This window comes from Streptomyces sp. KM273126 (assembly GCF_004337435.2).
Classification (GTDB): Bacteria; Actinomycetota; Actinomycetes; order Streptomycetales; family Streptomycetaceae; genus Streptomyces; species Streptomyces acidicola.
This window is the reverse complement of the sequence record NZ_SJXB02000001.1, coordinates 6,835,094-6,892,764: the sequence shown is the minus strand read 5'-3', so window position 1 is coordinate 6,892,764 and position 57,671 is coordinate 6,835,094. Positions and strand designations below refer to the sequence as shown.

Annotated in this window: 3 protein-coding genes and 2 pseudogenes (2 of these 5 running past the window's edge); all 5 read right to left on the bottom strand. The window is 73.7% G+C overall.

Annotated elements, in window-relative coordinates:
* Positions 1 to 6,084, bottom strand: a pseudogene (locus E0500_RS43290) (type I polyketide synthase) (its annotated part extends 11,520 nt beyond the left edge of the window); the annotation flags it as partial.
* 206 nt (positions 6,085 to 6,290) lie between these two features.
* On the bottom strand, positions 6,291 to 14,663 hold the full coding sequence (locus tag E0500_RS29075) for a type I polyketide synthase (RefSeq protein WP_181587182.1): 8,373 nt from the start codon (positions 14,661 to 14,663) through the stop codon (positions 6,291 to 6,293).
* A pseudogene (locus tag E0500_RS29070) lies at positions 14,660 to 18,952 on the bottom strand (type I polyketide synthase); the annotation flags it as partial. The gene E0500_RS29075 and the pseudogene E0500_RS29070, both read right to left, overlap by 4 nt.
* 89 nt (positions 18,953 to 19,041) lie before the next feature.
* Positions 19,042 to 35,898 (bottom strand): type I polyketide synthase, encoded by a 16,857-nt coding sequence (locus tag E0500_RS29065; protein ID WP_181587180.1) that lies wholly within the window; start codon positions 35,896 to 35,898, stop codon positions 19,042 to 19,044.
* A 77-nt stretch (positions 35,899 to 35,975) separates the two neighbouring features.
* Positions 35,976 to 57,671, bottom strand: the 3' portion of a protein-coding gene (locus E0500_RS44290; protein WP_309505177.1) for a type I polyketide synthase. The gene runs 504 nt beyond the window's last position; only the last 21,696 of its 22,200 coding nucleotides appear in the window; its start codon lies off the right edge, out of view; its stop codon occupies positions 35,976 to 35,978.

Sequence of the window (57,671 nt, the reverse complement as noted above, 5' to 3'; positions counted from 1 at the left end):
GGCGACCTGCGCCTGCACCAGGTCCAGCAACTGTCGTTCCTGCTCGGCCGGCTGGAGCCCGGCCAGCTTCCGGGCCAGGCCGGAGGCAGCCGCCGCCCCCACCTGGCCGGCGGCACGACGCCGACGGTCGGCGGCGGGCACGAGACCTTGCAGGATGCCGGGGAGACTGTCTCGTACGGCTGCGAGGGCGGGCGTACGCAGGGCGACGGGGACGGCGATCGGCTCGTTCACGAGCAGAGCCGCGTCGAGGAGGGCGAGCCCCTCACTCGTCTCCAGCGCCGGGAAGCCCTGCCGGGCCATCCGCTCCAGCTCGGCCTCGCCAAGGGTGCCGCCCATGCCGTCGGCGTTCGCCCACATGCCCCAGGCCAGCGAAACGGCAGGCAGGCCTTGGGCCCTGCGGACCAGGGCCAGGGCATCCAGCACATTGTTCGCGGCGGAGTAGGCCGCCTGACCGGCGTTGCCGACCACACCCGCGAAGGAGGAGAAGAGCACGAAGGCAGTCAGGTCACGATCGGCCGTCAACTCATGGAGATTCAGGGCCGATTCAGCCTTCGCGGCCACCACACGGCCCAGGCGCTCGGCCGACAGGTCACCGATCAGACCGTCATCGAGCACGCCCGCCGCATGCACCACACCGGCCAGGTCAACCCCGTCAAGGACAGCGGCGAGCGCGTCGCGATCGGCCACGTCACATGCGCGTACCTCGGCACGGGAGCCCAACTGGGCCAGCTCGGACACGAGTTCACTCGCGCCGGGAGCAGCGGAACCTCGCCGGGACACCAGCAGCAGATCGCGTACTCCGTGTACAGCGGCCAGGTGCCGGGCGACTTCCGCACCCAGGCCACCCGTCCCTCCCGTGATCAGTACCGTGCCCTCGCCGCCCCACGGCGACGGCACCCGCAGCACAACCTTGCCGACGTGTTTGGCCTGCCCGAGCAGGCGTAGCGCCTCCGGGGCGCGGGAGAGGTCGTACGACGTGACCGTGACCGGTCGCAGCGCGCCCTGCTCGAAGAGCTCCAGCAGCGCGGCCCACATCTCGGCGATGCGGTCCGGGCCGGCATCCATCAGGTCGAACGAGCGGTACGACACCCCGTGTTCGGCCCGAACCTCGTCGGCGTCACGGACATCGGTCTTGCCCATCTCCACGAACCGGCCACCGGGCCGCACCAACCGCAGCGAGGCGTCCACGAACTCACCGGCGAGCGAGTCCAGTACGACATCGACACCCGGCTGGAACCGCTCCTCGAAGTCCGTGGTCCGGGACGAGGCGATCTGCTCCTCCGGAACCCCCAACCCTCGTACCACCGGCCACTTCGGCTCGCTCGCCGTTCCGTACACCTCGCCGCCCAGGTGCTGGGCCAGCTGTACGGCAGCCATGCCGACACCACCGGCAGCGGAGTGGATCAGTACCGACTCTCCGGCTCGAAGCTCGGCGAGGTCCATCAGGGCGTAGTAGGCGGTCAGGAACACGATCGGGACGGACGCCGCCTGCTCGAACGACCACCCGGCCGGTATCCGCGTGACCAGCCTGGCGTCGGTGGTGGCCACCGGGCCGAAGGCCCCGTCCAGCAGGCCCATGATCCGGTCGCCGACGGCGAGTCCGGTCACGTCGGGTGCCACCTCTATGACGACGCCGGCGCCCTCGTGCCCGAGCCGTCCGGCATCACCCGGGTACATGCCGAGGACGTTCAGTACGTCACGGAAGTTGACGCCCGCGGCCCTTACCGCGACCCGCACCTCACCGGCTCGCAGCGCACGCGGCTCCTCCGGAACCAGAGCCACGCCGTCGAGCCGCCCCTGGGCGACCACGTCCATCCGCCAGCCGGCACCCGCCCCCACCGGCGGCACGAGCACCCCGCCCGACGCCATCCGCACCATCCGCGGCACCCACACCTGGCCGTCCCGGATGGCTACTTGATCCGTCTCGTCGCCGATGTGGAGGGCGGCGGTCGGCCCGTCGGCGTCGACGAGGGCGAAGCGGCCCGGGTGCTCGTTCATGGCGGAGCGGAGCAGGCCCCGGACTCCGGCGGCGGACGGGGTGGGGGTCTCGTCCGGGGTCACGGCGACGCCGCCCGAGGTCACGACGACCAGGCGGGAATCCGCGAACTTCGGCTCGGCGAGCCAGCGTTGCACCACCCCGAGGGTCTGGGTGAGGACGTCCGCGACGGGGCCGTCGGCGATGGGCAGCAGGACCCGGCGCGGGGTGGCGGCGCCGGCGTCGAGGGCGGTGAGCAGTGCGCCCAGGTCGGGGTGGGTCGGGACGGCGTCGGGAGCGTGCAGCCGCGAGTCGTCCCCGACATCGCCCATGACGACGATGTCAGTCATCTGATGCTCGGTGGGCGGCGCGGTGACGGGCGTCCACTCCACCCGATAGAGGTGCTCGGGGCCCTGCGCCGTTCGCTGCGCGGCGAGGTCCGTGGTCGAGACGGGGCGCAGCAGGAGGGAGTCGATGGTGGCGACCGGTTCGCCGGTCGCGTCGGCGATCCGCAGGTCGATCTCGCCCTCGCCGCGCATGCGCAGCCGGGCCCGGACCGAGGTGGCGCCGATGGCCGCGAGCGTGACGCCGGACCACAGGAAGGGGAGGAGTGCAGTGCGGTCGTCGTCGCCGCGCAGGGCGAGGGCGTGGAGGACGGTGTCGAGGAGGGCGGGGTGGAGGCCGAAGGAGGAGGCGGCGTCGGCGAGGGGTTCGGGGAGGGTGGCCTCGACGTACCAGTCGTCGACGGCCCGCCAGACGCGGGTGATGCCGCGGAAGGCGGGGCCGTACTGGAGGCCGACGTCCGTGAGGCGGTCGTAGAGACCCGTGAGGTCGGCGGGTTCGGCGTCGGCGGGCGGCCAGGCGTGCAGGTTCCAGGAGCCGTCGTCGGTCGTGGCGTGGGCCCTGTCGCTGACCGTGCCGGTGGCGTGCAGCGTCCAGGCCTGTTCGACCTCCGCGTCCTCGGCGCGGGAGTAGACGCGCACGGTGCGGCGGCCGTCGTCGGTGGCGGCGTCGATGACGATCTGGACCTGGGCGGCGCCCTGCTCCGGGAGGATCAGCGGGGCCTGGAGGGTGAGTTCGTCGAGGTGGTCGCAGTCGACGCGCAGGCCTGCCTGGACGGCGAGTTCGACGAGGGCGGTGCCGGGGACGACGGCGAGTCCGCCGACCAGGTGATCGGCCAGCCAGGGCGTGGTGGCGACCGACAGGCGTGCGGTGAGCAGGACGTTGTCCGAGCCGGCCACGGCGACGGCGGCGCCGAGCAGCGGGTGTCCGGCGACACCGAGGCCGAGGCCGCGCGCGTCGGTGGCGGGCCGGGTGGCATCGAGCCAGTAGCGGTTGTGCTGGAAGGCGTAGGTGGGCAGGTCGGTGCGGCGGGCGCCGGTGCCGGTGAATACCGCGGCCCAGTCGGCGGCAGCGCCCCGTACGAACATCTCGGCGAGCGCGGTCAGCACCGAGCCGCACTCGTCGCGGCCCTCGCGCAGGGTGGCCACGGCGGCGGTGTCGGGGGCGGCGGTCTGGACGAGGCCGGTGAGGACGGGGTCGGCGCCGATCTCCAGGAAGCGGGTGACACCGAGCTCGGTGGTGGCGGTGCGGACGGCGGCGTGGAAGCGTACGGCGTCGCGGACCTGTCGTACCCAGTAGTCGGGGCTCGCCCAGTCGTCGCCGTCGGCGGCCCGCCCGGTGAGGGTGCTGACGGCGGGGACGACGGGGCGGCGATGGCCGATACCCGCGATGGTCTCGGCGAACTTGTCCGTCATGGGAGCCATCAGCGGGGAGTGGAAGGCGTGGCTGACCCGCAGACGGGTGACGCGCAGCTCGCGTTCACGGGCCGCTTCCATGACCTGCCCGACGGCCTGTGCGGTGCCGGAGACGACGACGGCGCGCGGACCGTTGACGGCGGCGATGACAGCGCCCTGCGTGAGGAGTGCGGTGGCCTCTGTCTCGTCGGCCTCGATCGCGGCCATCACGCCGCCGTCCGGGAGGGCCTGCATGAGCCGGGCGCGGGCCGCCACCAGCCGTACGGCGTCGGGGAGTTCGAGGGCGCCGGTGGCGTGGGCGGCGACGATCTCACCGATGGAGTGGCCGATGACCACATCGGGTTCGGCGCCCCAGCCGCGCAGCAGGGCGACGAGGGCCGCCTCGACGGCGAATATGGCCGTCTGGGCGTAGCCGGTGCGGTCCAGGAGCGCGGCCCGGGGTGTGCCGGGTTCGGCGAAGCACACCTCGCGCACGGGCACGTCGAAGCCGGGCGCTCCGGCGAGTTCGGCGTCCAGCAGGGCGCAGATCTCGTCGAAGGCGCGGGCGTAGGTGGGATGCGCGGCGTACAGTTCGCGGCCCATGCCGGGGCGCTGACTGCCCTGGCCGGTGAACATCCAGGCGGTACGGCCCTCGGTGACCGTGCCCTTGACGGCGGTCGCGGTGCCGGCGATGCCGGTGACATCGTCGAGGGCGGCGCGCAGGGTGTCGCGGTCAGGGCCGAGAACGACGGCACGGTGGTCGAGGACGGCTCGGCCGGTGGCCAGGCTGTGGCCGATGTCGAGGGCGGAGGCGTCGGATCCGGTGACGTGGGCGGCGAGGCGTTCGGCCTGAGCCTCCAGGGCGGGCGCGCTGCGCGCGGTCAGGACCCAGGGGATGCGAGGCAGGGCGTGGGGCGGGGCAACGGTGTCGGCGGCCGAGAGTTCGGGGTCGAGCGCGGGCGCGGACTCGGATTCCGCATCGGGTGCGGATGCCGGTTCGGGTACCGGTGCCGGTGCCAGTGCCGGTTCGGGTGCTTCTTCGAGGACCACATGGGCGTTGGTGCCGCTGATGCCGAAGGAGGACACGGCGGCCCTGCGGGGGCGTTCGGCGCCGGGCCAGGGGCGGGACTCGGTGAGGAGGCGTACGGCGCCGGCCGACCAGTCGACGTGCGAGCTGGGCCGGTCCGCGTGCAGGGTGGGCGGCAGGTGGCGGGCGCGCAGCGCCATGACCATCTTCATGATCCCGGCCACGCCGGCTGCCGCCTGAGTGTGCCCGATGTTGGACTTCACGGAGCCGAGCCAGACGGGGTTCTTCTCGTCCCGTCCCTTGCCGTAGGTGGCGAGCAGGGCCTGCGCCTCGATGGGGTCGCCGAGCCGGGTGCCGGTGCCGTGCGCCTCGACGGCGTCCACGTCGGCGGTGGTGAGCCGGGCGGACTCCAGGGCGCGGCGGATGACGCGCTGTTGTGCGGGCCCGTTGGGCGCGCTGAGGCCGTTGGACGCGCCGTCCTGGTTGACGGCGCTGCCCCGGATCACGGCGAGGACGGGATGCCCGAGGCGCCGGGCGTCGGAGAGGCGCTCCAGGACGAGGACGCCGGCGCCCTCCGCCCATCCGGTGCCGTCGGCGTCGTCGGCGAACGCCTTGCAGCGACCGTCGCCGGCCAGTCCGCCCTGCCGGGAGAACTCGACGAACGTCGTCGGCGCGGCCATCACCGTCACACCGCCCGCGAGGGCCGTCCCGCACTCGCCGGAGCGCAGGGACTGACAGGCGAGGTGCAGGGCGACGAGGGACGAGGAGCAGGCGGTGTCGATGGTGACGGCGGGGCCCTCGAAGCCGAAGACATAGGCGATGCGCCCGGAGAAGACGCTGCCCGCGTTGCCGTTGGCGAGGAACCCGGCGACGTCCTTCGGCACTTCCTGGAGCCGGGCGGCGTAGTCGTGATACATGAGCCCGGCGAAGACGCCGGTCGCCGTGGACCGCAGGGACAGCGGGTCGATGCCGGCGCGCTCCAGGGCCTCCCACGACGTCTCCAGCAACAGCCGCTGCTGCGGGTCCATCGCCAGGGCCTCGCGGGGGCTGATGCCGAACGCCTCCGCGTCGAACTCGGCGGCCTCGTGCAGGAAGCCGCCCTCCCGGGTGGCCGAGGTGCCGGCCGCCCGCTCCGCGTCGGTCGCGAACAGGGCGTCGAGGTCCCAGCCGCGGTCGGTGGGGAACGACGTGATGCCGTCCCCGCCGCCGCTCACCAGCCCCCACAGGTCCTCCGGCGAGGCGACTCCGCCGGGAAAACGGCAGCCCATACCGACGATGGCGATCGGCTCATGGTCCTTCGCCTCGGCCTCACGCAGACGAAGGTGGGCGTCCTGGGCGTCGGCGATCGCACGCTTGAGGTATTCGCGGAGCTTTTCCTCGTTCGCCATCTGTTCCTTGTCCTTCGAAAGAGCGCGGAAAGCCGAATCAGGGCGCTTGGAGTCGTGCTGGGTCAGGGCACTTGGAGTGGTGCAGGGTCAGGGCACTTGGAGTGGTGCAGGGTCAGTGGGCTCGGCTTCATGGCCGGTCACCGGGGCACGACGGGGCGGGGCGGTCATTCGGCGACCCAGGGCTTGTCGTCGAGCAGTGCGAAGAGTTCGTCGTCGGTGGCGTCGTCGACGGCGACGCGGTTGCCCTGGTCCGCGTCCTGTCCGCCGCCTTCGGTGGCGCCCGCTGACCATGTGGCGAGCAGTTGCTGGAGCCGGTCGCCGATCGCGGCGCGCACGTCGTCGTCCGCGGCCGGGGCGGTCTCGGCGAGGACCGTGCGGAGCTTGTCCAACTCGGCCATGAGGAAGGCGGTGTCACCGTCATCGGCGGGGGCGAGTTCCGCGCTGATGCGGTCGCGGAGGGACAGGATGGTGGGGTGGTCGAAGATCAGGGTGGCGGGCAGCTGCAACCCGGTCACGCTGTTCAGGCGGTTACGGAGATCCACGGCCGTGAGCGAGTCGAAGCCCAGCTCCTTGAACGCCCGTGACGCATCCACCGCCCCGGCCGAGGCATGCCCCAGCACCCCGGCCACCTGGGCCAGCACCGCGTCCAGCAGCACGCGGTCCCGTTCGACCGAACCCAATCCACGCAGCCGCTCCACGAGCCCACCACCGTCGCCGACGGTGCCCGAGGCGGCGACGCCCCAACGCCGCCCCGCCGTCGGCACCAGGTCCCGCAGTACGGACGGCACCCGGCCACCTGAGAGCGCCGAGGTGCGCAGGGCGACGGGGACGGCGTTCGGCTCGTTGACGACGAGCGCGGCATCCATCAGCGCCAACGCCTCGCTCGCGGCCAGCGGCGGCATTCCCCCACGCCGCAACCGCGTGACGTCCGCCTGCGGCAACCGGCTCCCCATACCGGCCTCCCACATGCCCCAGGCCAGCGACACGGCGGGTAGTCCCTGGGCACGGCGGGTGGCCGCGAGGGCGTCGAGGATGTTGTTCGCGGCGGAGTAGGCGGCCTGACCGGCATTGCCCACCACACCCGCGAACGAGGAGAAGAGAACGAAGGCGGACAGGTCACGGCCAGCCGTCAACTCGTGCAGATGCAGAGCCGATTCAGCCTTCGCCGACATGACACCGGCCAACCGCTCCGGCGTCAGATCAGCGACCAGACCGTCATCGAGAACGCCCGCCGCATGCACCACACCCGACACGTCGACACCGTCGAGCACGGCAGACAGTGCCGCACGGTCGGAGACATCGCACGCCCGCGCTTCGACTCGGGCACCCAACTCCTCAAGTTCCGCACGGAGATCAACGGCTCCGACGGCTTCGAGTCCACGCCGGGAGACGAGCAGCAGGTCCCGCACGCCGTGCTCGGTGACCAGGTGCCGGGCGACCTCCGCACCCAGACCACCCGTCCCACCCGTGATGAGCACCGTGCCCCCGCCACCCCACGGCGACGGCACCCGCAACACGACCTTGCCGACGTGCTTGGCCTGCCCCAGCAGACGCAACGCCTCCGGGGCCCTGGACAGGTCGTACGAGGTCACTGTCACCGGCCGCAGCGCACCCTGCTCGAACAGCTCCAGCAGCGCGGCCCACATCCCCGCGATCCGGTCCGGTCCCGCGTCGAACGTGTCGAACGCCCGGTAGCTGACGCCCGGGTGGGCGGCCGCCACCTGCTCCGGGTCGCGTACGTCCGCCTTGCCCATCTCGACGAACCGGCCACCGGGCCGCACCAGCCGCAACGACGCATCCACGAAGTCACCCGTAAGCGCGTCCAGCACGACATCGACGCCCGACTTGAACCGCTGCTCGAACTCGGTCGTCCGGGAGGAGGCGATCCGCTCATCGGGAATGCCAAGCCCCCGCAAGACCGGCCACTTCGGCTCGCTCGCCGTCCCATACACCTCGGCACCCAGATGGTGGGCGAGTTGTACGGCAGCCATGCCGACACCGCCGGCGGCAGCGTGGATCAGCACGGACTCGCCTTCCTTGAGTCCGGCGAGGTCCACCAGGGCGTAGTACGCGGTCAGGAACACAATCGGCACGGACGCCGCCTGCTCGAACGACCAACCATCCGGCACCCGCGCCAGCAACCGGGCGTCCGTGACGGCCGACGGGCCGAACGCCCCGTCCAACAGACCCATCACCCGGTCACCGACCACCAGATCGGTCACCTCCGCGCCGACCTCCATGACCACACCAGCACCCTCGTGCCCCAGCCGCCCCGCATCCCCGGGATAGGTGCCCAGCACGTTCAGCACGTCACGGAAGTTCACACCCGCGGCCCGCACGGCGACCCGCACCTCGCTGGGGCCAAGGGCACGCGGCTCCTCGGTGATCGGTGCGACGCCGTCCAGGCGACCTTGCCGGCCGACCTCCATGCGCCAGGTCATGCCCGGGGCCGCGGTCGGCGGCACAAGGACTCCGCCAGAGGCCATCCGTACCAGTCGCGGTACCCACGCCTCGCCGTCGCGGAGGGCGAGTTGGGGCTCGTCGAGGGGGGCGAGCCGTTCGGCGAGGGTGCGGTACGAGGCTGCGGTGCCGTCGACGTCGGCGACGGCGAGGCGGCCGGGGTGCTCGCTGATCGCCGACCGGACCAGACCCCAGGCACCGGCGCCGGACAGGTCGGGGGTGTCGGTGCCGATGCCGGTGCCGGTGCCGATCCCGGTGCTGGTGCCGGCGGCGTGGTGCAGGGCGACCGCGCCGGTGGTCAGTGCCACCAGGGGCGTGTCAGCCCATCGCTCGAGTGCGAGCCAGGTCCGCATGGCACCCAGGAGATCAGCAACCGGACTTGGGACTTCACCAGAGTTGGCCGCGACGGCCAGTCCGACGGCCGCCGGGGCGGGCTCGCCCGCGTCCACGGCGGCGATCAGGGAGTCCAGGTCGGCGTAGTGCTTGGTCGGCACGCCGGACTCGCGCCATGCGTCCGTGTCGCGGTCGCCGACCACGGCCCAGTGGCCGGTGCGGGCGGTCTCGGGGCGGTCGGTGGTGGGCGCCGGCACCCAGTCGAGGCGGAACAGGTCGTCCGGGCCGGTGGCCGCCCGTGCCAGGTCGGCCGCCGAGACCGGACGCAGCACCAGCGAGTCGACCACGGCGACGGGGGCGCCCGCCGCGTCGGCGACATGCAGCGCGTATGTGTCGGCCCCCCGCGGGGTGAGCCGCGCCCGTACGACGCTCGCGCCGACGGTGTGGAAGGCCGCGCCCGACCACAGGAACGGCAGCAGCGCCCCCTGTCCCTCCCCCGCGCGCAGCGCCAGGGCATGAAGCACGGTGTCGAGGAGCGCGGGGTGGAGCCCGAAGGCCGTCGCCTCACCCATGGCCGGCTCGGGGAGGGCCGCTTCGACAAGCAGGTCGTCGCCGGAGATCCAGGCACGGGCCAGGCCGCGGAAGGTGGAGCCGTAGGAGAGTCCGGACTGGTGGAGGCGCTCGTAGAGGCCGTCGAGGGCGAGTTCACGGGCCCCGGCGGGCGGCCAGGCGCGCAGTTCGGGCGCCGCCGACGGGGCGGCTGCCGCGTCGTCCAGGAGGCCGGTGGCGTGAGGGGTCCAGGGCTGGTCGGCGGCGGCGTCGTCGGGGCGGGCGTACACGTGGAGGGCCCTGGCTTCCCCTCCGTCCGTCGCCGGGGGCTCCACGGTGATCTGGACGATGACGCCTCCGTCGGGCGGCAGGACGAGCGGCGCCTGGAGGGTGAGTTCGGCCAGCCGCCCGCAACCGGCGCGGTCGCCGGCCTGGAGGGCGAGCTCGACGAAGGCCGTGCCCGGTACGACGACAGTGCCGGCCACGACATGGTCGGCGAGCCACGGATGCGTACGAACCGAGAGGCGGGACGTCAACAGCATCGTGTCGGAGCCGGCCACGGTGACGGCCGCACCGAGCAGCGGATGTTCCGCAGCGGCGAGACCGAGGCCACGCGCATCGGCAGCGGCGCGGGCCGGCTCCAGCCAGTACCGCTGCCGTTGGAAGGCGTACGTCGGCAGCGACACCCGGCGCGCGCCGCTGCCCTCGAACAGGGTCGCCCAGTCGACGCGAGTCCCCCGGACGAAGACCTCGGCGAGTGCCGTGAGCAGGGTCTCGGTCTCCGGGCGCCCCTTGCGCAGCACGGAGAAGGACGGCGCGGTCGCCGGGTCGACGAGGCCGCTCAGCACCGGATCGGGGCCGATCTCCAGCAACCGTCCGGCGCCGAGCGACCCGGTGGCGGTGGCCAGGGCGTCGCGGAAGAGGACGGGCCGACGCACCTGCTGGACCCAGTAGGCGGGGGTGGTCCAGTCGGCCTCGCCGACGGTCTCACCGGTGACCGACGAGGCCGCCGCAACCACGGGGCGACGGTAGGTGATCTGTTCGGCGACCGCGGTGAACTCGTCGAGCATCGGCTCCATGAGCGGGGAGTGGAAGGCGTGCGAGACGCGCAGGCGGGTGACCCGGCGACCGCGTTCACGGACGCCCGCCATGAGCCTCTCGACGCCTTCCTCGGTGCCGGAGACGACCACGGCGGTCGGTCCGTTGACGGCGGCGATCGTCACGTCGTCAGCGGTGGTGAGCAGGTCGTTGATCTCCGCCTCGTCTGCCTCGACGGCGGCCATGGCGCCGCCCTCGGGCAGGGCCTGCATGAGACGGGCCCGCGCGGCCACCAGCCTTACCGCGTCCGGGAGTTCGAAGACACCGGCCGTGCAGGCGGCGGCGTACTCACCGATGGAGTGACCCAGCACCACGTCCGGCGTCACACCCCACGAACGCAGCAGCTCCACCGACGCGACCTGGACGGCGAACAGGGCTGCTTGTGCGTAGCCGGTGCGGTCGAGGAGGGCTGCTGCTTCGGAGCCGTCGTCGGCGAAAAGGACATCCCGCAACGGGAGCGGGAAGCCGTCCGCGCCGGACAGCTCGGCCTCCAGCAGGGCCGCGACCTCGTCGAAGGCGCGGGCGAACCGCGGGTAGGCGGCATGCAGTTCACGCCCCATGCCGAGGCGCTGGCTGCCCTGCCCGGTGAACATCCACGCCGTACGGCCCTCAGTGACGAGGCCCGTCACCGCGGGCCCGGCGAGCAACGCGTCACCGTCACGCCCAAGAACAACTGCCCGGTGTTCCAGGGCCGCCCGGGTCGTGGCCAGGGACAACCCGACGTCCGCCGGACCGAGGTCATGGGCTTCGACGTGCGCTACCAGCCGTGCCGTGGCGGCGCGCAGGGCATCAGCTGTGCGAGCCGATACGACCCAGGGAGTCACCGGAAGGCCGGATGCGGAGTCGGGCTTGCGGGGTGCCGGAGTCGCCGGGCCCGGGGCTTCTTCGAGGATCACGTGGGCGTTGGTGCCGCTGATCCCGAAGGACGAGACTCCCGCCCGCCGCGCACGCTCACGTCGCGGCCAGGCACGCTCCTCCGTCAGCAGTTCCACCGCACCCGCCGACCAGTCCACGTGCGAGGACGGCTCATCGACGTGCAGGGTGCGGGGCAATGTCTCCTCCCGCAACGCCATGACCATCTTCACCACGCTCGCGACACCGGCCGCCGCCTGCGCATGACCGATGTTCGACTTGATCGAGCCGAGCCACAACGGCTCATCATCGGCATGAGCCTGGCCGTACGTCGCCAGGAGGGCCTGCGCCTCGATCGGGTCACCGAGCCGAGTGCCCGTGCCATGCGCCTCGACCACGTCCACCTCGGAGGCGTCAACTCCCGCGGCGGCCAACGCCTGCCGGATCACCCGCTGCTGCGACGGACCGTTCGGAGCGGTCAGCCCATTGGAAGCACCGTCCTGATTGACCGCACTGCCCCGCACGACCGCCAGCACCGGATGGTTGTTGCGGCGGGCATCGGACAACCGCTCCAGAACGAGAATGCCGCCGCCCTCGGCCCAGCCCGTCCCATCAGCACCGTCGGCGAACGACTTGCACCGCCCGTCATCCGCCAGCCCACCCTGCCGCGCAAACTCCAGGAAGATCGTCGGCGTCGCCATGACGGTGGCGCCACCGGCCAACGCAAGGTCGCATTCACCCGACCGCAACGCCTGGCAAGCCAGATGCAGGGCAACCAAGGCCGAGGAACAGGCGGTGTCCACGGACATCGCCGGGCCCTCCAGCCCCAGGGCGTAAGCCAGGCGACCGGACGCGACGCTGGGTGTGCTGCCCGTCAGCAGGTACCCCTCAGTGTTGCCCTGCGGATCGTCGACCGTGCCGCTGCCGTAGCCGTTGGCGGAGACGCCGGCGTAGACGCCCGTCGGGGTTCCGCGCAGCGAGGACGGATCAATACCCGCGTCCTCCAGCGCCTCCCACGCCGTCTCCAACAGCAACCGCTGCTGCGGATCCATCGCCAACGCCTCACGCGGCGAGATCCCGAACAGCTCGGCATCGAAGAGGGCCGCCCCCTCGACGAAACCACCGACCGCAGCCAGCCCCTCCAACAGGGCAGGGTCCCAGCCACGATCCGCCGGCAACGCCGACACTCCGTCCCGGCCCTCCGCGACCAGATCCCACAACCCCTCGGCAGAATCCGCACCACCCGGGAAACGACACCCCATCCCCACAATCGCAACCGGCTCATCGAGAGCCGCCGCCACCTGTGCACGCGGTTGCGAGGGAGTCTGCTCAGTGATCTCGCCGAGGAGCTGTTCGAGGAGGTAGTCGGTGAGCGAGTTCGGGTTCGGGTGGTCGAAGACGAGGGTGGCGGGGAGCGTGATGCCGGTTGCGGAGCCGAGGCGATTACGCAGGTCGACGGCAGTGAGCGAGTCGAACCCGAGGTCCTTGAAACTGCGGCTCTCGTCCACGGTCGCCGCCGACGCATGACCGAGCGCCACGGCGACCTGCCGCTGAACCAACTCCAGCAGAACCCTGCGCTGTTCGACCTGCGCCAGCCCGCCGAGACGGCGTGCCAGCTCACCGCCGGCTGCGGTGACAGCGCCGACAGCACGACGACGTGCCCGGAGCGGCACCAGGTCGTGCAGCACCGGGGGCAGGACACTGTGGCCCGCCTCGCCGAGTACCGAGGTACGCAGGGCGACAGGGACGGCGATCGGCTCGTTCACCAACAGAGCCGCATCCAGCAGGGCAAGCCCCTCGCCCGTCTCCAACGCCGGAAAGCCCTGCCGGGCCAACCGCTCCAACTCGGCCTCACCCAGCGTCCCGCCCATGCCCTCGGCGCTCGCCCACATCCCCCACGCCAGCGACACAGCAGGCAGCCCCTGAGCCCGACGTACCACCGCCAGAGAATCCAGGACGTTGTTCGCCGCCGAGTACGCCGCCTGACCGGCATTACCGACCACACCCGCGAACGACGAGAACAGCACGAACGCCGACAGCCCACGATCGGCAGTCAACTCATGCAGATGCAGAGCCGATTCCGCCTTCGCCGCCACCACCCGGCCCACGCGCTCAGCCGACAGATCAGCGATCAGACCGTCATCCAGCACACCCGCCGCATGCACCACACCAGACAGGTCAACCCCATCCAGCACAGCGGCCAGCCCATCACGATCAGCGACATCACACGCCCGAACAACGACCCGAGCACCCAACCCCTCCAGCTCCGCGACGAGTTCGGCAGCACCCGGAGCCCCGGCCCCGCGCCGGGAGACGAGCAACAAGTCCCGTACCCCATGCACGACGACCAGATGCCGGGCGACCTCCGCACCCAGACCACCCGTCCCACCCGTGATCAACACCGTGCCCCCGCCACCCCACGGCGACGGCACCCGCAACACGACCTTCCCCACATGCCTGGCCTGCCCCAGCAGACGCAACGCCTCCGGCGCCCGCCCCATGTCAATCGCCGTCACCGGGTTCGGCCGCAGCGCGCCCTGCTCGAACAGCTCCAGCAGCGCCGCCCACATCGCAGCGATCCGGTCCGGCCCCGCGTCGATGAGGTCGAAGGCGGTGTAGTCGATGCCGTGCTCGGCCCGGACCTCATCCGCGTCACGGACGTCGGTCTTACCCATCTCCACGAACCGGCCGCCCGGCCGCACCAACCGCAGCGAGGCATCCACGAACTCACCCGCAAGCGAGTCCAACACCACATCCACACCCGGCCGGAACCGCTCCTCGAACTCCGTCGTCCGGGACGAGGCGATCCGCTCCTCCGCCACGCCCAGCCCGCGCACGACCGGCCACTTCGGCTCACTCGCCGTCCCGTACACCTCACCGCCCAAGTGCTGGGCCAGCTGCACAGCAGCCATCCCCACACCACCGGCAGCCGAGTGCACCAGCACCGACTCCCCCGCCTCCAGACCGGCAAGATCCACCAAGGCGTAATAAGCGGTCAGGAACACGATCGGCACGGACGCCGCCTGCTCGAACGACCACCCGTCCGGCACCCGGGCAAGCAGCCGCGCATCGGTCACAGCAGTCGGAGCAAACGCACCGTCCAGCAGACCCATCACCCGATCACCGACCACCAGGCCGGTCACCTCAGAGCCCACCTCCACGACCACACCGGCGCCCTCATGCCCCAGCCGCCCCGCATCCCCGGGATACATGCCCAGGACGTTCAGCACGTCACGGAAGTTCACCCCGCCGCCCGCACCGCAACCCGCACCTCACCCGCGCCCAGCCCACGCGGCTCCTCACGAACCAGCGCCACACCATCCAACCGCCCCTGAGCCACCACATCCATCCGCCAACCAGCACCCGCACCCATGCCCGAACCCGCACTCACCGGCGGCAGGAGCACATCCCCACCAGCCATGCGCGCAAGGCGCGGCACACGGGCCGTCCCCCGGCGGATCAGCACTTCGCTCACCGTCTCCGGGACGCCCGCGAGCGTCTCCCAAGAAGCGGAGTCGAGGTCGAGGTCGGCGAGGGCGATGCGGCCCGGGTGTTCGGTCGCGGCCGTGCGGACCAGGCCGCGGACGGCGGCCGCGGCCGGATCGGTGAGGGGCTCCTCGTCGTCGGCCGGGCCCGAGAGGGCGATCAGCAGGCGGGAGTCGCCGAGGCGTACCTCCCGCAGCCACTCCTGGATCGTGCCGAGTGTCTCGGCGACGGTCTCCCGGAGGGAGCCTGCGGCGGCCGTCGTGAGCGGCAGGGTCACCGTGCTCGGCGGTTGCGTGCCGGCGTCGAGTGCCGTGCGCAGTGCGGCCAGGTCGGCGTACGAGGTGCCGTAACGGGCCGTGTGTCCGTTCGGGAGTTCGCCCAGGACGGCCCAGTCGGCGGTCCGGGCATCTCCGATGTCGTTCAGGGCGCGCCAGTCCACGCGGAACAGAGCGTCTCGGACGAAGGAGTCGCCGGTCTCCAGGTCCGTGAGGGTGACGGGGCGCAGCAGGAGGCTGTCGATCCTGACGACGGGTTCGCCGGTCGCGTCGGCGACCCGGAGTTCGACCGTGTCCTCGCCTCGCGGCCTTACGCACACCCGGACCGTGGACGCGCCCACGGCGGACAGTTCCACACCGGACCACAGGAACGGCAACCGGGTGCCGTCGCTCTCCCACAGACCCAGGACGTGCAGCACCGAGTCCAGCAGCGCCGGGTGCACGCCGTATCCCTCGCCGCCACCCGCTGCCGCTTCCGGCAGTGTGGCCTGGACGAACCAGTCCTCCCCGGAGCGCCATACGGCTTCCAGGCCGCGGAAGGCCGGGCCGTACGACAGGCCCGCCGAACCCAACCGCTCGTACAGGCCGTCGAGTTCGACCTGTTCCGCCCCCTGCGGTGGCCACACGCGCAGGTCCCATGTCTCGCCCGCCGACGCGGTCTCCGCGATGGTGCCGGACGCGTGGAGTGTCCAGGGCAGTTCGTCGGCCGTGTCGTGCGGGCGGGCGTGGATGCGCAGGGCTCGGTGTCCGACGGCGTCCGGCGACTCCACGCCCACCTGGAGTTCGACGGCACCCTCCGCCGGGAGGGCGAGCGGGGCGTGGAGGGTGAGGTCGTCGACGTGGTCGCAGCCGGCCCGCTCCCCCGCGGCCAGCGCCAGTTCCAGCAGCGCGGTGCCGGGGACGATCGCTGTGCCCGCCACGACGTGGTCCGCGAGCCAGGGCTGGTCGGCGACGGACAGCCGGGCCGTCAGCAGCAGAGTGTCCGTGTCGGCGACGGACACGGCGGCGCCCAGCAGCGGGTGGCGGACGGGGCGCAGGCCCAGGCCCGCGGCGTCGACGGTGGTGCGCGGCGCTTCGAGCCAGTAGCGGCGGTGCTGGAAGGCGTACGTCGGCAGGGGCACCTCGCGTGCCCCCGTGCCCGTGAAGACGGCGGCCCAGTCGACCGGAGTGCCGCGGACGAAGAGCTCGGCGACGGCCGCGAGGGCGCTCTCGCGTTCGTCGCGGTCACGGCGCAGCACACATGCGGCGGGGGCCGTGTCGACGAACGCGGACAGGACGGGGTCGGGGCCGAGTTCGAGGAAGCGTGCGACGCCCAGTTCGTCCACGGCCGTGCGGGCGGCGGCGTGGAAGCGTACGGCCTCCCGTACCTGCCGCACCCAGTACTCCGGCGTCGTCCAGTCGTCGCCGTCGAGCACGGCGCCGGTGAGGGTGCTCACCGCGTGGAGGGTGGGGCGGTGGTAGGTCACCTGGGCGGCGATGCCCGCGAACTCCGCCAGCATCGGTTCCATGAGCGGGGAGTGGAAGGCGTGCGACACGTGCAGCGGCGTGGCCCGGCGGCCCTGTTGGCGTGCCGCATCGAGCGACTGTCGTACGGCGTCCTCGTGGCCGGAGACGACGACGGACGTGGTGCTGTTCACGGCGGCGATGACGACGCCGTCCGTGAGGAGCGCGGTGACCTCCGCCTCGGTGCCCTCGATCGCGGCCATGGCGCCACCCTGCGGCAGGGCCCGCATGAGCCGGGCGCGGGCCGCCACCAGCCGTACGGCGTCGCGGAGTTCGAGGACTCCGGCCGCGTGGGCGGCGGCGAACTCGCCCACCGAGTGGCCCAGCACGACCTCGGGTTCGGTGCCCCAGGAGCGCAGCAGTCGGATGAGGGCGGCTTGCAGGGCGAAGAGGGCGGACTGGGCGTAGCCGGTGTCCTGGAGGGCCTGTTCCTCGTCGCCGAAGAGGACGGAGCGCAGGGGCCGCCCGAAGCCGAGTTCGGCGTCGAGGAGTTCGCAGATCTCGTCGAGTGCTGTGGCGAACACCGGGAAGGTGGCGGCGAGTTCTCGTCCCATGCCGGGGCGTTGGCTGCCCTGGCCGGTGAACATCCATGCTGTACGGCCCTCGGTCGCCGCGCCCTTGATCGCGGGCTCGGCGAGCTGGGCGCGCAGGTCAGCGAGGTCGTGGCCGAGGACGACGGCGCGGTGGTCGAGCGCGGCGCGGGTGGCCGCGAGGGAGTACCCCATGTCCAGGGGGGTGGCGTCGACCGAGGCGAGTCGTTCGATCTGGGCGCGCAGGGCGTCGGCACCGCGCGCGGAGACGACCCAGGGGATCACGGGCAGATCGACCGTCGTGGCCGAGGTGGCGGGGGCGGCCGGCGTGGCCGGTCCCTCGGCGTCCTCGACAGAGGGTTCGGCAGCGTCCGGGGCCTCCTCGGCGGAAGACGCGGCGGGGGCCGGGGCCTCTTCGATGACGACGTGGGCGTTGGTGCCGCTGATGCCGAACGACGACACACCCGCCCGACGCGGACGCCCGCCCCGCGGCCAGGACCGCTCCTCGGTCAGCAGCCGCACCGCACCCGACTCCCAGTCCACGTGGGAGGACGGCAGCTCCGCGTGCAGGGTACGCGGCAGGCGCTCCGCGCCCAGCGCCATCACCATCTTCATCACACCAGCCGCCCCCGCGGCTGCCTGTGTGTGCCCGAGGTTGGACTTCACGGACCCCAGCCACACCGGCTCACCGCCACCGTCGCGTGCCTGCCCGTAGGTGGCGAGGAGGGCCTGGGCCTCGATGGGATCGCCGAGCCGGGTACCGGTGCCATGCGCCTCGACCACGTCCACCTCGGCCGGTGACACACCGGCGTTCGCGAGAGCCTGACGGATCACCCGCTGCTGGGACGGACCATTGGGCGCGGTCAGACCATTGGACGCACCATCCTGGTTGACCGCCGTACCCCGCACCACCGCCAGCACCGGCCGCCCCCGCCGACGCGCCTCACTCAGCCGCATCAGCACCAGCACACCCGCACCCTCCGACCACCCCGTGCCGTCCGCCGACTCCGCGAACGCCTTGCACCGGCCGTCCGACGCCAGCCCGCCCTGCCGGGAGAACTCCACAAACGTGGCCGGCGAGGCCATGACCGTCACACCGCCCGCCAGTGCCGTATCGCACTCCCCCGACCTGAGCGACTGGCACGCCAGATGCAGCGCCACCAGCGACGACGAACACGCCGTGTCCACCGTCACCGCCGGACCCTCGAACCCGAACACGTAGGAGACACGCCCGGAGAAGACACTGCCCGCGTTACCGTTCGCGAGCAGCCCCTCGACCTCGTCCGGCGTCGCCGGCAGCCGGGAGGCGTAGTCGTGGTACATCAGGCCCGCGAACACACCCGTGCGCGAGCCGCGCAACGACAGCGGATCGACCCCCGCCCGCTCCAACGCCTCCCACGACGTCTCCAGCAGCAGCCGCTGCTGCGGATCCATCGCCAGCGCCTCACGCGGCGAGATCCCGAACAGCTCCGCGTCGAACTCGGCACCGTCGTGCAGGAAGCCACCGTGCCGCGACGACGACTGGCCCGGCCCGTCCCCGAACAGGTCCGTCAGGTCCCAGCCGCGATCCACCGGGAACCCCGACACACCCTCGCCGCCGAACGCCACCAGGTCCCACAGTGTCTCCGGCGAGTCCACCCCACCGGGAAAGCGACACCCCATCCCCACGATCGCGATCGGCTCGCGGTCCCGGGCCTCGACCTCGCGCAGCCGCTGACGGGTCTGGCGAAGGTCGGTGGTCAGCCGCTTGAGATACGTCAGAGTCTTGTCGTCAGTGGGCACGTGAATCCTGTCCCTTTGTCACCTGAGGGGCACGCCAAGGCCCGGCGTCAGCCCTTGAGTTCCCGATCGATGATCGCGAACATCGAGTCCAGCGAGGCGGAGTCGATGTCGTCGTTGTCCTGCTCGGTTCCTGCTGTGCTCGGTTCGTCGTCGAGGCGCGCCGTCATGGCCCGCAGTCGGTCGCGCAGTTCCTTGCGCACCGTTCCGTCCTGTTCGGCCATCGCGAGAACGGCCGCCTCCAGCCGGTCCAGATCGGACAGGCTCGGCGCGGCGCCACGCTCGGCACGGTCGAACTCCGTGCTCAGACGGGCGGCGAGATCTGCCACGGTCGGGTGGTCGAAGATGAGGGTGGCGGGCAGCTGCAACCCGGTCACGGTCTTCAGGCGGTTACGGAGATCGACGGCCGTGAGCGAGTCGAAGCCCAGCTCCTTGAACGCCCGTGACGCATCGACCGATCCGGCCGAGGCATGCCCCAGCACGCCGGCCACCTCGGCCAGCACCGCGTCCAGCACCATGCGGTCCCGTTCGACCGAGCCCAGCCCGCGCAGCCGCTCCACAAGGCCGCCGCTGTCGGCGGCACCGCTCGAAGCGGCCGCCTCCCAACGCCGTCCGGTCGCCGGCACCAGGTCCCGCAGCACGAACGGCACTTGACCGCGCGCCAGCGCAGAGATACGCAAGGCGACGGGGACGGCGTTCGGCTCGTCGACAGCAAGCGCGGCATCCAGCAGGGCCAGCCCCTCACCCGTCTCCAGGGTCTGGAAGCCCTGCCGCGCGAGCCGCTCCACATCGGCCTCACTCAGGGTTCCGCCCATCCCGTCCTCGTGCGCCCACATGCCCCAGGCCAGCGACACGGCGGGTAGTCCCTGGGCACGGCGGGTGGCCGCGAGGGCGTCGAGGATGTTGTTCGCGGCGGAGTAGGCGGCCTGACCGGCATTGCCCACCACACCCGCGAACGAGGAGAACAGAACGAAGGCGGACAGCTCACGGCCAGCCGTCAACTCATGTAGAAGCAGCGCCGATTCCGCCTTCGCCCTCAGCACTCCGGCCAACCGCTCCTCGGTGAGGTCGGCGATCAGACCGTCATCGAGCACGCCCGCCGCATGCACCACACCCGACAGATCGACCCCGTCCAGTACGGCAGCCAGTGCCGCACGGTCGGAGACATCGCACGCCCGCACATGAACACGGGCACCCAACTCCTCAAGTTCCGCAGCGAGTTCGGCAGCACCCGGAGCCCCGGCCCCGCGCCGGGAGACGAGCAACAAGTCCCGTACCCCGTGCCCGGTGACCAGATGCCGGGCGACCTCCGCACCCAGACCACCCGTCCCACCCGTGATCAGCACCGTGCCCTCGCCACTCCACGGCGACGGCACCTGCCCGTCGTTGGCCATCGCTGTCAGGTACGGGAGCCAGATCTTCCCTTCGCAAATGGCGAGTTGGGGTTCCTCGCCGTGGGCGAGGTGGTGGGCGAGGGTTCGGTGGGAGGTGGGGTCGCCGTCCAGGTCGGCCAGGAGGAACCGGTCGGGGTGCTCGCTGATCGCGGACCGGACCAGGCCCCAGGCGCCGGCGCCGGTCAGGTCGGTGTCGTGCGGGCTCGGGGCGGCTCCGGCCGGGACCGCGTCGTGGGTCGTGACGACCAGACGCGTTCCGGTCAGGCGCTCGTCCGCCAGGCAGGTCCGCATGGTCCCCAGGAGACCAGCAATCGGGCTGAGGACATCACCAGAGTTGATGGTGGTCTCCGGCCGGGACGCGGTGCCGTCGCGCTCGATGCCCGATACCGGAACGATCACCACGTCGGGCGCCTCTGCGCCCGTGTCGATGGCGGCGATGAGGGCATCGATGTCGTGGTGCCGGGTGATCGGGACGTCGGCGGCGGTCCACGGTTCCTCGGCGCGTGCGTCCGGTGAGAGCAGCACCAGGCGTTGTCCGAGGGCGAGCTCGTCGAGGTCCGGAGTGTGGGCGACGGGTGCCCAGGCCAGGCGGTACAGGTGATCGCCGTCGGCCGGCGTGCGCAGGTCGGCGGCGGACACCGGGCGCAGCAGCAGGGACCGGACGGCGGCCACGGGGGTGCCGACGGCGTCGGCGACGCGCAGGGCCACTTCACCGTCGCCGGTCGGGTGGAGGTGGGCGCGCAGGGTCGTGGCACCGGCGGCCGTGATGGACACGCCCGACCACAGGAACGGCAGCAGGGCCTCGCCGCCGTCCTCGCCCCCGGCGCGCAGGGCGAGCGCGTGCAGGACGCTGTCCAGCAGCGCCGGGTGCACCGCGTAGGCGGTGGCCTCGGTGGCGCCGGGCTCGGGCAGTACGGCCTCGGCGTAGAGGTCGTCGCCCTGCCGCCAGGCGCGGCTCAGTCCCCGGAAGGTGGGGCCGTAGTCGAGTCCGGCCGTGGCCAGCCGCTCGTGGAGGCCGTCCAACGGCAGCGGTTCGGCGTCGGCCGGCGGCCATGCGCGCAGGTCCCAGTCGGGCTCGGCCTGTTGGGTGGCGAGGGTGGCGGTGGCGTGCAGGGTCCAGGGAGTGTCGGCGGTCGCGTGCTCGGGGCGGGCGTGGATGCGCAGGGCGCGGGTCTCGTCGGCCTCGGGCGATTCCACGGAGATCTGTACCTGTGCGGCGCCGCCTTCGGCGAGGACGAGCGGTGCGTGCAGGGTGAGGTCGGCGACATGGTCGCGGCCGACCCGGTCACCGGCCTGGACGGCGAGTTCGAGCAGAGCCGTGCCGGGGACGACGACACGTCCGGCGACCACGTGCTCGGCCAGCCAGGGGTGGCTGTCGGCGGACAGCCGTGAGGTGAGCAGCAGGGTGTCCGACCCGGCGACGGACAGCGCCGCGCCGAGCAGCGGATGCCCGGGGCTGCCGAGGCCGAGGCTGTCGGCGGCGGCGTTGGAGCGGCTGGGTCGCAGCCAGTACCGCTGCCGCTGGAAGGCGTACGTCGGCAGCGGGACGTTGCGGGCTCCGGATCCGGCGAGGACGGCGGCCCAGTCGACGTCGGCGCCCCGGACGAACAGCTCGGCCACGGCGCCGAGGAACGTCTCGGCCTCGGGCCTGCCCTTGCGTAGCACGGACACCGCCGAGCCCCCGGCCCCGGCTCCGACTCCGGCTCCGGCTCCGGCTCCGGCTCCGGCTCCGGCTCCGACCAGGCTGCTCAGTACCGGATCGGGGCCGATCTCCAGCAGTCGGACGGCGCCTTCAGCCGTGACCGCCTCGGTTGCGGCCTCGTGGAACCGGACCGGCTGCCGGATCTGCCGCACCCAGTACCCGGCGCTCGTCCAGTCGCCGTCGGCGAGCGGCGCACCGCTGACGGTGCTGAGGGCCGTGCATCGCGGGGTGCCGTAGTCGATCTGCTCGGCGATGGCGGCGAACTCGTCGAGCATCGGCTCCATGAGCGGCGAGTGGAAGGCGTGCGACACGCGCAGACGGGTGACCCGGCGACCGCGTTCACGCACCCCCGCCATGACCCGCTCGACGCCTTCCTCGCTCCCCGACACCACCACGGCTGCCGGGCCATTGACGACGGCGACCGACACATCCCCCATGGTCAGCAGCTCGGCGATCTCCGCCTCGTCGGCCTCGACGGCGGCCATCGCGCCGCCCTCGGGCAGCCCCTGCATCAGGCGTGCGCGAGCCGCCACCAACCGCACCGCGTCCGGCAGTTCGAGGACACCGGCCGTGTACGCGGCGGCGAACTCACCGACCGAATGCCCCAACACCACATCCGGCGCCACACCCCACGCACGCAGCAACGCCACCGACGCGACCTGGACCGCGAACAGGGCCGCCTGCGCGTAACCGGTGCGGTCGAGGAGAGCGGCGGCCTCGGAGCCCTCGTCCGCGAACAGCACGTCGCGCAGCGGGAGCGGGAAGCCCTCCGCGCCGGACAGCTCGACCTCCAGCAGCGCGATGGTCTCGTCGAAGGCGCGGGCGAACCGCGGGTAGGCGGCGTGCAGTTCACGTCCCATGCCGAGCCGCTGGCTGCCCTGGCCCGTGAACATCCACGCTGTTCGGCCCTCGGTGACGATGCCCGACACGGTGGGCTCGTCGAGCCCCGACCGCAGCGCGCCGGCGTCACGACCGAGGACCACCGCTCGGTATTCCAGGTCGGCGCGGGTCGTGGCCAGCGACAGCCCGACGTCCACCGGGTCGGGTTCCGTTGCGTCGAGGTCCCGCGAGAGGCGCGCGAGCTGGTCGCGCAGGGCCTGGGCGCCACGGCCGGACACGGGCCACGGGACGACCGGCGGAGACGTCACCGTTCCCTGCTCCGCCTCCTGGACGGCCGGGGCCTCTTCAAGGATGACGTGGGCGTTCGTGCCGCTGATACCGAAGGACGACACGCCCGCCCGACGCCGCCGGTCACCGCGCGGCCAGGCCCGCTCCCGCGTCAGCAGCCGTACGGCCCCGGAAGCCCAGTCGACGTGTGTCGAGGGTTCCTCGGCGTGCAGCGTGCGCGGCAGGGTCTCCTCCCGCAGCGCCATCACCATCTTCACCACGCTCGCCACGCCGGCCGCGGCCTGCGGGTGGCTGATGTTCGACTTGACCGAGCCGAGCCACAGGGGATCCTCGTCGCTCCTGGCCTGTCCGTACGTCGCGAGCAGGGCCTGTGCCTCGATCGGATCGCCGAGTCGAGTGCCGGTGCCGTGCGCCTCGACGGCGTCGACGTCAGCCGGTGACAGTCCGGCGTTCACCAGCGCCTGCCGGATCACCCGCTGCTGCGACGGACCGTTCGGGGCGGTGAGCCCGTTGGACGCGCCGTCCTGATTGATCGCGCTGCCGCGCACCACCGCCAGAACGGGGTGACCGCCCCGGAGCGCGTCGGAGAGGCGTTCGACGACGATGATGCCCGCGCCCTCGGACCAGCCGGTGCCGTCGGCGTCGTCGGCGAAGGACTTGCAGCGCCCGTCGCCGGCGAGGCCGCCCTGGCGGGCGAACTCCAGGAACATGCCCGGGTTGGCCATGACGGTGGCGCCGCCGGCCAGAGCCATGTCGCATTCGCCGGAGCGCAGGGCCTGGCAGGCCAGGTGCAGGGCGACGAGCGCGGAGGAGCAGGCGGTGTCCACGGAGACGGCCGGGCCCTCCAGGCCGAGCAGGTACGACAGTCGGCCGGAGGCGACGCTGGGAGTGCTGCCGGTGAGCAGGTAACCCTCGGTCTCGGCGGTCGTCTCGTGGAGGTGGCCGCCGTAGCCGTTGGCGGAGACACCCGCGTACACACCGGTCGCCGTGCCGCGCAGCGAGGTCGGGTCGATGCCCGCCCGCTCCAGCGCCTCCCACGCGGTCTCCAGCAGCAGCCGCTGCTGCGGATCCATCGCGAGGGCCTCGCGCGGGGAGATGCCGAACAGCTCGGCGTCGAAGTCCCCGGCGTCCGCGACGAAGCCGCCGACGGCCGCGATGCCGTCGAGGGCACGGGTGTCCCAGCCGCGGTCGGACGGGATCGGAGTGATCGCGTCCTTGCCGGTGACAACCAGGTCCCACAGGGCTTCGGGCGAGTCCGTGCCGCCCGGGAAACGGCAGCCGAGGCCCACGATCGCGATGGGGTCGTCGGCGTCGGGGTGCGCGGCGGAACGGATCGTGCCGACCGGCTCGGTCGGGTCGTCGTCGCCCAGCAGGTGGGTCCGGAGGTGCGCGACGAGGGCGCTGGGCGTGGGGTGGTCGAAGACGAGGGTGGCGGGCAGGGCGATGCCGGTGGCGGTGCGCAGCCGGTTGCGCAGGTCGACGGCGGTGAGGGAGTCGAAGCCGAGGTCCTTGAAGGCGCGGTCCGGGTCGATCTGTGCGGGCGAGGCGTGTCCGAGGACCGCCGCGACCTGGGCGCGCACCGCGTCGAGCAGCAGGCGGTCCTGCTCGTCGGGCCGCAACCCGCGCAGCCGGTCGGCGAGTTCGCCGTCTCCGGTGCCGAGCGGGCGGCGGGCATCGCGACGGCGCCGGCCGGCGGGGACCAGATCGTGCAGGACACCGGGCAGGGTGTGGTGACCGGCCTCGGCGAGCGCGGGTACGCGCAGGGCGACGGGGACGGCGGTCGGTTCGTCGAGCAGCAGCGCGGCGTCGAGCAGGGCGAGGCCGTGGCCCGTCTCCAGCGGGGGGTAGCCCTGCCGGGCCATGCGCTCCAGCTCGGCCGTGTCCAGCGTCCCGCCCATGCCGCCGGCGTTCGCCCACATGCCCCACGCCAGCGACACCGCGGGCAGTCCCTCGGCGCGGCGGGCTGCCGCGAGGGCGTCCAGGGCGTTGTTCGCGGCGGCGTAGGCCGCCTGGCCCGGGTTGCCGACCACGCCGGCGAACGACGAGAACAGCACGAACGCGGACAGCCGCCGCCCACGCGTCAGTTCGTGCAGATGCCGGGCCGAGTCCGCCTTGGCGGCCAGGACGCGAGCCAGCCGCTCCGGGGTGAGGTCGGTGACGAGGCCGTCGTCGAGCACGCCGGCCGCGTGCACCACGCCAGTCAGCTCGACCCCGTCGAGAACGGCGGCCAGCGCCTCACGATCAGCCGCATCGCACGCGGCCACCGAGACACGAGCACCCAACTGCTCAAGTTCTGCCTTGAGTTCGGAGGCACCTGGGGCCTCGGGCCCGCGCCGGGACACCAGCAGCAGGTCCCGCACCCCGTGAGCGGTGACCAGATGCCGGGCGACTTCCGCACCCAGACCACCCGTCCCGCCCGTGATCAACACCGCCCCCTCGCCACTCCACGGCGACGGCACCGAAAGGACGACCTTGCCGACGTGCTTGGCCTGCCCCAGCAGGCGCAGTGCCTCCGGCGCCCGGGAGATCCCGTACGCGGTGACCGGGGCGGGCCGCAGGGCGCCCTGCTCGAACAGCTCCAGCAGCGCCGCGAACATCTCGGCGATCCGGTCCGGACCGGCGTCCATCAGATCGAAGGAGCGGTACGACACTCCGTACTCGGCCCGCACCTGCTTCGCATCGCGAACATCGGTCTTGCCCATCTCCACGAAGCGGCCACCGGAACGCACCAGCCGTAGTGAGGCGTCCACGAACTCACCGGCCAGCGAGTCCAACACCACATCCACGCCCGGCTGGAACCGCTCCTCGAACTCCGTCGTACGGGACGAGGCGATCCGCTCCTGCGCCACCCCCAACTCACGCACGACCGGCCACTTCGGCTCGCTCGCCGTCGCGTGGACCTCGCCGCCCAGGTGCTGGGCCAGTTGCACAGCGGCCACGCCGACACCACCGGCCGCGGCGTGAATCAGCACCGACTCCCCCGCCCGCAGCCCGGCCAGGTCCACCAGGGCGTAGTACGCGGTCAGGAACACGATCGGCACGGACGCCGCCTGCTCGAACGACCAGCCATCCGGCACCCGCGCCAACAACCGGGCATCAGTGACGGCCAGCGGGCCGAACGCCCCGTCCAGCAGACCCATCACCCGATCACCGACCGCCAGGCCGGTCACCTCCGCGCCGACCTCGACGACCACACCGGCACCCTCGTGTCCGAGCCGGCCGGGGTCACCCGGATACATCCCGAGGACGTTCAGTACGTCACGGAAGTTCACCCCCGCTGCCCGCACCGCGACCCGTACCTCGCCGGATTCCAGGGGCCGTCGGTCCTCCGGAACGAGTGCGACGCCGTTGAGGCGCCCCTGGGCGACGACGTCCATCCGCCACCCGTCGCTCGATCCGGCGGGCGGCAGCAGCACGTCGTCGGTGACCGCCCGGACGAGGCGCGGGACACGGACAACGCCCTGGCGGACGAGCAGTTCGGGCAGGTCGGGGCAGTCGGCCAGGGCCCGGTAGGACTCAGGCGAACCGTCGAGGTCCGCGAGCCGGAAGCGGCCCGGGTTCTCACCGGACGCCGAGCGGACCAGGCCCCAGACGGTCGCGCCGGCGAGGTCGGTGACATCGTCGCTGACGGCTCGGGAAGTGACGAACACCAGGTGGGAGCCCGCGAGGCGGGGTTCGGCGAGCCAGCCCTGGACGAGCGCGAGGGTGGCGGAGGCCACGTCGGTGAGGGAGCGGTCGTTCGTGGCGACGGGGGCGAAGACCGTGTGCGGCGCCGTGTCCCCGGCGTCGAGTGCCGAGGTGAGGGCGTCGAGGTCGGCGTGGACGCGGGCGGGGGAATCGGGCAGGGGCTCGGGGTCGCCGAGCACCGTCCAGGTCACGGTCGTCGCAGTCGTCGCGGCCGTCCCCGTATTGGGCAGGGGCCGCCAGTCGACGCGGAACAGGCTGTCACGGACGGCACTGTCGGCGGTGGTGAGCGCGCCGGGCGACAGTGGCCGTACGGTCAGGCCTTCGGCGCGGGCGACCGGTTCCCCGGTCGGGTCGGCCACGTGCAGCGTGACGGTGTCGTCGCCGCGGCGTGAGATCCGCACCCGGAGGGCGTCGGCGCCGACGGCCGACAGCTCGACGCCGGACCACAGGAACGGCAGCAGCGCGCCCGCGTCCTCGCGCTCCCAGAGCCCCAGGGTGTGCAGGACGGCATCCAGCAGGGCGGGGTGGACTCCGAATCCGTCGGCGCCACCCGCCACGGATTCGGGCAGCGCGGCCTGGACGAACCAGTCCTCGCCGACGCGCCAGACCTGTTCCAGGCCGCGGAACGCCGGACCGTACGACAGTCCGGCCGTTCCCAACCTCTCGTACAGGCCGTCCAGTTCGACGGGTTCGGCGCCCTCTGGGGGCCAGGCCCGCAGGTCCCACACCTCGTCCGAGGGCTCGCTCGCGGCCAGGACGCCGGAGGCGTGCACCGTCCAGGATGCGTCGGTGGCGGTTTCGGGGCGGCCGTAGACGTACAGCTGTCGGCGGCCGTCGGTGCCGGGGGCCTCGACGCCGAGCTGGATCTGTATCGCGCTCGTGTCGGGGAGGACGAGCGGGGCGTGGAGGGTGAGTTCGTCGACGCGGTCGAGTCCGACGCGCTCTCCGGCGGCCAGCGCCAGTTCGAGCACGGCGGTGCCCGGCAGGATGACCGAGCCCGCCACGGCGTGGTCGGCGAGCCAGGGCTGGTCGGCGGTGGACAGCCGGGCCGTGAGCAGGACGGCGTCCGATCCGGCGACGGGCACGGCTGCGCCGAGCAGCGGGTGTCCGGTGACGCCGAGGCCGAGGTCACCGGCGGCCACAGTGGCGCGCGGCGCGTCGAGCCAGTAGCGGCGGCGCTGGAAGGCGTACGTCGGCAGGGGCACCTCACGCGCGCCCGTCCCGGCGAAGACGGCGGCCCAGTCGACCGGGGTGCCGCGGACGAAGAGCTCGGCGACGGCCCGCAGCAGGGTCTCCGCTTCGGGGCGGTCCCGGCGCAGGGTCGCGGCGGCGGGTACGTCACCGGCGAGCGCGGTCAGGACGGGGTCGGGGCCGATCTCCAGGAAGCGGCCGGCGCCCTGGGCACGGGCCGCGGTGAAGGCGTCGTGGAAGCGCACGGGGCGGACGATCTGGTCGGCCCAGTAGGCGGGAGTCGTCCACTCGTCCTCGGCCAGCGGGGCGCCGGTCACGCTGCTCACCGCGGAGACCTGCGGCGTGCGGTAGGTGATCTCGGCCGCGACCTCGGTGAACTCGGCGAGGACGGGCTCCATCAGCGGTGAGTGGAACGCGTGCGACACACGCAGACGGGTCGCCCGGCGGCCTTCCTCGCGGGCCTGCTCGACCACCGCGTCCACGGCGGGCCCGGTGCCCGAGACGACCACTGCCGTGGGTGCGTTGACGGCCGCGAGCACCGCGCCGTCCGGAAGCCGGCCGGACAGGTCTGCCTCGGTAGCCTCCACGGCGGCCATGGCGCCGCCCTCGGGCAGCGCCTGCATCAGGCGGGCGCGGGCCGCGACCAGCCGTACCGCGTCGGGCAGTTCGAAGACTCCGGCCGTGTACGCGGCGGCGAACTCGCCCACCGAGTGGCCCAGTACGGCCTCCGGGGCCATCCCCCAGGACCGCAGCTGCGCTACGAGCGCCACCTGCAACGCGAACAGCGCCGGCTGCGCGTATCCGGTGCTGTCCAGCAGACCGGCGTCGTCCGCGAACAAGGCGTCCTTGAGGGGCCGGTCGAAGCCGAGCCGTGAGTCCAGCAGCCCGCACACCTCGTCCAGCGCGGCAGCGAACGCGGGGTGGGTGCCGTACAGCTCCCGTCCCATGCCCACCCGTTGGCTGCCCTGGCCGGTGAACATCCATGCCGTACGGCCGTCGGTGACGGACCCGGTAATGCCGGGCTCGGCGAGCTGCGCGCGCAGGGCGTCCAGGTCGGGGCCGAGCAGGACTGCACGGTGTTCCAGCACCGCCCGTGTCGTGGCGAGGGACAGGCCGGTGTCCAGTGGGTCCGTGTCCATGGGGGCCAGTTGGGCGAGTTGGGTGCGCAGTGCCTCGGCCGAGCGGGCCGAGACCACCCACGGCACCGTCGGCAGCGGGTGCTCCGGTCGCGGCGAGGCTGCGGGGCGCGGGGCCGGGGCCTCTTCGATGACGACGTGGGCGTTGGTGCCGCTGATGCCGAACGACGACACACCCGCCCGACGCGGACGCCCGCCCCGCGGCCAGGACCGCTCCTCGGTCAGCAGCCGCACCACACCCGACTCCCAGTCCACGTGGGAGGACGGCAGCTCCGCGTGCAGAGTGCGCGGCAGGCGTTCGGCACGCAGCGCCATCACCATCTTCATCACACCAGCCGCGCCTGCGGCTGCCTGTGTGTGTCCGAGGTTGGACTTCACGGACCCCAGCCACACCGGCTCACCGCCACCGTCGCGTGCCTGCCCGTAGGTGGCGAGGAGGGCCTGGGCCTCGATGGGATCGCCGAGCCGGGTACCGGTGCCATGCGCCTCGACCACGTCCACCTCGGCCGGTGACACACCGGCGTTCGCGAGAGCCTGACGGATCACCCGCTGCTGGGACGGACCATTGGGCGCGGTCAGACCATTGGACGCACCATCCTGGTTGACCGCCGTACCCCGCACCACCGCCAGCACCGGCCGCCCCCGCCGACGCGCCTCACTCAGCCGCATCAGCACCAGCACACCCGCACCCTCCGACCACCCCGTGCCGTCCGCCGACTCCGCGAACGCCTTGCACCGGCCGTCCGACGCCAGCCCGCCCTGCCGGGAGAACTCCACGAAGGTCGTCGGCGAGGCCATGACGGTGACACCGCCCGCCAGTGCCGTGTCGCACTCCCCCGACCTGAGCGACTGGCACGCCAGATGCAGAGCCACCAGCGACGACGAACACGCCGTGTCCACCGTCACCGCCGGGCCCTCGAACCCGAACACGTAGGAGACACGCCCGGAGAAGACACTGCCCGCGTTACCGTTCGCGAGCAGCCCCTCGACCTCGTCCGGCGTCGCCGGCAGCCGGGAGGCGTAGTCGTGGTACATCAGGCCCGCGAACACACCCGTGCGCGAGCCGCGCAACGACAGCGGATCGACCCCCGCCCGCTCCAACGCCTCCCACGACGTCTCCAGCAGCAGCCGCTGCTGCGGATCCATCGCCAGCGCCTCACGCGGCGAGATCCCGAACAGCTCCGCGTCGAACTCGGCCGCGTCGTACAGGAAGCCGCCCTCGCGTGTGGCGGAGCTGCCGGGGCCGTCGCCGTGGAGGGCGGTCAGGTCCCAGCCGCGGTCCGTCGGGAAGCCCGAGACGCCGTCGCCGCCGGACGCCACCAGGTCCCACAGTGTCTCCGGCGAGTCCACCCCGCCGGGAAAGCGACACCCCATTCCCACGATCGCGATCGGCTCGTCGGCGCCGACGGTGGTGCGGGCGGCGGTGGCAGGGAGGTCCGCCGCGCCGAGGAGTTCGGTGCGGAGTTGAGCGGTGAGGGCGAGCGGGCTGGGGTGGTCGAAGACGAGGGTGGCGGGGAGTTGGAGTCCGGTGACGGTCTTGAGGCGGTTGCGCAGGTCGACGGCGGTCAGGGAGTCGAAGCCGAGGTCCTGGAAAGCGCGGGTGGGTTCGACGGCTGCCGTGCCGGTGTGGCCGAGGACTCCGGCGACCGCCGTCCGGACGAGGTCGAGCAGCAGCCGGTGCTGTTCGTCGCCGGGCAGGGTGAGCAGGCGGCGGGCGAGGGCGTTGCCCGTGTCGGTGCCGACGGCGGCCTGGCGGCGGGCGGTGGGCAGCAGGCCGTGCAGGACCGCGGGGGCGGTGTCGCGGTGCGCGGCGAGGGCCGTGGTGTCGAGCGCGAAGGGCAGCGCGAGCGGGTGCCCGGTGCGCAGTGCGGTGTCGAAGAGGGCGAGGGCCTCGTCGGTGGGCAGGGGCGGGAAGCCGTGGCGGCGCAGGCGTGCGACGTCCGCCTCGGCCGTGCGGCCGCCCATGCCGTCAGCCGTCTCCCACATGCCCCATGCCAGGGACAGTGCGGGCAGGCCCTGGGCCCGGCGGGCGGTGGCGAGGGCGTCCAGCACGGTGTTGGCGGCGGCGTAGGCGGCCTGGCCGGGGTTGCCGAAGATGCCGGCGACGGAGGAGAACAGCACGAAGGCGTGCAGGTCCTGATCGGCCGTCAGTTCGTGCAGGTTCAGGGCGGCGGTCGCCTTGGCGGCGAGTACGCGGGTGAGCCGGTCGGAGGTGAGGTCGGTGAGCAGGCCGTCGTCGAGCACTCCGGCCGCGTGGATCACTCCGCTGAGCCGTACGTCGTCCAGGGCGGCGGCGAGCGCGCTCCGGTCGGCGGCGTCGCAGGCCACGACCCGGGCGCGGGCCCCGGCCGCGGTGAGTTCGGCGACGAGGTCCTCGGCTCCCGGCGCTTCGGGGCCACGCCGGGACATGAGCAGCAGGTCGCGCACGCCGTGCTCGGCGACCAGGTGCCGGGTGAGGAGCGCGCCCAGACCGCCGGTGCCTCCGGTGACGAGGACGGTTCCGGTCTCCGGCCAGGGGGTGGGTTCATCGGCCGCGGTGGTGGGCTCGGTGACGGCCGGTCCGGCGGTGCGGGTGACGCGTGGCAGCAGGACCTGCTCGCCACGGACCACGAGTTGGTCGGCGTCGAGGGTGCTCAGTGCGGCGCGGAGGGTGCGCAGGGCCTCGCCGGTGCCGTCGGTGTCCGCGACGGCGAAGCGGCCGGGGTGTTCGCCCGCTGCGGTGCGCAGCAGGCCCCACACGGCGGCGGCCACGGGGTCGGTGGCGTCGTCGCCGGCAGCTCGGGTGGTGACCGGCACCAGGCGGGCGTGCGCGAAGCGGTCGTCGGCGAGCCATGCGTGGACGGCGGCCAGGACGTCGGCGGCAAGGGCGTCGACGTCGGTGGTCATGCCGGAGCCGACCGGGAGGAGGACCGTCGCCGGGTTCGTCTCGGCGAGGGCGTCGAGGGTGGTGCCGTGGACGATCGCCGGGTCGGCGGCGGTCCACGGGGACAGGTCGTCGGTGAGTACGGCCAGGGCGGGTTCGGTGTCCTCCCCGCTGTCGGTCGACGGAAGGGTTTCCGGAGTCCACTCCAGCCGGAAGAGGCTGCCCGCGCGGGGAGTGTCGTCGCTCACGGCGGCCGGCGGGCGCAGGACGAGGCCCTCGACGTCGGCGACGGGCGCGCCGGTCTCGTCGGCGGCGTACAGGGCGACGGTGTCGTCGGTCTGCCGGGTGAGGCGGACGCGAAGGGTGGCGGCGCCGAAGGCGTACAGGTGGACGCCGCTCCACAGGAACGGCAGCCGGGCCCGGTCGGGGGTGTCCCGCGGCAGGGCGAGGGCGTGCAGGGCGGCGTCGAGCAGCGCCGGGTGCAGGCCGAAGGCCGTGGCGTCCCCGGCGCCGTCCGGCAGGGCGGCCTCGACGAGGAGCTCGTCGCCGTCCCGCCAGGCGGCGGTGAGGCCGCGGAACGCGGGGCCGTACGCGAGACCGGCCGCGGCCAGCCGGTCGTACAGGCCCTCCAGCGGGAGTGGTTCGGCTCCGGCGGGGGGCCAGGCCCGCAGGTCCCAGGAAGGGGAGGGACCTGCGGGGGCGAGGGTGCCGGCCGCGTGCAGCGTCCAGGGCGCGTCGGCGGATGCGCCGTCGGGGCGGGCGTGGACGCGCACGGCGCGGGTGCCGTCGGCCGCGGCGGGTTCGACGGCGATCTGGAGGTGTGCGGTGCTGTGCTCGGGCAGGACAAGGGGGGTGTGCAGGGCGAGTTCGGTGAGGGTGCCGCAGCCCGCCTGGTCGCCTGCCTGCACGGCGAGTTCGACGAGGGCGGTGCCGGGAACGACGACCCGTCCGGCGACCGTGTGTTCGGCGAGCCACGGGTGGGCGTCGGCTGACAGGGCTGCGGTGAGCAGGACGGTGTCGGTGCCTGCGGGGCGCAGGGTGGCGCCGAGCAGGGGGTGGCCGACGCTGCCGAGGCCGAGGCGGCCGACGTCGGTGACGGTGCGGGTGGGCCGTAGCCAGAACCGCCGGTGGTGGAAGGCGTAGGTGGGCAGGTCGACGCGGTGTGCGCCGGTGCCTTCGAACAGGGTGGCCCAGCCGACGGCCGCCCCATGGACGTACATCTCGGCCAGCGCGGTGAGCAGCGACTCGGGTTCCGGTGTGCCCTTGCGCAGGACGGACGCGGCGGGGGTGTCGCCGGCCGTGCGGGCGAGGCCGGTGAGGACCGGGTCGGGGCCGATCTCCAGCAGGCGGCTCGCGGCCTGGCGGTCGGTGGCGGTGGTCAGGGCGTCGTGGAAGCGGACGGGGCGGACGATCTGGTCGGCCCAGTAGGCGGGGGTGGCCCAGTCGGTGGCGGTGACGGGGGTCCCGGTGACGGTGCTGACGGCGGCGAGCGTCGGCGGGCGGAAGGTGACGGTCTCGGCGACGCGGGTGAAGTCGGCGACGGCGGGGGCCATGTGGGGTGAGTGGAAGGCGTGCGAGACGCGCAGCCGGGTGACGCGTCGGCCCAGTTCGCGGGCGGCGGCCATGACCTCCTCGACGGCGTCCTCGGTCCCGGAGACGACGACCGCGCGGGGCCCGTTGACGGCGGCGATCGTGGCCGCGGCGTCGTCGAGCAGGTCCGCGATCTCGGCCTCGCCGGCCTCCACGGCGGCCATGGCGCCGCCTTCGGGCAGGGCCTGCATGACGCGGGCGCGGGCGGCGACCAGGCGGGCCGCGTCGGCGAGGTCGAACACGCCGGCGACGTAGGCGGCGGCGTATTCGCCGATGGAGTGGCCCAGGACGATATCGGGCCGGGTGTCCCAGGAGCGCAGCAGTTCGGCGGTGGCGGTCTGGAGGGCGAACAGGGCGGTCTGGGCGTAGCCGGTGCGGTCGAGGAGGGCGGCTTCGGGGGTGCCTTCGGCGGCGAACATGACGTCGCGAACGGGGAGTTCGAAGCCGGGTGCGCCCGCGAGGGCGGCGTCGAGGGTTTCGCAGACGACGTCCAGGACGGCCGCGAACACCGGGTGGGCGTCGTACAACTCCCGCCCCATGCCGGGGCGTTGGCTGCCCTGGCCGGTGAACATCCATGCCGTACGGCCGTCGAGGACCGTACCTCTGAACGTCCCGGGGGACGGGTCGCCGGCGGCGAGGGCCGCGGTGCGCTCGCGCAGGATGTCGGGGCCGGTGCCGAGGACGACGGCGCGGTGGTCGAGGCGGGCGCGGCCGGTGACGAGGGACAGGCCCGTCCCGGTGTGGTCGGCGTCGTGGGCGGCGAGGCGGGCGGCCTGGCCGGTCAGGGCGTCCTGGCTGCGGGCGGACAGCACCCAGGGCACGACCGGCGGGGCGGTTACCGCGCGCGGCTCGGGGTCGGCGTGGGTCGGGGCTTCCTCGACGATGACGTGGGCGTTGGTGCCGCTGATGCCGAAGGCGGAGACTCCGGCCCGGCGAGGGCGCTCGCCGCGTGGCCAGGGGTGGGACTCGGTGAGCAGGCGGATGTCGCCCTCGGTCCAGTCGACCCGGGTGGAGCGGGTATGGGAGTGCAGGGAGCGGGGCAGGAGTTCGGCCCGCAGCGACATGACGGTCTTGATGAGGCCGGCGACGCCCGCGGCGGACTGTGTGTGGCCGATGTTGGACTTCACGGAGCCGAGCCACAGGGGTTCGGTACGGTCCTGCCCGTAGGTGGCCATGAGGGCCTGGGCCTCGATGGGGTCGCCGAGCCGGGTGCCGGTGCCGTGCGCCTCGACGGCGTCGACGTCGGCGGTGGTGAGGGCGGCGGCGTCCAGGGCCTGGCGGATGACGCGTTGCTGGGAGGGGCCGTTGGGGGCGGTGAGCCCGTTGGAGGCGCCGTCCTGGTTGACGGCGGAGCCGCGGATCACGGCGAGGATCGGGTGGCCGAGTCGCTGGGCGTCGGAGAGGCGTTCGAGGACGAGGACGCCGGCGCCCTCGGACCAGCCGGTGCCGTCGGCGTCGTCGGCGAAGGACTTGCAGCGCCCGTCGCCGGCGAGGCCGCCCTGGCGGGCGAACTCCAGGAACATGCCCGGGTTGGCCATGACGGTGGCGCCACCTGCGAGGGCCGTGTCGCATTCGCCGGAGCGCAGGGCCTGGCAGGCCAGGTGCAGGGCGACGAGCGCGGAGGAGCAGGCGGTGTCGACGGTGACGGCGGGGCCTTCCAGGCCGAGGGCGTAGGCGACGCGGCCGGAGGCGACGCTGGGGATGCTGCCGGTGAGCAGATACCCCTCGGTCTCCGGGGTGGCCTCGTGGAGGTGGCCGCCGTAGCCGTTGCCGGAGACGCCGGTGAACACGCCGGTGCGGGAGCCGCGCAGCGAGGTGGGGTCGAGGCCGGCACGTTCCAGCGCTTCCCAGGAGGTCTCCAGCAGCAGGCGCTGCTGCGGGTCCATGGCGAGGGCCTCGCGCGGGCTGATGCCGAAGAGGTCCGGGTCGAACAGGGGCGCGTCGTGGAGGAATCCGCCGGCGGCGGTGTCGCCTAGGGCGCTCAGGTCCCAGCCGCGGTCCTCGGGCACGGGTGTGATGCCGTCCCGTTCGCCGGCGACGAGCTCCCACAGCGCCTCGGGCGTGGTGGCGCCGCCGGGGAAGCGGCAGCCCATGCCGACTACGGCGACGGGTTCGCGGGACGCCGTGACGAGGTCCTGGTAGCGCTGCCAGAGCCGGTCGTTCTCCTTGAGGGACTCGCGCAGGGCTTCGACGAGTTCTTCGGAGGATGCAGTCATGTCCTTCTCCACGGTCGCGGTGAACGAGCTGGGCGTACCGGGCCGCCGGCCGTTGCGGGACCGGCCGGCGTCCCGGGTCACGCCGGTCGCTGCACTCGCTTCAGGGCCAGCTGGACGAGGCTGTCGGCGCCCATCGCGTCCAGGGATGCGGGCTGTCGGGGCTGTTCGGCGGGGGCGGCAGGGGCAGCAGCGGGCCGCGCGTCGTCGGGGCCGGTGGTGTCGGCGGGCCGGTCGGCGAGCCGGCGCAGCAGGTCGAGCACGCCGGACTCACGGAGCCGCACCATCGGGATCGCGGTCAGCAGGTCCCGTACCTGCGGGTCGATGCCGTTGTCGTCCGAGGCGGGCGCTGCGGGCGCTGCCGTGCCGGCGAGGAGCCGGTCGCGCAGGAGCCGTACCAGGTCCTCGGGGGTGGGGTGGTCGAAGACGAGCGTGGCCGGGAGGGTCAGCGCGGTCGCGGCACCGATCCGGTTGCGCAGGTCGACGGCGGTGAGCGAGTCGAAGCCGAGGTCCTTGAAGGCGCGGGTGGGTTCGACGGAGGCGGGCGAGGAGTGGCCGAGTACGGCGGCCACCTGGGCGCGGACCAGGTCCAGCAGGAGCTGGTCCTGTTCGGGGGCGGTCAGGGCGACGAGCCGCGCGGTGAGGTTCTCGGCCCCGCCGGACGCGTCGCGTGCGGCGGCCTTGCGCCTGCGGGCGGCGGGGACGAGGTCGCGCAGTACGCCGGAGAGGCTGTCGGCGTGTTCGGCGAGGGCGGCCGGGCGCAGCGCGACGGGGACCGCGACGGGCTCGTTGACGCGCAGGGCGGCGTCGAGCAGGGTGAGGGCCTCGTCACCGGGCAGGGCGGGGAAGCCCTGGCGGCGCATGCGGGCGAGTTCGGCCCGCGACAGGGTGCCGCCCATGCCCGCCTCGGTCTCCCACATGCCCCAGGCGAGGGACACCGCGGGCAACCCCTGGGCGCGGCGGGCGGTGGCCAGTGCGTCGAGCGCGGCGTTGGCGGCGGCGTACGCGGCCTGGCCCGCGGAGCCGATGACTCCGGCGACGGACGAGTACAGCACGAAGGCGTCGAGGGGGGAACCGGCGGTCAGCTCGTGCAGATGCCGGGCGGCATCTGTCTTCGCGGCCAGGACGTGGGCCAGGCGCTCGCCGGTGAGGCCGGTGAGGATGCCGTCGTCGAGGACGCCGGCCGTGTGCACGACGGCGCTCAGCGGGACGCCGTCGAGGACGTCGGCGAGCTGCTCACGGTCGCTCACGTCGCAGGCGACGATCTCGGCATGGGCTCCCGACTCGGCGAGCGCGGCGCGCAGTTCGGCGGCGCCGGGGGCCTCGGGGCCCCGCCGCGACAGCAGCAGCAGATCGCGGACGCCGTGCCGTTCGACGAGGTGCCGGGCGAGCAGCGCGCCGAGGCCGCCGGTGCCGCCCGTGATCAGCACGGTGCCCGGCCGGGACCAGGGCGCGGGCACGGTCAGGACGACCTTGCCGACGTGCTTGGCCTGTTGGAGCAGCCGCAGCGCCTCGGGAGCGCGGGCGATGTCGAAGGCGGTCACGGGGATCGGTCGCAGCGCACCCTGCTCGAACAGCTCCAGCAGGGCGTCGAGCATCTCGCCGATCCGGTCGGGCCCGGCCTCCACGAGGTCGAAGGCCCGGTACGACACCCCGTGCTCGGCGGCGACCACGCCCGCCTCGCGGATGTCGGTCTTGCCCATCTCGACGAACCGTCCGCCCGGCCGCAGCAACCGCAGCGAGGCGTCCACGAACTCCCCGGCGAGCGAGTCGAGGACGACGTCGACACCATCCGTCCGGAAGTGGTGCTCGAACTCGGTCGTACGGGAGGAGGCGACGCGGTCGACGGGCACGCCGAGCTCCCGCACGGCCGGCCACTTGCCTTCACTCGCCGTCGCGTACACCTCGGCCCCGAGGTGCCGGGCGAGCTGTACGGCAGCCATGCCGACACCGCCGGCGGCGGCATGGATCAGCACGGACTCGCCTTCCTGGAGCCCGGCGAGGTCCACCAGGGCGTAGTAGGCGGTGAGGAACACGATCGGCACGGACGCGGCCTGTTCGTACGTCCAGCCCTTCGGGATCGGCGCGAGCGTGCGGGCGTCCGCCACGGCGGTGGGGCCGAAGGCTGCGTCGAACATGCCCATCACCCGGTCCCCGACGGCCAGGCGGTCCACGCCGGGCCCGGTCTCCACGATGACGCCCGCGCCTTCCAGACCCATCCGGCCGGCGTCCCCGGGGTACATGCCCAGGACGTTCAGCACATCGCGGAAGTTGACGCCGGCCGCGCGCATCGCGACCCGGACCTCGCCGGGGCCGAGCGGGCGCCGCTCCTCGGGGACGAGGGCAATGCCGTCGAGGCGGCCCTGGTCGACGATGTCCAGACGCCATGCGTCACCGGCACCGGCGGGCGGGGAGAGCACCCCGTCGGCGGCCATCCGGACGAGACGCGGCAGCCACACCCGGCCGGCGCGCACCGCGAACTGCGTCTCGTCGGTGGCGCGCAGGACCGCGGCGAGGGCGTCCAGGGAGGCAGGGTCGTCATCGGCGTCGGCGAGGGCGAACCGGCCGGGGTTCTCGCTGATCGCGGTGCGGACCAGCCCCCACACACCGGCCTGGGCGACGTCGGGCGCCCCGTCCGCGGCGCTCTCGACCCGTACGGCTCCCGCGGTCAGCACGACGAGACGCGACGCGGCGAATCGTTCGTCGGCCAGCCACTGCTGGAGCCGGGAGAGGACGAGGGCGACCGTGGCGGCCACGCCCTCTCCGCCGTCCGGGGCGACCGGCAGCAGCACCGTGTCGGGTACGTCGCCGGCCGCGGCCAACGCGTCGAAGTCGGGGTGCGGGACGGCGGGGACCCCGGCCGGGGCACTGCCGACGACCGTCCACACGGTCCGCTCCGGGACGGCTTCCGTCTCGGGGGCCGGGGTCCAGTGCGGCCGGTACAGGTCGTCGGGGCCGGTGGCGGTGAGGTGTCGCGGGGACTGGGCACGCAGGACGAGGGAGTCGATCTCCGCGACAGGTTCGCCCGTCGCGTCCGCGACACGCAGGGCGACGTCCCCGGCGCCGCGCGGGGTGAGCCGGGCCCGGACGGTACCCGCGCCCACGGCGGCCAGGCGGACGCCGGACCACAGGAAGGGCAGCGAGCCGTCGGTGGTCTCCTCGTGCAGACCGAGACCGTGCAGGACGGTGTCCAGCAGGGCCGGGTGCAGGCCGTAGGACGAGGAGTCCCCGGCCACGGGCTCGGGCAGTTCGGCCTCCACGTACAGTCGGCCCTCGTGCCGCCAGACCCGACGCAGGCCGCGGAACGCGGGACCGTAGTCGAGACCGGACGTGGTGAGCCGTTCGTACAGGTCGCCGAACTCCACGGGCTCGGCACCGGCGGGCGGCCAGACCCTCAAGTCCCAGTCCGGGGCGGGCGGTTCGGCCGTGTCCAAGGTGCCCGTGGCGTGCAGCGTCCAGGGCTCGTCGGGTCCGGCCTCATGCGGGCGGGCGTACATGTGGAGCGGGCGGCCACCGTCGGGCGCGTCTTCGCCACCCTCGGCTCCCACGGCGATCTGAAGCTGTACGGCGCCGTGCTCGGGCAGCACGATCGGCGCACGCAGGGCCAGCTCGGCCAACTGCCCGGCGTCCACGCGCTCCCCGGCCTGAAGGGCGAGCTCCAGGAGGACCGTACCCGGCACCACGACGGAACCGGCCACGGCGTGATCGGCCAGCCAGGCGTGCGTCCGCACCGACAGGCTCGACGTGAGCAGCACGGTGTCCGAACCGGCGACCGGCACCGCGGCACCCAGCAGCGGGTGGTCCGTCCGGGCCAGCCCGAGACCGTCGGCGTCCGAGGCGGCGGGCGGCGCGTCGAGCCAGTAACGCTGCCGTTGGAAGGGGTAGGTGGGCAGGTCGACGGGCCGGGCGCCGGTGCCGTCGAAGAGGGCGGACCAGTCGAAGTCGGCGCCCCGGACGAAGAGTTCGGCACACGCGGTGAGCAGGGTCTCCGGCTCGGGACGGTCCTGGCGCAGAGTCGCGGCTGCCGATACGTCGCCTGCCAGCGCGGTGAGCACCGGATCGGGGCCGATCTCAAGGAAGCGTGCGGCGCCCAGAGCGCGGGCTGCGGACAGCGCGTCACGGAACAGGACAGGCTTGACGATCTGCTCGGCCCAGTAGGAGGGGGTCGTCCAGTCGCCGTCGGACAGCGGCTCACCGGTCAAGGTGCTGACAGCCGCCGCGGTCGGCCGGTTGAAGCTCACCTGCTCGGCGACGGCCGTGAATTCGGCCAGCACCGGCTCCATGAACGGGGAGTGGAACGCGTGGGACACCCGCAGTCGCCTCGCGCGCCGTCCCGCGTCCCGCGCCCGCTCGGCGACCGTCTGGACGGCGGCCTCGGTACCCGACACCACCACGGCCGTGGGCGAGTTGACGGCCGCGATCACCGCACCGTCCACCAGCCACTCGGCGACCTCGGCCTCAGACGCCTCCACCGCCACCATCGCACCGCCCTCGGGCAACGCCTGCATCAACCGGGCCCGAGCAGCCACCAGCCGTACGGCGTCAACGAGTTCGAAGACTCCAGCCGCATACGCGGCGGCGAACTCCCCCACCGAATGCCCCAACACCAGCTCCGGCCGCATGCCCCACGACCGCAACAACGCCACCAGAGCCGTCTGCAACGCGAACAACGCCGACTGCGCATACCCGGTCCCGTCCTCCGCCTCCTCGGCGAACAGCACCTCCTTCAGCGGCCGTTCGAAACCGAGCTCGGCATCCAGCAGCGCGCAGACCTCATCGAGCGCCGACGCGAACACCGGGAACACCTCGTACAACCCCCGGCCCATACCAGGACGCTGACTCCCCTGCCCCGTGAACATCCACGCCGTACGACCCTCGACCGCCGCGCCGCTGACGACGGGCTCGGCGAGTGCGGCGTGCAGGGTGGTGGTGTCGGTGCCCAGGACGACGGCCCGGTGTTCGAGCATGGCCCGTGTCGTGGCCAGGGAGAGGCCGATGTCGAGCGGGTCGCCGGTCGCGGACGTCAGGCGCTCGGTCTGGGCGCGCAGGGCGTCAGCTGTGCGGGCGGAGACGATCCAGGGGACGATCGGGAGCCCGGCCGAGGGGGCGGTGTCGGGTGCCCGCTCGGCGAGCGGGGGTTCCTCGACGACGACATGGGCGTTGGTGCCGCTGATGCCGAAGGACGAGACACCGGCCCGGCGCGGGCGTTCGCCACGCGTCCACGGGCGTTCCTCGGTGAGCAGTGCCACGGCGCCGGCCTCCCAGTCGACGTGTGAGGACGGCTCGTCGATGTGCAGGGTGCGGGGCAAGCGCTCGGCATGCAGCGCCATGACCATCTTGATGACGCCGGCGACACCGGCGGCGGCCTGCGTGTGCCCGATGTTCGATTTGACCGACCCGAGGTACAGGGGCTCGTCACGGTCCTGGCCGTAGGTCGCGAGCAGAGCCTGAGCCTCGATCGGGTCGCCCAGACGGGTGCCCGTGCCGTGCGCCTCGACCGCGTCCACGTCGTCGGGGCGCAGACCGGCCACCGCCAGGGCCTGCCGGATCACCCGCTGCTGGGACGGGCCGTTGGGAGCCGTCAAACCGTTCGAGGCGCCGTCCTGGTTGACGGCGGTCCCGCGGATCACGCCGAGCACGCGGTGGCCCCGGCGGCGGGCCTCGGACAGGCGCATGAGCACCAGGACGCCGGCGCCCTCGGCCCAGCCGGTGCCGTCGGCGCCGTCAGCGAACGACTTGCAGCGGCCGTCGGCTGCCAGGCCCCGCTGGCGGGAGAACTCCACGAAGGTCTGCGGGGTGGCCATCACGGTCACACCGCCGGCGAGCGCCGTGTGGCACTCGCCGGAGCGCAGGGCCTGGCAGGCCAGGTGCAGGGCGACGAGGGAGGAGGAGCAGGCGGTGTCGACGGTGACGGCGGGGCCTTCGAAACCGAAGACGTAGGCGATGCGGCCGGAGAAGACGCTGCCCGCGTTGCCGTTGCCGAGGTAGCCCTCGACCTCGTCGGGGACGGTGTGCAGCCGGGCCGCGTAGTCGTGGTACATGAGGCCCGCGTAGACGCCGGTGTCGGTGCCGCGCAGGGACGTCGGGTCGATGCCCGCCCGCTCCAGCGCCTCCCACGCGGTCTCCAGCAGCAGCCGCTGCTGCGGGTCCATCGCGAGAGCTTCGCGCGGGGAGATACCGAACAGTTCGGCGTCGAAGTCGGCGGCGTCGTGCAGGAATCCACCTTCGCGGACGTACGCGGTGCCCGGCCGGTCGGGGTCGGGGTCGTAGAGCCCGTCGAGGTCCCATCCGCGGTCGGCCGGGAAGCCGGTGATGCCGTCGCCGCCGTCGGAGACCAGGCGCCACAGGTCCTCCGGGGAGGTGATGCCGCCGGGGTAGCGGCAGCCCATGCCGACGATCGCGACGGGTTCGTCGGCGTCGGCCGGGCGTGTGGCCGGGGCCGTGGACTCGTGGGCCGGGTCCTCGCCGAGGAGTTCACGGTGCACGAACGCGGCGAGGGCGCTGGGGCTCGGGTGGTCGAAGACGAGGGTCGCCGGGAGGCGCAGCCCGGTCGCGGTGCCGAGGTGGTTGCGCAGGTCGACGGCGGTGAGCGAGTCGAAGCCGATGTCCTTGAAGGCGCGGGAGGGGTCCACGGCGGCGGCGTCGGCATGGCCGAGCACAGCGGCGACCTGTGTCTGCACCATGTCGAGCAGGGCGCGGTCCTGTTCGGCGCGGGGCAGGCCGCGCAGTCGGGCGGCGAGCGGCACGTCCGCGCCGCCCGTGGCGCGGTGGGCCGAGCGCCTGCGGCGGGATGCAGGGACCAGGCCGTGCAGTACGGCGGGCAGGGCGTCGCCGCGTGCGGCCAGCGCTGCGGTGTCGAGGGCAGCGGGCACGAGCGCCGGTTCACCGGTGCGCAGCGCGTCGTCGAGGAGGGCGAGCGCGTCGTCGGTGGCCAGTGCCGGGTAGCCGAGGCGGCGCATGCGGGCCACGTCCGCTTCCGTCAGACGGCCACCCATGCCGGCGGTGTGCTCCCACATGCCCCAGGCCAGGGACGTGGCGGGCAGGCCGCGCGCGTGGCGGCGGGCGGCGAGGGCATCGAGCGCGGCGTTGGCGGCGGCGTAGGCGGCCTGCCCGGCGGAACCGACGACTCCGGCGACGGCGGAGAACAGCACGAACGCGCGCAGGTCACGGTCGGCGGTCAACTCCTCCAGGTGCAGCGCCGATTCGGTCTTGGCTGCGAGGACGCGCGCCAGGCGGTCGTGGGTGAGGTCGGTGAGCACGCCGTCGTCGAGGACACCCGCCGTGTGCACCACGGCGCTCAACGGCACGCCGGACAGGGCCGCTTCGAGCGCGGCGCGGTCGGCGACGTCGCAGGCGGTGACGGCGACTCTGGCCCCGTGGGCGGTGAGCTCGCGGACCAGTTCGTCGGCGCCCGGCGCCTCGGGGCCGCTGCGCGAGAGCAGCAGCAGATCGCGTACGCCGTGTGCGGTCACGAGATGCCGGGCGACCAGGGCGCCCAGCCCGCCGGTGCCGCCGGTGATCAGTACGGTGCCGTCGCCGGGCCGGCCCGGGTCGCCGGTCGCCGCGTCCGTCACCCGGGCGAGGCGGGGCTGGAGCACCTGGCCGTCGTGGAAGGCGAGTTGGGTCGCTCCGCCGTCGACGAGCGCACTGAGCCGTTCGGTGAGCGCCTGCCACGACTCGGGGGTTCCGTCGGTGTCGGCCAGCGCGAACCGGTCGGGGTGCTCACTGATCGCCGTACGGACGAGACCCCATACGGCGGCGGCCGCCGGATCGGTGCGGACACCGGTGGTGACGACGGCCAAACGGCTGGTGACCAGGCCGGGTTCGGCCAGCCAGCCCTGGAGCGCGCTGAGCACGCCGGACGCCGCCGCGGCCGGGGCCTGCCCCGTAGGAACGGGCAACAGGACGGTCGCGGGGGCAGTCTCGTCGGCAGTGAGAGCCGCGAGGTCGGGGAACGCGGTGACGCCGGACCGCAGGCCGCCCCCGGCCGGGAGGAGCGCGGTTTCGCCGAGCACGGCGAGTTCGGTGACCGACCGTGTCGGCGACGCGGGGGCAGTGATCCACCGCATCCGGTACAGATGCCGGGCGCTGCCGGCTCCGACCTCACCGGCCGCCACCGGCCGCAGCACCAACCGGTCGACGTCGGCGACCGGTTCACCCGCGGCGTCGGCGATCCGCAGAGCGACCTCGCCGGGCGCACGGACGGTCAGCCGGGCCCGCACGGCGGACGCTCCGACGGCCGTCGGGTGAACGCCGGACCACAGGAAGGGCAGCAGTGCCTTCCGACGCCCCTCCCCCGCCTCCGCGTCGGCCTCGGTGTCGTCGATGCCGAGCGCATGCAGCACGGCGTCGAGGAGAGCCGGGTGCAGGGCGAAGCCGGACGCGTCGTCGGCCGTGTGCTCGGGCAGCTCCGCCTCGACGAACAGATCACCGTCCGCACGCCACAGCGAACGCAGCCCCTGGAACGCCGGGCCGTACACCATCCCGGTCTCGGCGAGGCGCGCGTACAGGTCGTCGACCGCGACGGGCTCGGCCCCGGCGGGCGGCCAGACCCGCGGGTCCCACTCGGGCACGGCGGACCGTGCGGCCGCACCGAGGGTGCCGGTGGCGTGCAGAGTCCACGGCTCGTCGTCGGGCGATCCGTCCGGTCGGGCGTGGATGCGCACGGTACGGGTTCCCTCGGCCTCGGCCGGGTCGACCGAAGTCTGCACCTGTACGGCACTGTCGTGCGCCAGCACCAGCGGGGCGCGTAGCGTCAGCTCCTCCACGCCGTGGAGACCGACGTGGTCGGCGGCCTGGACCGCGAGTTCGAGCAGCGCGGTGCCGGGGACGACGACCGTGCCGTCGACCGTGTGATCGCCGAGCCACGGGTGGGTCCGCTCGGACAGCCGCGACGTGAGGACGGCCGTGTCGGAACCGGCCAGCCGTACGGCGGCGCCGAGCATCGGATGCCGGGTCGCACCGAGGCCGAGCCCGCCGGCATCGAGGACGGGGCGGGTGGGTTCGAGCCAGTACCGCTGCCGTTGGAAGGGGTAGGTGGGCAGGTCGACGCGGTGGGCGCCGGTGCCGTCGAAGAGGGCGGACCAGTCGAAGTCGGCGCCCCGGACGAAGAGTTCGGCACACGCGGTGAGCAGGGTCTCCGGCTCGGGACGGTCCTTGCGCAGGGTCCCGGCTGCCGATGCGTCGCCTGCCAGCGCGGTGAGCACCGGGTCCGGGCCGATCTCAAGGAAACGTGTGACACCCTGGGCACGGGCCGAGTCCAACGCGTCCGAGAAACGCACCGGCTTGACGATCTGCTCGGCCCAGTAGGAGGGGGTCGCCCAGTCGCCGTCGGACAGCGGGGCGCCCGTGAGCGTGCTGATCGCCGCGACGGTCGGTCGGCGGTAGGTCACCTGCCCGGCCACCGTTGTGAACTCGGCCAGCACCGGTTCCATCAACGGCGAGTGGAACGCGTGCGAGACCTTCAGACGGGTCGTCCGCCGTCCCGCGTCCCGCGCCCGCTCGGCGACCGTCTGGACGGCGGCCTCGGTACCCGACACCACCACGGCCGTGGGCGAGTTGACGGCCGCGATCACCGCACCGTCCACCAGCCATCCGGCGACCTCGGCCTCGGACGCCTCCACGGCCACCATCGCACCGCCCTCGGGCAACCCCTGCATCAACCGGGCGCGAGCAGCCACCAGCCGTACCGCATCAGGAAGTTCGAAGACCCCGGCGGCGTAGGCAGCCGCGAACTCACCCACCGAGTGACCGAGCACCACACCCGGCGCCGTCCCCCACGACCGCAGCAACGCCACCAGAGCCGTCTGCAACGCGAACAACGCCGACTGCGCATACCCGGTCCCGTCCTCCGCCTCCTCGGCGAACAGCACCTCCATCAACGGCCGCTCGAAACCCAGCTCGGCATCCAGCAGCCCACACACCTCGTCCAGCGCCGACGCGAACTCCGGGAACACCTCGTACAACCCCCGGCCCATACCGGGACGCTGACTCCCCTGCCCCGTGAACATCCACGCCGTACGACCCTCAATGACCGACCCCATGACCGCCGTGTCGGTCACGCCGAGCACCGCGCGGTGTTCGAGCGTGGCGCGGCCGGTGGCGAGTGACAGGCCGATGTGGAGGGGGTCGGCGTCGAGCGGGGTCAGTCGTTCGATCTGGGCCCTCAGGGCGGTGGCCGTCCGTGCGGACGCGACCCAGGGCACCACGGGCGGCGTGCCGTGTCGTTCCTCCGGCTCCGCCGGCGGGGCGGGCGGCGCCTCTTCCAGGATGACGTGGGCGTTCGTACCGCTGATGCCGAACGACGACACACCCGCGCGGCGCGGGCGTTCGCCGCGCGGCCAGTCGTGCTCGTCGGTGAGCAGGCGTACCGCACCGGCCTCCCAGTCGACGTGTGAGGACGGCTCGTCGATGTGCAGGGTGCGGGGCAGGCGCTCGGCATGCAGTGCCATGACCATCTTGATGACGCCGGCGACACCGGCGGCGGCCTGCGTGTGCCCGATGTTCGATTTGACCGACCCGAGGTACAGGGGCTCGTCACGGTCCTGGCCGTAGGTCGCGAGGAGGGCCTGAGCCTCGATCGGGTCGCCCAGACGGGTGCCCGTGCCGTGCGCCTCGACCGCGTCCACGTCGTCGGGGCGCAGACCGGCCACCGCCAGGGCCTGCCGGATCACCCGCTGCTGGGACGGGCCGTTGGGAGCCGTCAGACCGTTCGAGGCGCCGTCCTGGTTGACGGCGGACCCCCGGACGAGGGCGAGCACCCGGTGGCCACGCCGTTCCGCTTCGGATCGGCGCATGAGCACCAGCACGCCGGCGCCCTCGGACCAGCCGGTGCCGTCGGCCGCCTCGGCGAACGGCTTGCAGTGGCCGTCCGGGGCGAGGCCGCGCTGGCGGGAGAACTCCACGAACGCCGTGGGGTTGGCCATGACCGTGGCGCCGCCCGCGAGGGCCGTGTCGCACTCGCCGGAGCGCAGGGCCTGGCAGGCCAGGTGCAGGGCGACCAGCGCGGAGGAGCAGGCGGTGTCCACGGAGACGGCCGGGCCCTCCAGGCCGAGGGCGTAGGAGAGGCGGCCGGAGGCGACGCTCGGGGTGCTTCCGGTGAGCAGGTAGCCGGCGGACTCGCCGTCGGCCTCGTGCACGGCGCCGCCGTAGCCGTTGGCGGAGACACCGGCGTACACACCGGTCGCCGTGCCGCGCAGCGAGGTCGGGTCGATGCCCGCCCGCTCCAGCGCCTCCCACGCGGTCTCCAGCAGCAGCCGCTGCTGCGGGTCCATCGCGAGAGCTTCGCGCGGGGAGATGCCGAACAGCTCGGCGTCGAAGCCCGCGACGCCCGGGATGAAGCCGCCGCGTCCGGCGAACGGGGTACCGAGGGCGGCCGAGGTGGACTCCAGCAGGCCGGGGATGTCCCAGCCGCGGTCGTCCGGGAACGGCGACATGCGGTCCTCGCCGGCGGTCAGGACGCCCCAGAGGTCTTCCGGGGACTGGATGCCGCCGGGGAAGCGGCAGCCCATGCCGATGACGGCGATGGGTTCGTCGTCGGCCAAGGACGTGGCTTCGGGGGCGGCCGCGTCGGGACCGGCGCCCGTGCCGAGGAGGCGGTCGCGCAGGTGGGTGGTGAGGGCGGACGGGGTGGGGTGGTCGAAGACAAGGGTGGTGGGCAGGGCGACTTCGGTGCTCGCGGCGAGCCGGTTGCGCAGGTCGACCGCGGTGAGGGAGTCGAACCCGAGGTCCTTGAAGGCGCGTTCGGGGTCGATGACGGCCGGGGAGGCGTGGCCGAGGACGGCGGCGACCTGGGACTGGACGAGATCCAGCAGGGTGCGGTCCTGTTCGGCCGGGGGCAGTGCGCGCAGGGTTCCGGCGAGTTCGCCCTCGACGGCGTCCGGTGCGTCGCCGACGCCGGCTGTCGCGGCCTGGGCTGCGACGACCTCGGGCAGGTCGGCGATGAGCGAGCTGGGACGGGTGAAGGTGAAGGTGGGGGCGAAGCGTTCCCAGTCCACGTCCGCGACGGTCACGCAGGTGCGTTCCGAGAGGAGCGCCTCCTCCAGTGCGGTGAGGGCGCTGTCCGGTGCGAGCAGGGCGAGGCCCCGTTCGGTGAGGTGCTCGGCGACTCCTTCGTCGGCGGCCATGCCGCCGCCGCTCCACGGGCCCCAGGCGACGGAGGTCGCGGGCAGGCCGAGGGTACGGCGGTGCTGGGCGAGCGCGTCGAGGTAGGCGTTGCCGGCCGCGTAGGCGGCCTGACCGCCGCTGCCCCAGACGGCCGCCACGGACGAGAACAGCACGAACAGGTCGAGGTCGAGGCCGGCGGTCAGTTCGTGGAGGTGCCTCGCCCCGGTCACCTTGGCGGAGACCACCTGGGCGAGGCTGTTCGGGGTGGTGGCGGTGAGCGGGGTGTTCTGGGGGAGCCCGGCCGTGTGGACGACACCGGTCAGGGGCGTCTCGGCCGGGATCGCGGCGATCAGTTCGGCCAGTGCGTCGCGGTCGCCCACGTCGCAGGCGGCGAGAGTGACGCGGGCGCCGCGGGCGGTGAGTTCGTCGCGCAGTGCGTCGGCGCCGACGGCCTGCGGGCCGCTGCGAGAGACCAGCAGCAGGTGTGCGGCGCCTAGGTCGGCGAGGCGTCGGGCGACATGGGCGCCGAGTGCGCCCGTGCCGCCGGTGATCAGTACGGTTCCGCGCGGCGCCGGCAGTGCGGGGGCTCCGGCCACGGTGTCACTCGGCACGTCGTGAGCGAGGCGGGCGGCGTGCACGCCGGAGGCGCGGACGGCCAGTTGGTCCTCCGGACCGGGAGCGGCGAGGACCGCGGCGAGGCGCTGCCAGGCGTCGGGGCCTGCGTCGTCCGGGAGGTCGACGAGACCGCCCCACAGTCGGGGCAGTTCGAGGGCGGCCGTGCGGCCGAAGCCCCAGATCTGCGCCTGGTCGGGGCGAGTGAGGGGTTCCCCGGCCCTGACGGCGACGGCGGACCGGGTGACGGCCCACACCGGGGTCTGAAGTCCGGCCGCGGTCAGCGCCTGGAGGAGGTTCAGGTGGGGTGCGGGGAGGGCTTCGGCGGCGTCCGGAACGACGACGATGCCATCCGGGCCGTACTCGCTGATGTGCGTGGCGAGTTCCCCGGTCCTGGTCGATGCGGGCAGGGTGAGGAGTTCGGCGTCGGCGCCTGCGGCGCGCAGCGCGTCGAGGCAGGCGTCGGTGTCCTGTGCGCCGGCCGGGGCGGCGATCAGCCAGCGGCCGGTGAGGCGAGCCGTGCACGGTGTCGGCACCGGCTTCCACACCACGCGGTAGCGCCGACGGTCCTGCGCGGCGCGTTCCTCGTGCCGGCGTCGCCACCGCATCAGGGCCGGGAGCAGCGCGTCCATGGAGGCGCCCTCGGGCAGGCCCAGTTCATGGGCCACCGTGGCGGGGTCGGCGGTGTCGACCAGCTGCCAGAACTCGTCCTTGGAGCCCCCCTCGGCAGGCTGGTGGGCGGTGCGGTCCGGGAGCCAGAAGCGCTCGCGCTGGAAGGCGTAGGTGGGCAGGTCGATCAGTTGGGCGTCCGTGTCGCGGAAGACCTCCGCCCAGTCGACCCGGGTACCGCGTACGAAGAGTTCACCCACGGCGGTGAGCAGGGTGTCGGGCTCGGCTCGGCCCGAGCGCAGGGCCGCGACCGCGACGGTCAGGTCGGGGGCGGTGCGCTGGGCGAGGGCGGCGAGGACCGGGTCGGGGCCGAGCTCCAGCAGGCGGGTGGCGCCGAGTTCGCCGGTGGCCGTGCGGACGGCATCGTGGAAGAGGACGGGCCGGCGCACCTGGCGTACCCAGTAGTCGGCGCTCGCCCAGTCGTCGTCGCCGAGGGGCAGGCCGGTGACGGTGCTGGCGGCCGGTATGCGGGGCCGCCGGTAGGTGAGCTCGCCCGCGACGGCGGCGAATTCGGCCAGCATCGGCTCCATCAGCGGCGAGTGGAAGGCGTGCGACACCTTGAGCCGGGTGACGCGCCGCCCGTGCTCGCGCGCGATACTCAGCACGGTGTCCACGGCGGCCTCCGTACCGGAGACCACCACGGCGGCCGGCCCGTTGACGGCGGCGACGACCGCGCCGTCGGTCAGCCAGGGCTCGACCTCCTCGGGGTCCGCCTCGACGGCCGCCATCGCGCCGCCCTCGGGCAGCGCCTGCATCAGCCGGGCGCGGGCGGCCACCAGCCGTACGGCGTCGGGAAGTTCGAGGACGCCCGCGGTGTGGGCGGCGGCCAGCTCGCCGATGGAGTGGCCGACCAGTGCGTCGGGGGTGAGGCCCCAGGAGCGCAGCAGTTCGGCGAGGGCGATCTGGAGGGCGAACAGCGCGGCCTGCGCGTGGCCGGTGCGGCCCAGCAGGGCGGCCTCGGGGCTGTCCGGCGTGGCGAACAGCGCGGTGCGCAGCGGTGTGCCGAAGCCGTCGGCGCCGGCGAGTTCGGCGTCGAGCAGCGCGCACGTGTCGTCGAGGGTGCGCGCGAACAGCGGGTGGGCGTCGTACAGTTCGCGGCCCATGCCGGGACGCTGGCTGCCCTGTCCGGTGAAGGCCCACACCGTGCGGCCCTCGCCCGCCACCGAGGTGACCGGCGCGGCCGTGTCGCCGCCGGCGAGGGCGGTGGCGAGGGCGGTCAGGGTGCCGGCGTCATCGCCGACGAGGACAGCGCGGTGGTCGAGGGCGGCACGGGCGGTGGCCAGCGTGCGGCCCACGTCCGCCGGGGCGAGGCCCGGCCGGTCGGCGAGGTGGGCGACGAGTCGGGCGGCCTGCGCGCGCAGGGCCTGGCGGGTCCCGCCGGAGAGGATCCAGGGCACGGTGCCGACGAAGCGGGCCGGGGCCGATACGTCGGTGGCCGGCGTGTGCACCGCGGGGGCGTCGGTGGCCGGCGTGCCCGTCACGAGGGCCTCGGCGACCGGGGCGTCGGCGGCGGGCGGCTCCTCCAGGATGACGTGGGCGTTGGTGCCGCTGATGCCGAACGCGGACACACCGGCCCGGCGCGGGCGTTCCCCGCGCGCCCAGGGCCGCGCCTCGGTGAGCAGCCGCACGGCACCGGAGTCCCAGTCGACCCGGCTGGAGGGAGCGTCGACGTGCAGGGTGGGCGGCAACTGCCCGGCACGCAGGGCCAGCACGATCTTCATGACGCCGGCCGCGCCTGCCGCCGCCTGGGTGTGGCCGATGTTGGACTTCACCGACCCCAGCCACAGGGGCCCGCTGCGGTCCTGGCCGTAGGTCGCGAGCAGGGCCTGCGCCTCGATCGGGTCGCCGAGGCTCGTGCCGGTACCGTGCGCCTCGACCGCGTCCACGTCGCCGGGCCGCAGTCCGGCGGCGGTCAGGGCCTGCCGGATCACCCGCTGCTGGGAGGGCCCGTTGGGAGCCGTCAGACCGTTCGAGGCACCGTCCTGGTTGACGGCGGAGCCGCGCAGCACGGCGAGCACGGGGTGGCCGGCGCGGCGCGCGTCGGAGAGCCGTTCCAGTACGAGGACGGCGGCGCCCTCGGACCAGCCGGTGCCGTCGGCGCCCTCGGCGAAGGCCTTGCAGCGGCCGTCGGCAGACAGGGCGCGCTGACGGGAGAACTCGACGAAGATGCCCGGCGTGGCCATCACGGTCACGCCGCCGGCGAGGGCGGTGCGGCATTCGCCCTGGCGGATCGCCTGCGCGGCGAGGTGGAGCGCGACCAGCGCGGAGGAGCAGGCGGTGTCGACGGTGAGGGCGGGGCCCTCCAGGCCGAGGGTGTAACTGACGCGGCCGGACAGGACGCTGGCGGCCGAGCCGGTGGCGACGTAGCCCTCGACGTCCTCGCCCGCGGCGTGGGCGGTGTCGCGGTAGTCCTGGCCGTTGGTGCCGGCGAAGACACCGGTGGCCGATCCGCGCAGGGACAGCGGGTCGATGCCCGCCCGCTCCAGTGCCTCCCACGTCGTCTCCAGCAGCAGCCGCTGCTGCGGGTCCATGGCGAGGGCCTCACGCGGGCTGATGCCGAACAGTTCGGCGTCGAAGTCGGCGGCGTCGTGCAGGAACCCGCCGGTGCGGGCGTAGGTGGTGCCGGAACGGCCGGGGTCCGGGTGGTAGAGGCGCTCGACGTCCCAGCCGCGGTCCTGGGGGAACGGCGTGAGGCCGTCCTCGCCGGAGGCGAGCAGGTCCCACATCTGGTCGGGGGTGGTCACGCCGCCGGGGAAGCGGCAGCCCATGCCGACGATGACGACCGGGTCGTCGTCGGCGCCGGCGGGGGCGAGGGCCGGGCCGCCGCGCTCGATCTCGTCCGTGGTGACGCCGAGGACCTGTGTGCGCAGGAACGCGGCGAGCGCCGTCGGGGCGGGGTGATCGAAGACGAGGGTGGCGGGCAGGGACAGCCCGGTGGCGGCGGCGAGTCGGTGACGCAGGGCGACGCCGGTCAGCGAGTCGAAGCCGAGGTCCTTGAAGGCGCGGCCGACGTCGACGGCGGTCCGGTCGGCGTGCCCGAGGACGGCGGCGACCTGGTCGAGGACGAGGTCGAGCAGCACCCGGTCCTGTTCCACGGGCGTGCGGCCGGACAGTTCGGCGCCGAGAGCGCCCGCGGCCGGTGCGCTCGGCCCGGCATCGGTGGTGGGCGGCGCGGCCTCGGGGAGGTCGGCGAGCAGCGGGCGCGGGGTGTACGCGGCTGCGGCGAAGCGCTGCCAGTCGATGTCGACGACGGTCGTGCAGGTGGCGTCCTCGTCGAGGGCGCGGCGGAGCGCGTCGAGGGCGCGGGACGGCTCCAGGGGTCGTATGCCCTGGCGGCGGAAGTGTTCGGCGACGGTCTCCTCGGCCGCCATGCCGCCACCGCCCCACGGCCCCCAGGCGATGGACGTCGCGGGCAGCCCGGCGGCGCGGCGGTGCTGGGCGAGCGCGTCGAGACGGGCGTTGGCGGCGGCGTAGGCGGCCTGCCCGGCGTTGCCGAGGACGGCCGTGACGGACGAGAACAGGACGAAGGCGTCCAGCTCCCGCTCCCGCGTCAGCTCGTGCAGATGCCGGGCGCCCTCGGCCTTCACGGCGAGGACGCGGGCCAGACGTTCGGGGGTGAGGTCGGCGGCGAGCCCGTCGTCGAGGATGCCCGCGGCGTGCACGACGGCCGTCGGCGCACAGGTGTCCAGGAGGGACGCGACGGTCTCGCGATCGGCGACGTCGCCCGCGACAAAGGTGACGGCGGTGCCCGACTCGCCCAGTTCCGCGCCGAGTTCGGCGGCACCGGGGGCGTCGGCTCCGCGCCGTGACACGAGGACGAGGTGTTCCGCGCCGCCGGCCGCCAGCCAGCGGGCAAGGTGCCCGCCCAGGGCGCCGGTCGCGCCCGTGACCAGGACGGTGCCGTGCGGCTGCCAGGACCGCGCGGGCCGTGCCGAGCGGTCGCGCACCAGCCGGGCGGCGTGGATGCCCGTGGCGCGCACGGCGAGCTGGTCCTCCCCCGCTCCCTGGGCGGCGAGCACGGCCGCGACCCGCTGCCAGAGCCGGGGGTGCGGTTCGTCCGGCAGATCGATCAGTCCACCCCAGCGGTCGGGCTGCTCCAGCGCCACGACCCGGCCCAACCCCCATACGGCGGCCTGTTCCGGGCGCGCGAGTCCCTCGCGGCCGGACACGGCCACGGCTCCGAAGGTCACACACCACAGCCGGCTCTCCGGGCACGCCTGCATCAGTGCCACCACGTCCGCGGGGTCGGCGAGCAGGGACAGTACGCCCGCGTACGGCGTCTGCGGGTCGGCGGCCGGTCCGGTCACGACCGTCACGTCGGCGCCGGCGGCCCGCAGCGAGCCCGCGGCCGCGTCGACCAGCTCGGCCGGAGTGTCCTCGTCGACCGCGATCAGCCAGGCGCCGTCCAGGCTGCCCGGGGCCGGCGTGCGGACGGGCCGCCAGGTGATCCGGTAGCGCAGCCCGGCAAGCTGCGACTCCTCCCGGCGCTTGCGACGCCAGTCGGCGAGCACCGGCAGGACGGCGTCCAGCGGGGCACCGCTGTCCACACCGAGTTCTCCGGCGAGCGAGTCGGCGTCACCCTGGTCGACGAGCTCCCAGAACCCCCCGTCGGCGACGCCCTCTCCGCTCTCGGCCGGGCGCGCGGGACGGGCGTGGTCGGGCAGCCAGTACCGCTGCCGTTGGAAGGCGTACGTGGGCAGGTCGACACGGCGGGCGCCGGTCCCCGCGAACAGCGCGGGCCAGTCGATCCCGGTGCCCCGGACGTAGAGTTCGGCGGCGGCCGTCAGCACCGTCTCCGCCTCCGGGCGGTCCTTGCGCAGGGTCGCGGCGGCCGACACGTCACCGGCCAGCGCGGTCAGCACGGGATCCGGGCCGATCTCCAGGAAGCGTCCCGCGCCCTGGGCACGGGCGGCGGTCAGCGCGTCATGGAAACGCACCGGCCTGACGATCTGCTCGGCCCAGTAGGCAGCGCTCGTCCAGTCGCCGTCGGACAGCGCGGCACCCGTCAGCGTGCTGACAGCCGCCACCGCCGGCCGGTTGAAGCTCACCTGCTCGGCCACCGTCGTGAACTCGGCGAGCACCGGCTCCATCAGCGGCGAGTGAAACGCGTGCGAGACCTTCAGCCGGGTCGTCCGCCGTCCCGACTCCCGCGCCCGTTCGGCGAAGGCCTCGACCGACGTCCGGGCGCCGGAGACCACCACGGCCGACGGCCCGTTGACGGCGGCGATCACCGCACCGTCCACCAGCCACTCGGCGACCTCGGCCTCAGACGCCTCCACGGCCACCATCGCACCGCCCTCGGGCAACGCCTGCATCAGGCGGGCACGAGCAGCCACCAGCCGTACAGCGTCCGCGAGTTCGAAAACCCCGGCCGCATACGCAGCGGCGAACTCCCCCACCGAATGCCCCAGCACCAGCTCCGGCCGCACGCCCCACGACCGCAACAACGCCACCAGCGCCACCTGCAACGCGAACAACGCCGACTGCGCATACCCGGTCCCGTCCTCCGCCTCCTCGGCGAACAGCACCTCCTTCAGCGGCCGTTCGAAACCGAGCTCGGCATCCAGCAGCGCGCAGACCTCATCGAGCGCCGACGCGAACACCGGGAACACCTCGTACAACCCCCGGCCCATACCAGGACGCTGACTCCCCTGCCCCGTGAACATCCACGCCGTACGGCCCTCCGAGACCGTCCCGGAGATGACGGCTCCGGGGCGCAGGGCGACGGTGCGGTGTTGCAGGGCCGCACGGGTGGTGGCCAGTGACCAGGCCACGTCGAGCGGGTCCGCGTCGAGTGCCGTCAGACGGTCCAGCTGGTCCCGCAGGGCCCGCTCGCTGCGGGCCGACACGACCCACGGGACCACGGGCAGTCGCGTGAGCGGTTCCTCGGCCGGGTCCGGCTCCTCCGCGACGGGGGCCTCTTCGAGGACGAGGTGCGCGTTCGTGCCGCTGATGCCGAACGACGAGACACCCGCCCGGCGCGGACGGTCCCCGCGCGCCCAGGGGCGTTCCTCCTGGAGCAGTCGCAGCGTGCCGTGCGACCAGTCGATGTGGGAGGACGGCTCGTCGGCGTGCAAGGTACGCGGGAGGCGTTCCTCGCGCAGGGCCATGACCATCTTGATGACGCCGGCGACGCCCGCGGCGGCCTGGGTGTGGCCGATGTTGGACTTGACCGAACCGAGCCACAGGGGCTCCGCACGGTCGCGGCCGTAGGCGGCGGCGAGGGCGTGTGCCTCGATGGGGTCGCCGAGCGGGGTGCCCGTGCCGTGCGCCTCGACGGCGTCGACGTCGGCGGGGCGCAGTCCGGCGCCTGCGAGGGCCTGGCGGACGACGCGCTGCTGGGCGGGGCCGCTGGGGGCCGTCAGGCCGTTGGAGGCGCCGTCCTGGTTGATGGCGCTGCCGCGGATCACGGCGAGGACCTCGCGGCCCTGGCGCCGGGCCTCGGACAGCGGCATCAGGACAAGCATGCCGGCGCCCTCGCTGAGCGAGAATCCGTCGGCCTGCGCGGAGAACGCCTTGCAGCGGCCGTCGGGTGCGAGGGCCCGCTGGCGGGAGAACTCGGCGAACATCTCCAGGCTCGGGAGGACCGTCGCGCCGCCTGCGAGGGCGGTGGTCGCGGCGCCGCCGCGCAGGGCCTCGCAGGCGAGGTGGAGGGCGACCAGGGAGGAGGAGCAGGCGGTGTCGACGGTGAGGGCGGGGCCCTCCAGGCCGAGGGTGTAGGAGATACGGCCGGAGGCGACGCTGACGGCGTTGCCGGTCAGGACGTGGCCGGCGACGTCGGTGGAGGCGGTGGCGGCGGCACGGTCGTAGTCGACCGTCATGAGGCCGAGGTAGACGCCGGTCGCCGTGCCGCGCAGGGTCGTCGGGTCGATACCCGCCCGCTCCAGCGCCTCCCACGTCGTCTCCAGCAGCAGCCGCTGCTGCGGGTCCATGGCGAGGGCCTCGCGGGGGCTGATGCCGAAGAAGGCGGCGTCGAAGTCGGCGGCGGCGCGCAGGAATCCGCCTTCGCGCTGGAGGAAGCCGCCGGGCGCGGTGCCGCTGGGGTCGTAGCGTCCCTCGACGTCCCAGCCCCGGTCGTCGGGCAGCGGGGTGACGGCGTCGGTGCCGTCCAGGAGGAGCTGCCACAGGGCCTCGGGCGAGTCGGCGTCGCCGGGGAAGCGGCAGGCCATGCCGACGACGGCGATGGGCTCGTCGGAGTGCGCGTGACCGGCGGTGGTGCCGGGGTCGGCGGCGGTGGTGCCGTAGAGCTGTTCGTAGAGGTGGTGGCCGAGGGCCGCGGGAGTCGGGTAGTCGAAGGCGGCGGTCGGGGCGAGGGGCAGTCCGGTCGCGGCGCGCAGACGGTCCCGGAGGGCGACGGCGGTGGCCGATTCGACGCCCTGGTCGCGGAAGGACACGTGCGTGGGCGCGCCGCCGGGCAGCTCCAGCAGGTCGGCCACCTGGTCGCGGACGAGGTCGACGAGGGCGCGGCGCCGGTCGGGCTCGGGCAGGTCGCCGAGGCGGTCGTGCAGGGCGGCCGCCTGGACGCCGAGGGGTGTGCCGATGGTGTCGGGGTCCTCGACGGCGGCGGCGTCGGCGAGTTCGGCGGGCAGGTCGGCCGGGTCGGTGGCGGGGTCGTGCAGGGCGGCCCAGTCGGGGTCGCCGCCGGTCGTCCAGTACTCGGCCATGGCGCGCTGGAAGCGGTCGGTGTCTCCCGCGTCCCGGCGCAGGGTGGTGTGGACTGTGCCGGTGACGCCCGCCCGGGTGAGGACGGTCTCCAGACCGGGGGTGAGCAGCGGGTGCGGGCTGATCTCCAGGAAGTGCCGGTGGCCGGCGTCGAGTGCGGTGCCGACGGCGGTGACGAACTCGACGGTGTCGCGCAGGGCGGCGGCCCAGTGGTCCGCGTCGAGGGTCACTCCGTCGAGGGCCGTGCCGGCCGAGGCGGCGTACAGGGGGATGCGGGCCGCGCGCGGGGTGAGGGTGGCGAGGTCGGCGCGGATGCGGTCGGTGATCTCGTCGATGTGCGGTGAGTGCGCGGCGACGCCGTAGTCGACGGTACGGGCGCGGACGCCTTCGGCGGTCAGCTCGGCGAGGAGTTCGGCCGCGGCGTCGGCGTCACCGGCGACGACTCCGTTGTCGGGGCCGTTGACGGCCGCGAGGTGGAGCCTGCCGTGCCAGGGCGCGAGTCGTTCCCGCAGCCGTTCGACGGGCATCAGGGCGGACACCATGTCGCCGCGCCCGTGCAGGCTGAGCTGGGCGGTGCCCCAGCTCGCGACGACGCGGGCCGCGTCGTCGAGGGTGAGGGCTCCCGCGACGCAGGCGGCGGCGATCTCGCCGAGGCTGTGGCCGACGACCGCCGCGGGCCGTACCCCGACGCTCTCCCAGAGGGCGGCCAGCGACACCATGACGGCGAA

Bases quoted from the DNA above. Each gene is read 5' to 3' on its own strand.
- E0500_RS29065 (WP_181587180.1), bottom strand. From the start codon at position 35,898: ATGACTGCATCCTCCGAAGAACTCGTCGAAGCCCTGCGCGAGTCCCTC.